Source organism: Propionispora hippei DSM 15287 (assembly GCF_900141835.1).
Lineage (GTDB): Bacteria > Bacillota > Negativicutes > Propionisporales > Propionisporaceae > Propionispora > Propionispora hippei.
The window spans coordinates 1-55,358 of sequence record NZ_FQZD01000027.1; the positions used below are offsets into that span (position 1 = coordinate 1).

Annotated in this window: 49 protein-coding genes; 43 read left to right on the top strand and 6 right to left on the bottom strand. The window is 48.1% G+C overall.

Going from position 1 to position 55,358, the window contains the following annotated elements; genetic code table 11:
• The first annotated feature begins 260 nt into the window (after nt 1-260).
• From F3H20_RS13855 to F3H20_RS13970, 24 genes are all read left to right on the top strand, one after another.
• Complete coding sequence (locus F3H20_RS13855; protein ID WP_149735506.1) at nt 261-509, top strand: AbrB/MazE/SpoVT family DNA-binding domain-containing protein; 249 nt, start codon at nt 261-263, stop codon at nt 507-509.
• Between the two features lie 3 nt (nt 510-512).
• Entirely contained in the window at nt 513-833 is a 321-nt protein-coding gene (locus F3H20_RS13860; protein ID WP_149735507.1) for a type II toxin-antitoxin system PemK/MazF family toxin, read from the top strand.
• A gap of 560 nt (nt 834-1,393) precedes the next feature.
• Nucleotides 1,394-2,656: a tyrosine-type recombinase/integrase gene (locus tag F3H20_RS13865; RefSeq protein ID WP_149735508.1), complete on the top strand. Its 1,263-nt coding sequence runs from the start codon at nt 1,394-1,396 to the stop codon at nt 2,654-2,656.
• Nucleotides 2,637-2,933 carry a hypothetical protein gene (locus F3H20_RS13870; protein WP_149735509.1) on the top strand — a complete coding sequence of 99 codons (297 nt, stop codon included), beginning with the start codon at nt 2,637-2,639 and terminating at the stop codon, nt 2,931-2,933. The genes F3H20_RS13865 and F3H20_RS13870 overlap by 20 nt, the downstream gene beginning before the upstream one ends.
• Before the next feature lie 67 nt (nt 2,934-3,000).
• Nucleotides 3,001-4,431 (top strand): WG repeat-containing protein, encoded by a 1,431-nt coding sequence (locus F3H20_RS13875; RefSeq protein ID WP_149735510.1) that lies wholly within the window; start codon nt 3,001-3,003, stop codon nt 4,429-4,431.
• Nucleotides 4,432-4,749: 318 nt separating this feature from the next.
• Nucleotides 4,750-5,526, top strand: a complete 777-nt coding sequence (locus tag F3H20_RS13880; RefSeq protein WP_149735511.1) for a polysaccharide deacetylase family protein — start codon at nt 4,750-4,752, stop codon at nt 5,524-5,526.
• 49 nt (nt 5,527-5,575) lie between these two features.
• Nucleotides 5,576-6,118, top strand: coding sequence for a DUF1007 family protein (locus tag F3H20_RS13885; RefSeq protein ID WP_149735512.1), 543 nt, complete (start codon nt 5,576-5,578; stop codon nt 6,116-6,118).
• A 10-nt stretch (nt 6,119-6,128) separates the two neighbouring features.
• Nucleotides 6,129-6,989, top strand: coding sequence for a HoxN/HupN/NixA family nickel/cobalt transporter (locus F3H20_RS13890; protein WP_149735513.1), 861 nt, complete (start codon nt 6,129-6,131; stop codon nt 6,987-6,989).
• Nucleotides 6,990-7,204: 215 nt separating this feature from the next.
• On the top strand, nt 7,205-7,801 hold the full coding sequence (locus F3H20_RS13895; protein WP_149735514.1) for a LysE family translocator: 597 nt from the start codon (nt 7,205-7,207) through the stop codon (nt 7,799-7,801).
• Nucleotides 7,802-7,806: 5 nt separating this feature from the next.
• The gene (locus F3H20_RS13900; RefSeq protein WP_149735515.1) at nt 7,807-8,583 is read left to right on the top strand and encodes a helix-turn-helix domain-containing protein; all 777 of its coding nucleotides are present in this window, start codon (nt 7,807-7,809) and stop codon (nt 8,581-8,583) included.
• A 257-nt stretch (nt 8,584-8,840) separates the two neighbouring features.
• Nucleotides 8,841-11,468, top strand: a complete 2,628-nt coding sequence (locus F3H20_RS13905) for a phosphoenolpyruvate synthase (protein WP_149735516.1) — start codon at nt 8,841-8,843, stop codon at nt 11,466-11,468.
• 159 nt (nt 11,469-11,627) lie between these two features.
• Nucleotides 11,628-12,188 carry an SGNH/GDSL hydrolase family protein gene (locus tag F3H20_RS13910; protein ID WP_223191774.1) on the top strand — a complete coding sequence of 187 codons (561 nt, stop codon included), beginning with the start codon at nt 11,628-11,630 and terminating at the stop codon, nt 12,186-12,188.
• 221 nt (nt 12,189-12,409) lie between these two features.
• The gene (locus tag F3H20_RS13915) at nt 12,410-13,324 is read left to right on the top strand and encodes a permease (RefSeq protein WP_149735517.1); all 915 of its coding nucleotides are present in this window, start codon (nt 12,410-12,412) and stop codon (nt 13,322-13,324) included.
• A 40-nt stretch (nt 13,325-13,364) separates the two neighbouring features.
• Nucleotides 13,365-14,087 carry a TIGR03943 family putative permease subunit gene (locus F3H20_RS13920; RefSeq protein ID WP_223191775.1) on the top strand — a complete coding sequence of 241 codons (723 nt, stop codon included), beginning with the start codon at nt 13,365-13,367 and terminating at the stop codon, nt 14,085-14,087.
• Between the two features lie 116 nt (nt 14,088-14,203).
• Nucleotides 14,204-14,758, top strand: coding sequence for a DUF1648 domain-containing protein (locus F3H20_RS13925; protein ID WP_149735519.1), 555 nt, complete (start codon nt 14,204-14,206; stop codon nt 14,756-14,758).
• Nucleotides 14,759-14,978: 220 nt separating this feature from the next.
• Nucleotides 14,979-16,142, top strand: coding sequence for a GGDEF domain-containing protein (locus F3H20_RS13930; RefSeq protein ID WP_149735520.1), 1,164 nt, complete (start codon nt 14,979-14,981; stop codon nt 16,140-16,142).
• Nucleotides 16,143-16,376: 234 nt separating this feature from the next.
• Nucleotides 16,377-17,297 (top strand): alpha/beta hydrolase, encoded by a 921-nt coding sequence (locus F3H20_RS13935; RefSeq protein WP_149735521.1) that lies wholly within the window; start codon nt 16,377-16,379, stop codon nt 17,295-17,297.
• A gap of 45 nt (nt 17,298-17,342) precedes the next feature.
• A complete protein-coding gene (locus F3H20_RS13940; protein WP_149735522.1) occupies nt 17,343-18,257 on the top strand; it encodes an alpha/beta hydrolase in 915 nt (304 codons plus the stop codon).
• Between the two features lie 114 nt (nt 18,258-18,371).
• Nucleotides 18,372-19,274 (top strand): helix-turn-helix domain-containing protein, encoded by a 903-nt coding sequence (locus F3H20_RS13945; protein WP_149735523.1) that lies wholly within the window; start codon nt 18,372-18,374, stop codon nt 19,272-19,274.
• Between the two features lie 138 nt (nt 19,275-19,412).
• The gene (locus tag F3H20_RS13950) at nt 19,413-19,973 is read left to right on the top strand and encodes a DUF1697 domain-containing protein (RefSeq protein ID WP_223191776.1); all 561 of its coding nucleotides are present in this window, start codon (nt 19,413-19,415) and stop codon (nt 19,971-19,973) included.
• 109 nt (nt 19,974-20,082) lie between these two features.
• A complete protein-coding gene (locus F3H20_RS13955; protein ID WP_149735524.1) occupies nt 20,083-20,436 on the top strand; it encodes a nucleoside triphosphate pyrophosphohydrolase family protein in 354 nt (117 codons plus the stop codon).
• 278 nt (nt 20,437-20,714) lie between these two features.
• Nucleotides 20,715-21,545 (top strand): helix-turn-helix domain-containing protein, encoded by an 831-nt coding sequence (locus tag F3H20_RS13960; RefSeq protein ID WP_149735525.1) that lies wholly within the window; start codon nt 20,715-20,717, stop codon nt 21,543-21,545.
• A gap of 161 nt (nt 21,546-21,706) precedes the next feature.
• Nucleotides 21,707-22,891 carry a multidrug efflux MFS transporter gene (locus F3H20_RS13965; protein ID WP_149735526.1) on the top strand — a complete coding sequence of 395 codons (1,185 nt, stop codon included), beginning with the start codon at nt 21,707-21,709 and terminating at the stop codon, nt 22,889-22,891.
• A 35-nt stretch (nt 22,892-22,926) separates the two neighbouring features.
• Entirely contained in the window at nt 22,927-23,517 is a 591-nt protein-coding gene (locus F3H20_RS13970; protein ID WP_149735527.1) for a hydrolase, read from the top strand.
• Nucleotides 23,518-23,754: 237 nt separating this feature from the next.
• On the opposite strand, the gene F3H20_RS13975 is transcribed toward F3H20_RS13970, so the two are convergent.
• Nucleotides 23,755-24,618: a MurR/RpiR family transcriptional regulator gene (locus tag F3H20_RS13975; protein ID WP_149735528.1), complete on the bottom strand. Its 864-nt coding sequence runs from the start codon at nt 24,616-24,618 to the stop codon at nt 23,755-23,757.
• Between the two features lie 356 nt (nt 24,619-24,974).
• Here F3H20_RS13975 and F3H20_RS13980 point away from each other — a divergent pair, with 356 nt between their 5' ends.
• The 7 genes from F3H20_RS13980 (at nt 24,975) to gndA (ending at nt 33,830) form a co-directional block, all read left to right on the top strand.
• The gene (locus tag F3H20_RS13980) at nt 24,975-26,294 is read left to right on the top strand and encodes a gluconate:H+ symporter (protein ID WP_149735529.1); all 1,320 of its coding nucleotides are present in this window, start codon (nt 24,975-24,977) and stop codon (nt 26,292-26,294) included.
• 18 nt (nt 26,295-26,312) lie between these two features.
• Complete coding sequence (locus F3H20_RS13985; protein ID WP_149735530.1) at nt 26,313-27,407, top strand: zinc-dependent dehydrogenase; 1,095 nt, start codon at nt 26,313-26,315, stop codon at nt 27,405-27,407.
• A gap of 26 nt (nt 27,408-27,433) precedes the next feature.
• A complete protein-coding gene (locus F3H20_RS13990) occupies nt 27,434-28,951 on the top strand; it encodes an FGGY-family carbohydrate kinase (protein ID WP_149735531.1) in 1,518 nt (505 codons plus the stop codon).
• Nucleotides 28,951-29,982 (top strand): 2-hydroxyacid dehydrogenase, encoded by a 1,032-nt coding sequence (locus F3H20_RS13995; RefSeq protein ID WP_149735532.1) that lies wholly within the window; start codon nt 28,951-28,953, stop codon nt 29,980-29,982. Before F3H20_RS13990 ends, F3H20_RS13995 begins: the two co-directional genes overlap by 1 nt.
• A 67-nt stretch (nt 29,983-30,049) precedes the next feature.
• The gene (locus F3H20_RS14000) at nt 30,050-30,859 is read left to right on the top strand and encodes a Cof-type HAD-IIB family hydrolase (protein WP_149735533.1); all 810 of its coding nucleotides are present in this window, start codon (nt 30,050-30,052) and stop codon (nt 30,857-30,859) included.
• Nucleotides 30,860-30,874: 15 nt separating this feature from the next.
• The gene (locus tag F3H20_RS14005) at nt 30,875-32,410 is read left to right on the top strand and encodes a gluconokinase (RefSeq protein WP_149735534.1); all 1,536 of its coding nucleotides are present in this window, start codon (nt 30,875-30,877) and stop codon (nt 32,408-32,410) included.
• 13 nt (nt 32,411-32,423) lie between these two features.
• A complete protein-coding gene (gene gndA / locus F3H20_RS14010; RefSeq protein ID WP_149735535.1) occupies nt 32,424-33,830 on the top strand; it encodes an NADP-dependent phosphogluconate dehydrogenase in 1,407 nt (468 codons plus the stop codon).
• A 400-nt stretch (nt 33,831-34,230) separates the two neighbouring features.
• On the opposite strand, the gene hcp is transcribed toward gndA, so the two are convergent.
• The 3 genes from hcp to F3H20_RS14025 form a co-directional block, all read right to left on the bottom strand.
• Nucleotides 34,231-35,883 carry a hydroxylamine reductase gene (gene hcp / locus F3H20_RS14015; RefSeq protein WP_149735536.1) on the bottom strand — a complete coding sequence of 551 codons (1,653 nt, stop codon included), beginning with the start codon at nt 35,881-35,883 and terminating at the stop codon, nt 34,231-34,233.
• Between the two features lie 290 nt (nt 35,884-36,173).
• On the bottom strand, nt 36,174-37,595 hold the full coding sequence (locus tag F3H20_RS14020; protein WP_149735537.1) for a DHA2 family efflux MFS transporter permease subunit: 1,422 nt from the start codon (nt 37,593-37,595) through the stop codon (nt 36,174-36,176).
• A 144-nt stretch (nt 37,596-37,739) separates the two neighbouring features.
• Nucleotides 37,740-38,822, bottom strand: a complete 1,083-nt coding sequence (locus F3H20_RS14025; protein WP_149735538.1) for an NAD(P)-binding protein — start codon at nt 38,820-38,822, stop codon at nt 37,740-37,742.
• Between the two features lie 176 nt (nt 38,823-38,998).
• Between F3H20_RS14025 and F3H20_RS14030 the strand changes: the two genes are divergently transcribed.
• Nucleotides 38,999-40,708 carry an MDR family MFS transporter gene (locus F3H20_RS14030; RefSeq protein WP_149735539.1) on the top strand — a complete coding sequence of 570 codons (1,710 nt, stop codon included), beginning with the start codon at nt 38,999-39,001 and terminating at the stop codon, nt 40,706-40,708.
• A 33-nt stretch (nt 40,709-40,741) separates the two neighbouring features.
• On the opposite strand, the gene F3H20_RS14035 is transcribed toward F3H20_RS14030, so the two are convergent.
• Complete coding sequence (locus tag F3H20_RS14035) at nt 40,742-41,563, bottom strand: alpha/beta fold hydrolase (protein ID WP_149735540.1); 822 nt, start codon at nt 41,561-41,563, stop codon at nt 40,742-40,744.
• A gap of 285 nt (nt 41,564-41,848) precedes the next feature.
• Here F3H20_RS14035 and F3H20_RS14040 point away from each other — a divergent pair, with 285 nt between their 5' ends.
• The 7 genes from F3H20_RS14040 (at nt 41,849) to F3H20_RS14070 (ending at nt 49,154) form a co-directional block, all read left to right on the top strand.
• Nucleotides 41,849-43,021, top strand: a complete 1,173-nt coding sequence (locus tag F3H20_RS14040) for an ABC transporter substrate-binding protein (protein WP_149735541.1) — start codon at nt 41,849-41,851, stop codon at nt 43,019-43,021.
• Nucleotides 43,022-43,368: 347 nt separating this feature from the next.
• Complete coding sequence (locus F3H20_RS14045; RefSeq protein WP_149735542.1) at nt 43,369-44,391, top strand: HlyD family secretion protein; 1,023 nt, start codon at nt 43,369-43,371, stop codon at nt 44,389-44,391.
• Between the two features lie 14 nt (nt 44,392-44,405).
• On the top strand, nt 44,406-45,989 hold the full coding sequence (locus tag F3H20_RS14050; RefSeq protein WP_188128344.1) for a DHA2 family efflux MFS transporter permease subunit: 1,584 nt from the start codon (nt 44,406-44,408) through the stop codon (nt 45,987-45,989).
• Nucleotides 45,990-46,179: 190 nt separating this feature from the next.
• Entirely contained in the window at nt 46,180-46,818 is a 639-nt protein-coding gene (locus F3H20_RS14055; RefSeq protein WP_149735544.1) for a carbohydrate kinase family protein, read from the top strand.
• Nucleotides 46,803-47,264 carry a carbohydrate kinase family protein gene (locus F3H20_RS14060; RefSeq protein ID WP_188128345.1) on the top strand — a complete coding sequence of 154 codons (462 nt, stop codon included), beginning with the start codon at nt 46,803-46,805 and terminating at the stop codon, nt 47,262-47,264. The genes F3H20_RS14055 and F3H20_RS14060 overlap by 16 nt, the downstream gene beginning before the upstream one ends.
• A complete protein-coding gene (locus F3H20_RS14065) occupies nt 47,188-48,393 on the top strand; it encodes a glycosyltransferase (protein ID WP_149735546.1) in 1,206 nt (401 codons plus the stop codon). Before F3H20_RS14060 ends, F3H20_RS14065 begins: the two co-directional genes overlap by 77 nt.
• Nucleotides 48,390-49,154: a nucleotidyltransferase family protein gene (locus F3H20_RS14070; protein ID WP_149735547.1), complete on the top strand. Its 765-nt coding sequence runs from the start codon at nt 48,390-48,392 to the stop codon at nt 49,152-49,154. Before F3H20_RS14065 ends, F3H20_RS14070 begins: the two co-directional genes overlap by 4 nt.
• Here F3H20_RS14070 and F3H20_RS14075 read toward each other — a convergent pair.
• Nucleotides 49,151-49,978 carry a polysaccharide deacetylase family protein gene (locus F3H20_RS14075; protein WP_149735548.1) on the bottom strand — a complete coding sequence of 276 codons (828 nt, stop codon included), beginning with the start codon at nt 49,976-49,978 and terminating at the stop codon, nt 49,151-49,153. The genes F3H20_RS14070 and F3H20_RS14075 overlap by 4 nt on opposite strands.
• Before the next feature lie 245 nt (nt 49,979-50,223).
• On the opposite strand from F3H20_RS14075, the gene F3H20_RS14080 reads away from it, so the two are divergent.
• The 4 genes from F3H20_RS14080 to F3H20_RS14095 form a co-directional block, all read left to right on the top strand.
• Nucleotides 50,224-51,348 (top strand): DUF362 domain-containing protein, encoded by a 1,125-nt coding sequence (locus tag F3H20_RS14080; protein ID WP_149735549.1) that lies wholly within the window; start codon nt 50,224-50,226, stop codon nt 51,346-51,348.
• Nucleotides 51,349-51,692: 344 nt separating this feature from the next.
• Entirely contained in the window at nt 51,693-53,795 is a 2,103-nt protein-coding gene (locus F3H20_RS14085; protein ID WP_149735550.1) for an ATP-binding protein, read from the top strand.
• A 2-nt stretch (nt 53,796-53,797) separates the two neighbouring features.
• Nucleotides 53,798-54,973, top strand: coding sequence for a response regulator (locus F3H20_RS14090; protein WP_188128346.1), 1,176 nt, complete (start codon nt 53,798-53,800; stop codon nt 54,971-54,973).
• Between the two features lie 164 nt (nt 54,974-55,137).
• On the top strand, nt 55,138-55,358 hold a 221-nt coding region (locus tag F3H20_RS14095), incomplete at its 3' end, for a transposase (protein ID WP_149735552.1).

The window sequence follows — 55,358 nt, forward strand, 5'->3', positions numbered from 1 at the left end:
TTTTATTTTCTTGTGCATAAACTATACAACTAAAAAATGTAAAAGATAGTAACATGATAGACATGAATATTAGTATTTTTTTTTAAGGCTAACAGTATTAGGCATCTTATCACCTCTTAGTATTATAATTACAACATAAATTTTACCATAAGAACCCTAACTATTTCCATATGTTTCTCTTGCAAAACCCTAAAATATCTGCTACGATGTGACTACAAAGTAATTACTAAAAGTAAAAAAAAAAAAAGGAGGAATTTCTAATGGAAGTTGATGTAGTTAGAATAGGGAATTCTAAAGGTATCCGCATCCCTGCCAGTATGCTGAAACAATGCGGTATAGACAAAAAGGTGACAGTATCGGTAGATGGTAACAAAATAACATTGACCCCTTCACGCTTGCCTAGACAGGGTTGGGCAGAGGCTTGTAAAAAAGCGGCATCAAGAATACATGAGGATGACCCTGTTATATATGATGATACGATAGACCTTGATAAGTTGGAGGAGCCTTAAACAATGTATGAACAGTATGGTGTTTATTGGGTAGACCTAAACCCAACTAAAGGCGGTGAAATGAATAAGGTTCGGCCTTGTGTTATACTCTCGCCAACTGATGTTAATGACTTTCTATTGACGGTTGTATCAGCACCTATAACAAGCACTGACTTAGGTCTACCTATGCGTTTCAAAGTTAATGTAAAGAATGTAAAAGGATTTGTAGCGTTAGACCAAATGAGAGCCTTAGATAAGTCGCGTTTCTGTGATAAAGTTGGAAGGTTAAATAAGGATGAAATAGAGACTTGCAAGGCTATACTTAAAGAATATTTGATAGACTGACCATATGTCATCCATTAGTATCTATTAGATATGAGGCCCATGTCTGAAAGAGTCTGATGGATGACTTTTGGTTGACTTTGGGTAGTTCTAAGGGTACAGATTCTATAGGACAGCCAAAGACTGTCAAGTGGTTTACCTTTACACTACCCAATGTCCACCCATCGTACACCTCTTGATACTCTCATTCCCTCATAGACAAAACTATTGTCACGATATTGTCACATAGTAACCTATGGACACCGTAAGAACCTAGAGAATACAAGGGATACAAGCCAATAGAGCCACGGTTTACCTAACCTAGAGCGTACGTATAGTATCTGAAGGAATGACCGGGGGAGGCCCAAAGTAATCTCTGTGTATATTGGAAATGGACACCCACCGGGGGAAATTTTGAATCGGTCAAGTCGATTGATACCCTTTCACAATTTTTACTGGAAATTCCCTTAGAATACTTTTAGTCATAAAACACGGAGTTTCTTTGTCAACAGACCTTGAGTTTCAATGTCACTTTTGATATAATATTAGTACAAGCATTGAATATCAAGGAGGATGCTGATAATATGGCAAATGTAGAACCTATGGAACTCCAAGAGGAGAAAACCACAAAGAAAATCAACCGTACTCGTAAGAAGGGAGACGGTGGTGTCCAAGAGATTGCTCCGGGTAAATTCAGAGCCTTCTTAGACATCGGGACAGAGACAGTAGTAATTGATGGTAAGGTGAAGACCAAAAGGAAACGTAAGACCTTCACCGGGAAGTCTCAGACAGAAGTCATTAAGATGCTCAATAAGTACAAGGCAGAGCAACTCAAGGGTAATCTAGTAGCCGACTCTAAGACCACCTTTGCGGAGTACATTCAGCGGTGGATGGATATGCGAGAGGACAACATCAAAGCCACTACCAAAAGAGGCTATAAGTACATGACCGAATATCACATCATACCGTCTTTAGGTTCCATGAGAATCCAAAAGATAACCGTAGCGAACCTGAATGACTACTTCAAGAAGAAACTAAAAGAAGGACTGTCTGCTTGTTCAGTGGTCAAGCATAGAGCCTTGATACATAGTGTCTTTGAATTAGCGGTCACAGAGAACGCAGTTCAGAGTAATCCTGTACCGAGATGTATGGAGATTCTAGTAAGACACCCAGAGGCCCAAGCGTTGACCGAGGAGCAAATAAAGGCTCTCATGTCTACCGCAAGGGAAGTCTACGAGAAACACAAGGGCCACGGCAATAAGATGTACCAGATATTCCATTTGGTACTCACAGCGTTAGCCACAGGATTCCGTAGAGGAGAAATAGCGGGTCTCACATGGGATTGTCTCAATGAAACTGAGAATACTATTACTGTCAAGCAGAATCTTATAGAGGTCAAGGGAGGAGCCAGATTAGACACTCCTAAGACAGTGAAGTCACAAAGGACTATTGCAGTAGACCCAAGTGTGATACAATATCTAAAGGAACTCGATGATGGTAAGTCGGATTTCATCTTTCATACGAAGACCGGGAACCACTTGACCTTATCGAATGTTCATAGAGCCTTTAAGTTGTTAGTGAAACAGGCTGGACTTCCAAAGGAGACCAGATTCCACGATTTAAGACATACTCATGCGACCTTATTGATAAACAAGGGTATAGACTATAAAGCCGTATCAGAACGCCTTGGTCACAGTAATGTATCAGTGACATTGAACCGCTATACACACGCTGTAAGTGGAACAGACAGAAAGGCCGCAAACCTAATGTCTTCGGTCATTTTCGAGTCTGAAAATACGAGCGAGCAGCGGTCTGAAGAGGCCCGAAATGAAGGCGAAAACGTGTGACATTTTTGTGACAATGAATTGGCAAGAACGTACAAAAACGAAAATTAACGGAGAACACGATGACCACGAACCCAGTAAAATCAACGATTGCGGCATATATAAACATGCCAAAAGTGGTCGCAAGCGTTTTCCTAAACCGTTGGTCGGTGGTTCGAGTCCTCCCAGGCGCACCAATTATGGATATACTTACGGCAAGGCATCAGATTTTCTGAGCCTTGCCGTTTGTGTTCTCGGTAGCTTACTACTTTATATATTTAATTTGGCAGGTTTTTTGTAATTCTGGATGAAATAAAATCAGGGGAGTCCTTATTTGACAAATAAATATAGGAAAGAAGTGGTTGATTTTGCAATTTAATAAAAAGGTAGTATGTTTTAGTTTTATCTTGATTCTATTTATTTCAAGTGTCGGAATAAATGTTTATGCCGATGAAAAACAAAATCTTAAATTTGATGAGGCTCGTTCTTTCTCCGAGAACTTAGCAGCAGTTAAAATAAATGGGAAATGGGGGCTTATCGATTTAAAGGGTAATTTTGTTGTACCTGCCGAATATGAAAATATAAGTTTTTATAAAGGAACTGCAATCATTAAAATTGCTGGCCAGTATGGAGTAATCAGTACGTCGGGAAAGGAAATTATTCCTGCTCAATATGAGGAAATAACTTATTGCAAAGATTGGCGGAATACACCTCAGAATGAGCTTCTTGCTGTGAAGCAGGGAGGGAAATGGGGTGTTTATAGTACAACTGGCAGGCAAATTGTTCCGGTATTTTATGATAAAATCGAAATTAATTTTAACAGAACAATTAATGTGGTTCTAAATAGCAAGGTGGGCCTGTTGGATGAGTCGGGTCATACGATAATTCCTGTTGGGTATAATTTTATTTCAAGTTCTTTACAGTGGGATGAAAAAGATCCAGTAAAAAACCTTTCCGTAGTACGGCAGGGCGATAAATGGGGTATTGCTGATCGAAGCGGGAAGGAACTTATTCCGGTAGTATATGACCGAGTAAGCATGGGAACTAACTTAATTAGGGTTCAGAAAGATAAGAAATTTGGATTTATCAATTATCGGGGACAAGAAGTAATTCCTCTAAAATATGATGAGGACTGGAGATATGCGGGGTATTATTATTTCAGTGAAGGACTGGCCGCGGTATCTGTTGCTGGGAAATGGGGCTATATTGACGAAAGGGATAGAACGGTCATTCCTTTTGAGTATGATAGTGGACATCCTTTTAAGGACGGTCTAGCAGTAGTTGCACTTAATAAAAAAGAAGGGTTGATTAATAAAGAAAATAAAGTCATTATTCCACTACAATATGATAATCTTTATTATTTAGCACAGCTTTATAATGGTTCGACAATGTATGCTGGAGACAATTTGATTATTGTAAAATTGAATAGTAAGGAAGGTGTTTTTGATACTGACGGTCAAGAAATTATTCCTTTAAAGTATGATTACATAAGTTCAATTGGTGATGGATTATTTAAAGTGCAATTAGACAACAAGTATGGAGTTATTGATAAAACAGATAAAGTTGTGATACCGATACAAAGCAAAGTATATGAGTATATTATTTATGATGATAGTAAAAACTTTAGAGTTTTTGGTGAGGGGAAATGGAAGTTTTATAAACAAAATGGGGATCAATTAATTTCAAACGAGTATGACTACGCATTACCATTTGCCCATGGATTAGCACCAATAAAAGTAAATGACAAATGGGGATATGTAGATATGAAAGGAAAATTAACTTCTTGGAGCTATCAATGAGTAAAGTGACTTTGTGCTAGTAGATAGAACAAGGTATTTTATATCATTGCGTAGTTCTCCCGGCGCATCAACTATGAATAATATTTACGGCAAGGCATCAGATTCTCTGAGCCTTGCCGTTTTTATCTCTGAAACTTAACGAACTCTAATTTAAACCTCAAAAAGGGGACGGCTTCATTGACGCCCTGCATTAAGCTGTGCCAATATATAAAAACATTTTATGCTTAATAGGAATATTCCTATTTTCAAGAAATACATGCAGTTGTATAATAAACAAGGACACATTAGCTAAAGCCACTATTTAGGAGAAAATATTTTATGTTTTCACGTCGGCAGTTTCTGAAACTTGGTTTCGGTGCGATGGGCACTGCAGCCGGATTGTCATTTCTTTGGGAATATGAAGGTCTGAATCAGAGTATTCCGGTATTACTGTACCATCGAATTGGCCAGGAAGATAATCCGTATACAATTACGGCTGAACATTTTGAGTCAAACGTTAAGGCCTTGTCTCAGGAAGGCTATGCGACCTTATCGCTTAATCAGGTTCAGCAAATCATCCAGCATAAAGCGGTTGTACTACCGGAGAAACCTTTGATCATTACTTTTGATGACGGCTATCTGGACAATTATCTCTATGCGTTTCCCATATTGCAAAAATATTCTATGGTTGCAAGCTTTTACATTATTACCGGTATTATTGGACAAGCTGATCGCTTAACTATACCGCAAATGCGGGAAATGCAAGCTGCCGGTATGGACTTTGGGTCGCATACGGTGACGCATCGCTTACTGGGTACGCTTTCCGTCGAGGAGGTTAAAACTGAATTAGCGCAATCAAAGGTTACGCTTGAACAAATAGTAGGCGGCAAAGTAAACTTTATTGCCTATCCCGGCGGAAGTTATTCCGGCGATACTTTGCAGATAGCGCAAGAAGCCGGCTATTTGGCCGGATGGTCTACCCGCTTGGGCGTGGAAACCTTTAAGCATCCCTTTACGTTAAAGAGAATTCCGATCTTTCATCATGACCAAACCCGTTCGATTTCTTATATTCTCTTAAAAAAGGGATTCATACCGGGGCTGCTATTCAATCTATAGTTGGCTAGTAAAGGCTAATGACATTTTATCCATCGGGAGAGAACAACTCATGAAAATTTGGCTTATGGCACTACTCTGTAGCTTCATAGTTACTTTGCCGGTCAGCGCACATCCCCATGTGTTTATTACGCCGAAAGCGACGATTGTCATCAGTAATCACGCTGTTTCTCAGATCAATGTGGAATGGGATTTTGATGATATGTCATCCGCTTTATTTAAAGAAAGCAGCGGCTCCGACAGCGCGGCCATCTGGAATTTAGTGTTTCCGCAAATGCAGCTATTGGTGAATGGCAGCCAGGCGCCTCGTTCCGGCTATTATACATATCTTGAAATAGACGGCAAGCCTTATCCTAATCTTATGCCGGCATATTTTCAAACAACCTTTGTAGATGGCATTTTACAATGCCGTTTTACCTTATTTATCAATCAGAGTATCAATCACAGCTTAACCTTACGTTTTGATGATCCTACTATTTATAATCAATTCGATATGTATCCCGGTAACTTCCAAATAGATAATCAAAGTGCTCAACCGGTTAGCTTAGAACAACGCAGCGAATATGGTATCGACAAAATTTATGTTTCATTTTAGGTGAAAAGTTATGAAAACTAAGCATTTTATTGTATGTATCGTTTGCGGCTTATTTCTATATGGTATAATTTATTTCTTGGGTAATACGCTGCATTCTCTTTTAATGCCAGTCAATCTGTTTATCGAGCATAATCCGTATTTACGGTTTCTTAGCAAACTGCAGCAGGAAATGAACCATCAGATAGCCTTGACCGTAAAAGAATTACAGGCGCAAACGAATCTTCGCTTACTTGCCTCCCTGCTGGGGTTATCATTTGTTTATGGAGCCTTACATGCCTTGGGGCCTGGGCACGGGAAAACATTGCTTTCTACCTGGATTCTTGCCAAGCAGCGCAGCGTAAAGGAAGTATGCTTTGTTTCCCTTGCTGCCGCTTTGTTGCATGCCTTGTCAGCAACTTCTATTATAGCAGTCACGTATCTCATATTAGGGAAATATGCTTCACTGAGCACACAGCAGTTGAATGTCGATCTGCAACTGGTTGCTGCTATCTTGATTATTGGAATCAGCCTTAACACGTTATATACGGTTATGCAAACAAAGCAAACCAGTAACTTGGCAACCAAACGTCCTGGCCATCCGGCCTGGATTGCCTGTTCGGTTGGTTTGGTTCCCTGTCCGGTAACCAGTGTAATTTTCATCTTCTGCCTGACCTTACACCTTGCATGGCTGGGACTTCTACTCGTTAGTGCCTTTGCCGGTGGAATGGGCATCGCCCTGCTGGCTATTTCTTATACGGTATGGAAAATAAAAAAGGAAGCGGTCATGGCTCCCTATCCTAACTTACAATATTTTGTTGAAAAGCCGTTGCCTATTTTAGGTTCACTGACTCTTCTTGGTGTGGGCGTAATTTACTTATGCGCTTTGCTATAAAAGTAGCTTAAATTGAAAAAGCCTTCTCGCAAGCAGACCGTAAGGGGATAATCCCGTCTCAAAAACACGGAAACAGGCTCTTGTTTCACTTTGCAAGAGCTGTTCTGGCTTTCTTAGAAGGGATAAATGGGCAAGCAAATGCTGCAATAATATACTATACCGATTCATTTTCCTGATGTAATATTCATGATAACAACCTGTAAGGAGCTTGTGTCATGAATATTACATCCTTTTTAATATATTGCGTTATCGTAACGTTTACACCGGGGCCGACCAATATTGTTATATTGTCTACGGTGCATGGTTGCGGAGTAAAAAAGGCGATGGAATATACCTATGGAGCAACGCTTGCCTTTGGCGCCTTACTGGCCGGTTCTGCTATATTAAATACCATGCTCGCGGCGGTAATACCTAAGGTTTTACTGATCATGCAGAGCATGGGGACTTTTTATATTTTGTATTTGGCTTATCAGATATACAAAATGGATACAGCAGGATCAACGGCAAGGCAAGCTGCCACCTTCCGGTCAGGATTTATTATGCAGTTTGTAAATCCCAAGGTGGTGTTGTTTACCATGACGGTCATCCCGGGTTTTGTTATGCCATATTACACAGAACCGCAGCTACTATCAATATTTGTTGCAGTAATTACCGTTATTGGTTTTTTAGCCTTTGTCACCTGGGTGCTTTTTGGGGCGATTTTTAAAGAGTTTTTGATAAGGCATCAGAAGCCGGTTAATATCAGTATGGCCCTGTTTTTAATCTATTCTGCTATAATGGGGTCAGGACTAGTTGAGCTTGTTGGGAGATGACCGATATGGAAAAGTTCATATATAAAAAATCATCCGAGGTTACGGCGCTATCAGCGAGCTTTACCGATTTCACCTATAAAAAGCATTGCCATGAAGAATATGCCTTGGGTGTAACCTTGCGCGGCATTCAACAATATAATTTAGACGGTAGTTTTCAGTCGTCCTATGAGAGTGGGGTTATGCTGTTTAATCCTGAACAGATTCATGACGGGAGAGCCCATGACCGTACGGGAATTGATTATGTTATGCTGTATATTGAACCGAGACTGTTTTTAGATATCCTGGGGAAAAAGGAGCTAGTCCGGTTTGCCTCTCCCATTGTCTATCATCAAGCTCTGCGGAATAGTATTTTAAAGCTTTCCCGCGCCATTCTAAGTGAGGGCGAGGAAGCTTTGTGCAGTGAATTGCTCCTGTCTCTGGTAGATAACTTTAATCGGATTAAGCTTTATACTGACTGCCGAAAAGATAGTAAGCTAATTAAAAAAGCAAAGGAAATGATTTATTCTAAATTAGCAGATGTATTGAGCCTTGATGAAATTTCCCAAGAGCTTGCTATGTCAAAGTTTCAGTTTATCCGGTTATTTAAAGCGAATACGGGAATCTCACCCTATCAATTTTTTATATTTAGCAAGGTCAATCGTGCCAAGCAATTACTGGAGAAAAACAAAGATATTTATTCAGCCATCGCAGAATGTGGCTTTGTCGATTTATCTCATTTAAATAAGCATTTCAAAAAGATTTATGGCATAACGGCATTTGAGTATAAAGCCCATTTAAATTAGTGTAAATTATTGATTTCCCGGCTATCACTTTACTGATGATTAGAAAAACATAAATAATAGTATATTTAATCCTCTTTGTAGAGTTTGGCAAAGGGGATTATTTTATTTCAGGCATATTTGATGGAAGGGTTTCATGCCGGAAAGAACTTAATTTATATAGCCGATACTTTTGCTCTGACTAGAAGCTAAAATATGTAATATACTAAGGATAGATCAATCAGCATAGCCGGTTAAAAATCGCGTAAAGGTGGTTGGGTATGAAGCCATATGTACTTTTTTTTCATCAAATAGATGCCTCAAGTCTTAGCTATGTTGGCGGAAAGGGGGCTAACCTGGGTGAGATGACGCAGGCCGGCTTTCCTGTACCCGGCGGATTCTGTATAACGACCTTTGCCTATAAAGACTTTATAGAAACCAGTATGGAAATGGCAGCTTTTTTTACTGTGCTAGACCAAATTGAACTGGCCGACTTAGAGCAAGTGAGAGTAATCGCTCAGCAGATAAGGACCCATATAGAGCAAATACCTATCCCGCTTTCGATTAAGACTGCTATTATTCAGGCCTGGACAAAACAGGGAGCGGAAAATTTTTACGCCGTCAGGTCCAGCGCAACGGCAGAAGACTTACCTGGCGCATCCTTTGCCGGTCAGCAGGATACTTATCTAAACGTGAAAGGTCAGGAAGAACTGCTGCGGCACGTCAGAAAATGCTGGGCCTCGCTGTTTACGGACCGCGCCATCGTGTATCGAGCCAAGAATGGTTTTGACCACCGGAACATCTATCTGTCTGTAGTCGTTCAGCAACTGATACGCCCCGATACGGCTGGCATCATGTTCACCGCCGACCCGGTAAATGGTAATCGCACGGTTGTTTCCATTGATGCCAGTTTTGGTTTAGGTGAAGCACTTGTCTCGGGGCAGGTGTCTGCTGATTTATATAAAGTAAAAAACAGTCATATTGTCAGTAAGAAGCTAGCGAAAAAGAAATTAGCCATTTATGCATTACCGGAAGGCGGTACGGTCACCAAGGAGATTCCGCCGGAACAACAGGAACGGCAAGCTCTCAGTGACAGGCAAATCAGTGAGCTGGCGGTGCTCGGCAAAAAGATTGAGCAACACTATGGCGTACCTCAGGATATTGAATTTTGTGTGGCAGAGGATGAAATATATATTGTCCAGAGCCGGCCGATTACCACCCTTTATCCCCGGCCGGATATGCCGCAGCGGCCTTTGCGGGTGTTGCTGTCTTTTGGCCATATTCAAATGGCAACGAATGCAATGAAGCCATTGGGCTTATCGGTATTACAGCATATATTTCCGGCAAGTGTCTTTACCCTTGCCGGGGGAAGGGTGTTTATTGATCTTACGGATATTTTGCATAATCCGATAGCCCGTAAGATTGTTCCGTCAGTGCTTAAAAATGTAGACGAAAGCATGAGCCGGGCTGTGGCAGCGGTCACTTCGCGTCCGGACTTTCTTGAGGAAAGCCACTCTTCTCATAATACAGCATTCTCGTCCGTTAGAAAAATTGCAGTTCCTATCTTAAGGAAGGGATGGAAAGTTCTTCGTTCCGGTAACCTGGAACATGTTCTGGACGAGGTAGCAATATATACCCGGGAACACCAAAAGGGGATACAACAAGCACTTAATGGAAAACAGGGGGCCGAACGGATCATCATTGTTCAAAAGCAATTGAAAACTCTTTTACTCGATATTCTACATAACCTGATTCCTTATGTCTTTCCCGGCATCATATCCGTTTTTATGCTGAAAAAGGCAATTACTCATCGTTTGGGCCATGATGATGAGATTAGTAAATTGAATAAGTCACTTCCCCACAATGTGACAAGTGAGATGGGGCTGGAGCTGGGCGATCTTGCCGATCTGCTGAGGGAACTGCCGGCGGTCCGGGAATATCTCAAAAAAGCTAATGATCAAACCTTTTATTCCGGACTTGACGGTATAGAGGGTGGCGAAACCTTTAGACGTGCTTTTGCCGAGTTCATGGACAAGTACGGGATGAGGTGTCCCGGTGAGATTGATATGACCGTCACACGCTGGTATGAAGCGCCTACAAGGTTAATCTCCGCATTGTTCAGTCATCTGCAAAGTCTGCGGGCCGGCGAACATCGGCTGCGATTTGCCGAAGGACAAAAGGAAGCCGAGGCAGCGATGCATACTGTGTTAGACTCGGTAAAGGGGAAATATTTTAGAAGTAAAATCATTAAACGGCTGATTGCTGTTTACCGTCAGTTAGGCGGACTGCGTGAGCAACATAAGTATATCCTCATTGCCGTGATGGGTGAATGCAAAAAAGCCATTATGGAGGAAGCTGATCTCCTTGTGCAGCGAGGCATACTGCGGGAAAGCCAGGACGTATGCTTCCTGACACTGGATGAACTGGTTAATCTTTTGCAGCACAATTATGCGGGAAATGTTGATGACCTGATTGCTAAGCGCAAGGAAGAACACGAGCGGTATCAAAAATTGAAGCCGCCGCGAGTCATGACAAGCGAGGGCGAAATTGTTATTGTTCCTCTTAACAAAAAAAATGTCGCAGCCGGAATGATCGTCGGCAGTCCTGTTTCCGCAGGAGTGGTGGAAGGGATTGCCCGCGTTATCCTTAGGCCGGAGAGTGCTATTTTGAGGGAAGGGGAAATTCTGGTGGCACCCCATACTGACCCAGGCTGGACCCCGCTCTTTCAATCTGCCGTTGCGGTTATAACCGAAGTCGGCGGCTTAATGACCCATGGGGCGGTGGTTGCCCGCGAATATGGCATTCCCGCGGTAGTAGGTGTTGATGATGCCACAACCTTAATTAAAGATGGAGAAAAAATAAGGGTTAACGGAGATTTGGGTTACATTGAAATTCTAGGGAACCGCTGATTTAATGAGCCCGCAGGTCTGACAAGGGACTTTGGCTGGCAAGGAAGTAAAACCGCAGGAATAGTAGCCCTATTCAAAAAATGACCCTCCCTGGTTCCCCCGGTTAGAGGAAATCAAATAACCGGCGTATAAATCTATTGGATAGATTTTAAAAGGAGGGTGATTGCTATTCACACAGTGAAAATAGTTGCCATGGGTGATTCAGTAACCTATGGTTTTCCCTATATGCCGGAGCAATCGTGGCTTTACTTTGCGGCTAAGGAACTGGCAATAGAACAGGTCAACAGCGGAAGTAACGGCGATACCACCAGCGGTATGCTCAGTCGCTTTACCCGCGATGTATGCAGACACAAGCCATCTCATGTCATCATCATGGGCGGAACGAATGACGCTTATGAAGGCCTGGAGGTCAGCCAGGTTGTTGGCAATATCAACAAGATGGTACAACTGGCTAGAGACAATCAGATTACTCCGATAATTGGTCTCCCGATACCGTGCAATGACTGGTCGGCTGAAATCTTGTTAGGGGAATACAGAGAAGCTATGCAGGAGTATGCTGTTAACAATGGCCTGATATATATTGACTTCTATGCAGCCCTGGTTGATGAAGAGACTGCCGAAATAAAGTCCGGACTGCATTGTGACGGTGTGCATCCCAATGAGGCCGGTTACGGGGTTATGGCTGACATCGCTTTTAGGGCACTTCAGAAATTGTTATAACAGCTATGGTGCATGGTACTGTGAAAAACGGTGTGGGCAATAGATACATACATCCGGCAAGGCTTCAGAATTCCTGAACCTTGCCATTTTGCGGTTTAAATAGGGTATATAGTTAGAGGAGATTTTTTTTATTGTAGAAAGCAGGAAATTCTTGACACATTTAAAAAGGACGATAATAATTAGTTGTGTTACTTGCTTACCATCTAAGGAGCTAAACTAATATGTGGCAAAATCTTTCCAATTTCAAAGTCATCTTTTTAGGTATTCTCCTCGACGCATTACCTTTTATCTTAGTTAGCGTACTTGTTTCTTCTATTCTGCACAATTTTATTTCGGAAAAAATAATTCAAGAGTCATTGCCTAAAAAGAAGAGCTACAATATTTTGCTGGCCTGCTGTTTGGGCCTCATCTTTCCGGCCTGTGACTGCGGCATGGTGCCGATTGTCCGGCGGTTAGTGCAGAAAGGAGTACCGCTTTACTCGGCCATCGCCTTTTTATTATCCGCCCCGATTATCAATCCGGTTGTGGCATTTTCTACATTTTACGCGTTTAACAGTTTGGAAATAGCCTTTTTTCGATTATTCATCGCCTTTTTGGTAGCTTCCGGGACAAGCTTGCTCATTGACCGATTGTTTAAACAAGTCCCGTTAAACAGTGAAAACCCGGCGATTAGTCACGGTTGTGAATGCCATTCCCATGATCATAATCATCAAAAAGCTTGGAAAGAAAAGTTACTCAGTGTGGTAGATGACGCTTGCAGTGAATTTTTTGAAATGGGTAAATTCTTGATTTTTGGGTCGGCCATTGGCGCGGCGGTACAAACCTTTCTGCCGCGGGAATTTTTGCTGGCCATTGGCCACTCACCGTTATTATCCGTTGTGGTGATGGTCCTGTTTGCCTTTACCATTTCCGTTTGTTCATCAGCCGATGCTTTTATTGCCTCTTCCTTTATCAGCAGTTTTTCCACCCAGTCTTTACTTGCCTTCATGGTCTTTGGTCCGATGATTGATATAAAAAACTTGTTTATGCTGCTTCATACGTTTCCCTTACGGTTTGTCATCACCTTAATTACCATTGTTGTATTTCTTTGTTTATTAGGCAGTTATATCTATCCGATAGCAACTTTTGAGTTTTGAAACGGGGTTATACGATATGTCATCTGCGGTCAGGGATCTAATGATCAGAGTCGCTATATTACTGGGGTTTTTTGTTTTCTTATATAAGCTTGTCTACACAAATGAAATCATACTATATATTCATCCCCGCTTTACCGGCTTTATCGAGAGTGCCTGTGCTTTATTTTTCCTCATGCTGTTGAGGCAGTGCTGGAAATTCAAAAAAACAAAAGAGCTTCGCGAAAGCCACTCTTGTTTTCATGACAAGATTCTGAACTATTTGCCCTTCATCCTTACGCTGTTGGTTGCTTTCCTGCTGCCTAACGCTGATCTTAATGCCAATATGGTCAATAACCGGGGTCTGAACAGTAACCTTACCAATAAATCTTCCAGCGAGGAGTATCGCAATGAGCTGCAGCAGGCAACCTTTGTTAAAATAACCGATAGTAATTTCCTTGGCGTTCTTAGAGAACTTACCTATCATCCGGAGGAAAACACCGGAAAAAGTATAGAACTAAAGGGCTTTGCCTATAAAAGCAATGACGAATTGCCTGGCAGTACATCCTTAGTTAGATATGTGGTCGGCTGCTGCGCGGCTGATGCCTATCCTTACGGTATTATCTGTGAAACAGAGGAGCCCGATAGCCTTACGGAAGGTGCCTGGTATGAAGTGCAAGGCACTCTGCAAACCAGGCAGGTAAACGGCAGGAATATTCCCGTTATCCATGTCACCTGGGTTGCGGCGATTGACCGGCCAGCCTGTCCGTACATTTTCCCCAATTAAAGAAAAAGCGGCCTCTCGGGGCTATCGAATTGTCTATATTGGCAGCTTTTTTACGCTCTCAAGCAAGAGGCTTGTCTTGGGCCGATATAAGTAAATTAGTAAAGAGGAGGACGGCCATGGCAATGCAAGAGGTCAAAGAAATGCTCCGTAAAATCTTAACTTTAGAACTGGCAGCTTTGGTTTTGGTGATCATTAGTTTTGATTTAGCTATGTTTGCTTATCCGTCGCTTCCCAATGTTTTCCCGATTCACTTTGACTTTTCCGGTACTCCGAATGGCTGGAGTAGAAAATCGTGGTTTGCTGTGCTCGCCTTGCCTTTAACCCAGTTAGGATTATTTATTTTTGTGACTATTTTGACCTGGTGGTGTGTCAATTCAAAACGGGCACTGGCATATCTTAATTTGCCGAAAGTCGATAGGAACAGAGTATTGCAACTGCCGGATGAAAAACAAGAAAAAATTAGACTGCTTAGTACTATTTCTATTAACGTGATCAATTTTTTTACCTTGCTCTTTTCTACTATTATCAACTATCAAATACTTCAGGCTGGAATAGCGGGAAGAAGTCCCTCCATGTTCTGGACCTTTATGGCTGTGATATTTTGTTTTGTAGGCGGTTTTATTTTCGTGAGAAAAATCGTTTCGGCAGTAGAAGATATAGTAAATTTGTGAGCGTGTTCTCATTGTGTTTAGTGAATAAGTAGTGGTGCCAATATGAATTCTGAGGCCAGCAGCCTTACCCGGTCTTAAGATAAAAGCTATGAACGAATTTTATCAAGGCAAGCAGAGTATACGAACTTTTCCAGTGGTAATATCCATCAGCTTATGGTATTATTCGGAAAAGAAGCAGGTTACGAGGCACAGGTGCAAGTAGATGACTGAGGTGAGCTAGTTGTTTTCGTTGGACATATATACCATTTATTTTCTTACTTTTCTAGGCAATTTCTTTATGTTTTTGATGCTGGTCATTTTTGCTCAAACGACCGGTTTTGACGGTTTAATGCGGCATTACATCTATGGAAAGCTGCTGCAAACCTTAGGCGGAGCCCTGGGGCTTTTCCGGGGATTGGTGCCGGTTGATTTTTCGATTATTATGGGCAATAGTCTTATTTTTCTCGGTGTTGCTGTCGAGGTCTATTGTATTGTTCATGTCGGCAGGATACCGCTTAACAAGTCGATCAAGCGGTGGCGCTACGTGGTGGCCGGAATTATTGCAGGCTTCACTTTGCTTTATTTGGCAGGGGCTACCATGGGTGTCAGGGTTTTTGTCAGTGCCATGATTTTAGCGATATATTCACTTGTGGCAGCGGCCGGCCTTTTCTTTCGTAGTGATGCTACTAAATTGCGCAAGATACTGGCGTTGTTTTTTGTAGCCCTGGCCGCTTACCAGGTTCTAAGAGCCCTGGACGCATGGCCGCGGGGTGAGCATTATGTATTATTTGCCACGTCGTCGTCTCAGGCCATTTCTTTTGTAAGCTTGTATATACATATGCTGATCAGCACTATGGCCTATTTGCTGGTTAGCCGTGAGGTTATAGATATCAAGCTGAAGGAAGCGGCTACCAAAGACTATCTGACCGGGATTTATAACCGGCGGCAATTTATCCAACTGGCGGAAAAGCTTGTTTCGTTAATGATCCGGCAGCAAAAGCCGGTTACTGTATTTATGATTGATTTCGACTATTTTAAGACGATTAATGACACCTATGGACATGCCGTGGGTGATAATGTGTTGGTGCAGTTTAGCCGGGGAACGGAGGCGATAATTCGCCAGGAGGACTTGTTTGGCCGGTACGGCGGGGAAGAGTTTATTGTTTTTTCCCCCAATACCTCTACGGCAGAGACCTTAATGATCGGACAAAGGATCAGGGAGGTTTGCGCGATAAGCTCCAATAACAATCCGGACATTCCAAAGCATACGGTAAGTATCGGCACAGCTACGATGATTCCTGAGACTTATGCCGATCTTGAGTATTTAATCAGACAGGCCGACCAGGCTTTGTTCCAGGCAAAAAGAAACGGGCGGGATCAAATCGTTCAAGCAGATATTGAATAGGTGAATAAACAAGGGGGTTGCAAAGGTCTTTGGGAAAGGGCCATGCGGCCCCCTTGCTTATTTGCTGTAACGTTCATTAGTAAGGCCAAGAAGCGCTACAGTAAGTTCTGGACAACTTGCAGAAATGTATTCACATATGGCAGTTTCGTTTATTTCTATGTTGCTTCCCGTTTGCTATGATAAATCTATCAGCAGGTGGTAGAAAACAGTCCAAACCTGAAAGGAGCTTATGAAATGAAATCTGTTAAAATCAAGAACATGTATTGGGATATTGCGGCCCATGTTTATGTACCCGATAACTTTAGCGAGCAAGGTAAATATCCGGCGATTATCAGTGCCCATCCTATCGGTAGCTGCAAGGAACAGACCGCAGGCAGTGTGTACGGTGCTGCGCTGGCCAAAGAAGGGTTTGTCGTCGTTGCGTTTGATGCCAGCTTTCAGGGAGAGAGCGGTGGAGAACCGCGCTATCTGGAAGATCCGGTGCTGCGGGTCGAAGATTTTCGGGTGGTTGTCGACTATTTGGTGACCCTTCCCTATGTAGACGAGGAACGAATTGGTGTGCTTGGCATATGCGGCGGTGGCGGCTACTCCATCAACGCAGCGATGACCGAACGCCGCATTAAGGCGGTGGGTACCGTTACCGGCGTAAACTATGGCCGTCTGATGCGTGAGGGCTTTAGTGGTTTCAATCCCATTGGGTTCATGGAAACCGTTGCCAAGCAACGTACGGCTGAGGTCCGTGGCGCGCAGCGGCGTGTGGATGATTTGCTGCCTGCTTCACCGGAAGCGGCGCGGCAAAACGGTCTGCTCGAAATAGACGTGTATGAGGCAACCGAATATTACCGCACTTCGCGGGGAGAAAAGCCAAACGGGGCAAACCGCACGCTGTTTTCCCATCAAGCTGCCGCGATAAGCTGGGATGCCTTTCATCTGGCAGAGGTATTGCTTACGCAACCGCTCTTAGTGGTGGTGGGCGACAAAGTCGGAGCCTTCGGCGCTTACCGGGATGGCTGTGAAATCATTGGCCGGGCCCGGTCTGCTAAGAAGGAATTGGTCGTAGTCGAAGGATTTTCGCACTATGATCTGTACGATAAGCCGGAACCGGTGAACAAGGCCTTGGCGAAGCTGATTCCTTTTTATAAAGAAAATCTGTAAGGATAATGATTGATATTAGTTTATTAAAAAGGAGTTTCGAAAAAAATGGAAAAGATTAGTTTTAAGAATAAAAATGGTGCTAATATTATAATGTCGGCAATTGTCAATTTTCCGCCGGAGTTTGCCGGAAATAAGCAGTATCCCGCCATTGTTGTGACGCATCCTGGCGGCGGTGTCAAGGAGCAGACTGCCGGGTTGTATGCTGAGAAACTAGCTGAGCAAGGGTTCATTACTATTGCCGCCGATGCCTCCTACCAGGGAGAAAGCACCGGCAAGCCGCGCCAGTTGGAGAATCCTTATATTCGGGTAGAAGACATTAGCGCAGTAATCGACTATCTGACTACTCTTTCCTATGTGGACAGGGAACGGATCGGCGCTCTGGGCGTCTGTGCCGGCGGAGGCTACACGGCAAGCGCAGCCGTCGGTGATCGTCGCATCAAAGCGTTAGCAACGGTTAGTATGGCTAATTTTGGCGCGATGCTGCGCCACGGCTGGGAAGGCACGGAAAGTCCGGAACAGGTGCTGGCCATGCTGGAGTTCGGTTCGCAAGCCCGCACCGATGACGCCAATAGTGGAGAGACGGTCATTTTTCCGATTGTTCCTGTTAGGAAGGAAGATGCTTCCCATGAAGATTTGGCCCAGGCCTGGGAATACTATCGTACGCCGCGTTGCCAAAAGGATACTGCCCCGGGACATGGTGCAGCCCGGAGTCTTACTCAACTGGCAGTTTGGGATGCGCTCAACATGGTAGACCTCTTTTTGACCCAGCCGTTGCTAATTATTGCAGGGCGAAATGCCGGCAGCAAGTGGATGAGCGATCAGTTGTATGAGCGGGCGGCGAGCAAAAACAAGACTTATTACGTTGTCGAGGGGGCAAGTCATATGTCGCTGTACGATATCCCGCAATACGTGGGGGAAGCTCTTTCGAAGCTGTCACCGTTTTTTAAAACTAATCTTTAGGGAGCCATTATCACAAAGCCTGCATTGTTAGGCGGCGTTCCCCGATCTTACAATCGATTACCCGGCCTGCTTTATTGGCGGCAGGTCGGATAATTACCAAAAAGAGGTGTGATGATGGAACATTTCAACTCGATACAAGAGTTTCATAAATATATGAGCTGGCCGCCGCCGGAGCACCCCATGTTCGGACTGGTATCCCTGGCCTCGGCGGATATCCCGCACCGGGGAAGCTCACAGCCGATTACGACCGATTTTTATATCATTTCATTAAAGTATGTTATTTCCGGCAAAATGGCTTATGGCAGGACTAGTATTGACTTTACGCGGGGTTCCTTACTGTTTTATGCGCCGCGGCAAACCATTCAGTGGGAGGACGTGGCCTTAGAAAAAATAGGGTTTGTGATTAATATTCATGAAGACTATCTGAGAGGCCATGCCTTGGCGGAGAAAATCAAAAGCTATGGTTTTTTCTCCTATACCGTGAATGAAGCGCTTCATTTATCGCCGAAAGAAGAAACGATTGTTACAGCGCTTTATAACAATCTTGCGGCGGAATACAATAGTCATCAGGATGAGCATAGTAAGGAGATTGTGCTTGCCTTACTGGAGACATTGCTCAAATATGCCGAGCGTTTTTACAAACGGCAGTTTATCGGCCGCCAGGAGCTGCAGCGTGGCCTCGGTCAGCGGTTTAAAGAAACCCTTGCCCAGTACTTCGCCACAGGGAAATTCAATGACCTCGGAACGCCGAGCATAGACTGGATTGCCAAAGAGCTGGCTGTTTCCCCGCGCTATTTGAGTGATTCCTTAAAGGCCGAATCGGGCAAAACAGCCATCGAGCATATTCATCTGTATTTGATCGATGAGGCTAAAAATCTCCTGTTGGAGCCGGGAACGACTGTTGCTTCGGTGGCCTATCAACTGGGCTTTGAATATCCGCAGTACTTTTCGCGGCTGTTTAAGAAAAAAGTGGGTGTCAGTCCGGCCGAATTCCGGAATCATCACATGCTGCAATAAAGGGAATAAAAGACCTCCGGTTTGGTTATACCAGATCGGAGGTTTATGCAGCTTGTGGATAGTTCCCATATTTTCGCCGGTTGGACATAGTGAAGGACAGCTTGCTGGAAAACACCGATTTTGTTATCAGGAGGTATAATGGCATTGAGTACTTATATAGCGATGCTGCGGGGCATTAATGTGGGAGGGAAGAATACGGTCAGGATGGAAGCTTTGCGGCAAATGTTTGAGCAATTGGATTTCGCTTGCGTTCAAACCTATATCCAAAGCGGCAATGTTGTATTCAAATCAGCCGAGGGCCCAGAAACAGTTCAACAGAGCATTGAGCAGAAGTTTGAACAGGCTTTTGGCTTTACGGTCCCTGTCCTGGTAAGATCGCTTGAAGAATTAGAAAAGCTTATTGAGCATTGTCCGTTTTCCGAGGAAGAATTAGAAGAAGCGGCAGCGGCATCAACGGCAGAAAGCTTATATGTGGCCTTCCTGAAGCAAGCGCCTTGCCCTGATGACATAGAAAGGCTGAGTGCCTATCGAAATGAAAATGAAAAATTCCAGATTCATGGGCGGGAGGTATTCCTGCTATTTTATCAGGGCATTCGAAATTCAAAACTCGCCAATCATCTGGATAAGTTAGGGATACCTATAACTGTGCGTAATTGGAACACAGTGAATAAACTGGCTGCCTTGGCGCGGCGCAAGTGACAATATACAGCCAACCCGGACAAAATCAGATCAATAAAGCTGTTAAAAGAAAAAGCATTTTTGGCAATGATATGGAAATAATATATGAAATGAAAAGGAAGGATGAAACATGAATTCAAAGCTTCCCCAGGATAACCATATTGATTTTTCCGCTGCTGCTGAGCGGGCTATGCGCGTGCGTAGATTTTACCGGCAATTGGAGAAACAAAATCATAAAACTGTTTGGACTACCGAGGAAGATATGCTTGCTTTTGTTTCCGATGTTGGTCTTCTCGCCCGCCTGGTGATGGCGGCTGAAGGTCGCTGGGTGCAGGGAGAAAACCTGCAGGCTGAACTTGGGAGCAAAATGGCGGAATGCCTATGGTGGCTGTTGGTATTATCGGAACGCCTCAATATGGATATTACCAAAGAATTTACTTCATTTATGGATAAATTAGACACAGATCTTGGCGCGAAGCCCTGAGTGAATGAATAGCAAAAAATCGTCTGCATCGTAGGCGGTTTTTTATTTTATAGAGGGAGCGAGTAAGCTCTGGTCAGTGGTTTGCCTCCCCGCTTTAAAGAACAGGGCAGTTGTCCCGCAGGCGCGGGGAGATAAGGGCCTTTCATAGAACTGACCGGCATAGAGCCGGCGCCGCCTGTCACATTAGGGATATAAAGTTTGGCAGGAGCTATTATGGGCAACCCGGAGGATATTTTAGTAAAGTAGGCAATTATAAACATAAGAAGGGGGCGGAATGCATGCATATAAAAAATCTTTTTTTCCATATCCATTACTGCAATGGCCGGCAACTCCATGAAACCAGGCCGTTCCGGCGTAAAATAGTTAGAACGCTGCCGCATCATGAACTGATTTTTATTACCGGTGGCAGTGGCGACATCATTGTGGATCAAAAAAAATATCCCGTTAAAAGAGGCATGCTGTTCTATATTTGTCCGGATGTGCTGCATTCGATAGAAACAGGCAAAGACGAGCCTATCTATTTTTTCTCCGTACATTTTAGCTATGGTGAAGTGAGCTTTGAGGACGGTCAATGGGCCGTCAGAGACGCAAAGAACATGCTGCCGATCCAGCCGGCGCAAGAATTAAGGGATTATTACCCCGTGGAGGATATATTTAAGAAATTAGTTGATACCTGGAATGCGAAGCTGCCCGGGTATGAGTTCATTACTAAAACTTTTTTCCAGCAGTTACTCGTTACCCTATATCAAAACAAGCGGAGGCAAAACCCGAATTACGCAAATTCCCTAAAGGTAGAAAAGGTCATCGTATACATGCATCAGCATATCCAGCAGCGGGTGACACTGCCAGAACTGTCGGCGGTAATGCATATGTCCCCTTTTTATTTGTCCAGGACGTTTAAAATGATAACGGGATATTCTATTATCGAATATTTTAACCGGATTAAAATTGATAAAGCGAAGGAGCTTATCGTTGAAGGCGATAAAAAGGTAAAGGAAGTAGCACAGGCACTAGGCTTTACTGACGAATTCTATTTTAGCCGGATATTCAAGAAGGTGGAAGGGGTAAGTCCTTCGGAATTTTATCGCAAAAATATCCATGAAGTTTAAGATAATGCATGGAATAACAGTAGCTTAACCGGTTAGTATAGTATTGCTAATGATTCATGCACGAGATGTACAGAGTGGAATGCTCCACCAGCCTTTGCTGACGAAATTTACCTGTCTTCCTATTTCAAAGCTGGCGGAGTACTAGAAGGAAGGTTCATAGCATGCTGGTCTGGAAAAGAAATTTGCTGGTTTGCTGGTTCGGAATGTTTGTGACTGGCGTGGGAATGAGTCAGATCGCGCCGGTGCTGCCACTGTATATTGACCATTTGGGCATCCATGATGCAGGTCTTATTTCGCAGTTCTCGGGAATTGCTTTTGGTATTACCTTTATCATTTCCGCGGTTTTTTCGCCCATTTGGGGCCGGGCAGCCGATAAGTTCGGCCGAAAACCAATGCTTTTGCGCGCGAGCCTAGGTATGGCGATTGTTATATTTTGTATGGGCTTTGTTCAGAATGTATATCAACTGATCGGGCTGCGATTGCTGCAGGGCGTGATAACCGGATATAGTACGGCCTGCACTACCCTGATTGCGACGCAGACCGATAGAGCGCACGCCGGCTGGGCCTTGGGTACCCTTTCCACGGCAAGTGTTGCGGGCTCTTTACTGGGGCCGGTCATTGGCGGTTATATAAGCGAAAACTTCGGTATGCAAAATGTATTCTTTATTACCGGAGCGTTGATGCTGGTTGCCTTTATAATTACCGTTTTCTTTGTGAAGGAATCGTTTCGCCGTCAGGATGCGAAAACGCTGACTGTCGGTGAAGTATGGAACACGATCCCCAATAAAAATATCATTGCGGTCATGTTTGTCACTTCCTTTGTCATTACGCTGGCATTGTATTCTATAGAGCCGATCATCACCATATATGTGACTCAGTTATCCGGTAATACCAGCCATGTTGCGCTGACGGCCGGAGTTGTCTTTTCCGTTTCAGGGCTGGCTAATATCATGGCCGCTCCGGGACTTGGCAAACTTTCGGACAGGATTGGCGCTCAGAAGGTTATGCTGCTTGCCCTGGGCGTGGCCGGTCTGGTATTTATACCCCAGGGGTTTGTCAAGAATCCCTGGCAGTTGATGGGCTTGCGGTTTTTGCTGGGTTTAGCCTTAGCCGGGTTGAATCCTTCCGTGAATGCGCTGATTAAAAGAATCACTCCCCAGTTTCTTACCGGGAGGGTGTTTGGACTTAATATATCGGCCCAATATTTAGGCGTATTTGGCGGTTCGATTTTGGGCGGACAGATCGCCGCTTACTGGGGTATCCGCTATGTGTTTTTTGTTACCAGTACCTTGCTGTTGGCCAACGCACTGTGGGCTTACTTGGCGGTGTATAAAAAACTAACATAGAAGCTCTAAACACAAAGAGAAGGGAAGCGAAAAAAATGGGTGATATAAAACCGGCAGCCACTGAACTTTTAAAAGCTAACAAAACAGCCCTTGTGGTAGTAGATCTGCAAGAGGGAATTGTAAACAGACAGCTTGCGCCTTATTCCGGTGAACAGGTTGTCCGGCAGGCAGGCAAACTGGCCAGGTCATTTGCGGAAAAGGGGGCGTTTGTCGTTCTTGTCAGGGTTTCCTCGCTTGACGGCAAAGACATGTTTCAGCCTAAGCTGGACATGGCAGCAAATCCGGTCCAGTTTCCGGAGGGTTGGGACAGGGTTGTGCCCGAACTGGCGGCGGTTAACCCTTCCTACGTAGTTACTAAACGGCAATGGGGCGCATTCTACGGTACCGACCTCGATCTGCAACTTCGCCGCCGCGGTATTGATACGATTGTCCTGTGTGGCATATCCAGCGGGATTGGTGTGGATACCACGGCAAGAGAAGCTTATCAGCATGCCTACCAGCAGATTTTTGTGGAGGATGCGATGACGGCGGTGACGAAAGAAGAACACGACTATGTTTGTAAGTATATCTTTCCAAGAATAGGACGCCTTCGGACCACGGAAGAAGTGGCTTCAGCATTAAGCTGAAATAAAATTCCCGGGTGTTACGTGTACCCAGTGGAGGCTCCCAACCGTAGAGGCAGACTGACTTTAAACAAATGCACAAACAGTAAATAACACTCCGGAGCGAACAGACTGCGGAGTGTTTGCTTTTTCGGGGAGAAAAATGATGGCATCGAAAAAAACTGGAGCAACGTCCTTTGGCGAGGGCGTTGCTCCAGCCTTTTGTACCGGAAAACCGGATGTTGGGTGCCAGTGGTAATGTTACAAGCGGCGGCTGGATATGGCCAGACGCACTTTGTTCATGTTCTCAATGAATTGGTTGGGATTTTTCAACATAATTCCTGTATACAATAAGTCAACGATGGCTAAATGGATAAGGCGGGACGCCATGGCTTCGGAACGGTAGCGAATTTCGCGGGCCATACCGTGCAGCGAAATATCGGCGGCCAGACTTAGCGGCGATTTCATGTAGCTGGTGATTGCGATAATCGTAGCGGCGGACTTTTTGGCCAGTTCGACTGAGTTGAGCACATCAATATTGGCGCCTGAATGGGATACGGCAATGACAACATCGCCCGGTTTTAACAGGATTGCCGAGGTAAGCTGCATATGAGGATCGGAGTAAGCCCGCACCGGAATGCCAAAGCGCATAAAGCGGTGTTCGATGTCGGCGGCAATGATGGCCGAGCCGCCGGACCCGTAGATAGACAAGTGCTTGGTTGCGCTGAGCGCATCGATGGCTTTTTGCAGCTCCTGATAATCCAGGATTTTTAAAGTATCCTGCAGGCCTTCGGTAATATTGTGAAAGATTTTTTGCGGGAAGCTTTCCACCGAGTCGTGGGGGTCGACTTCGCGATCCACCGATTCTAAGGGAGAGAAGAGATCGCCGGCTAAAGCGATTTTTAGTCCCTGAAAACCTGTAAAACCAAGTTTTTTGGATAGGCGGAAAATGGTGGCATCAGCACTGGCGGCGGCTTCGGCTAATTCGGAAATAGTCATGTGGATTACATCGGCTGAATGTTCCAGGATAAAGTCGGCTATTTTTTGTTCCGCTTTGGTTAGCTCGGCGTACATGCTGCGCAGAACAGGCAGGCAGGATGCCGGTGTTGAAGTGTTTTCTGGCATAATAGTCCTCCTAACTATCTGTATTATACCAAATTTATGTAATGAAAAAAGCTATTTTGTCTAAAAATGAAAATTTATTTCAATAATGAATAAAATAATGAAAATAATATTGCAAAACCGGAAGGAGATAGGTATAATGACATTGTGAAAATAATTTTAAATATTCATAAAAATTCTGATAGAATTCACTCATCTGCCAAAACCTTTGGCTTTGATCAACTAAAAAGTTGGTTATATATAGTTTGGGCTTAACCAAACATAAATCGAATCAGGGAGCAGAAACGGCGGTGATGGAAAAAGACAAGGGCTGGAGAGAAACAAGACAGAAAAAATATAACATGCGGGAGGATTGAGCCATGCCATTAATTATTTTAGCATTGGGTATTATTGCGTTATTTATCCTGATTGTCGGTGTCAGACTCAATAGTTTTTTATCCTTGATTCTGGTTTGTTTAGGGGTCGGTATTGCGGAAGGATTGCCGATCATGAAGGTGGTCGGTTCGATTGAGAATGGTGTTGGCGGGACGTTGGGCCATTTGGCCTTGGTTATCAGCTTTGGCGCCATGCTGGGAAAACTGATGGCCGACAGCGGCGGCGCTCAACGCATTGCGATGACCCTGATTGATAAGTTTGGCCGCAAAAATATTAAATGGGCTCTCTGCTTGACCGGATTTATTGTAGGCATTGTTTTATTCTATGAAGTCGGTTTTGTCTTGTTGATTCCCTTGGTATTTACGGTAGCGGCAGCCGCCCAGGTTTCTTTGCTGGAAGTGGGATTGCCGATGGTTGCGGCGCTGTCAGTAACCCATGGCTTCTTGCCACCCCATCCAGGCCCGACGGCTCTGAGCGTATTGCTGCATGCCGATATCGGCCTGACCCTGATTTATGGCATTATTATTGCGATACCCACCGTATTGGTAGCCGGACCTTGGTTTTATAATACGATTAAGGATTTAAAGCCTAAGATGCCGGAAGGTTTGTACAACTCCAAGCAGTTTTCCGAAGAAGAAATGCCCGGCTTTGCGATCAGCATATTTACTGCTCTGGTGCCGGTATTTTTAATGGCGGCAGCTTCCATTACCAAACTGACGATGCCGAAAGATGCTTCCCTCGCCGTTTTCTTCGATTTTGTGGGTAATGCGGATATGGCTTTGCTGATTGCCGTGTTTATTGGAATCTTCACGTTTGGTCTGAATCGTGGCAAAACCATGAAAGAAGTTATGAACATCATCCAGGAATCAGTGCTGGCGGTAGCCATGATCTTACTGGTTGTCGGCGGCGGCGGTGCCTTTAAGCAGATTTTGATTGACAGCGGAGTCAGCCAGTATATTGTGAAGTTGATGGCCGGTGTCAATATCTCACCGCTGCTGTTAGGCTGGCTGATTGCTTCGGTTTTGCGGATTGCCGTTGGTTCGGCTACCGTAGCCGGCCTCACGGCAGGCGGCATCATGGCTCCGATTGTTGCGGCTACCGGCAGCAGCCCGGAACTGATGGTACTGGCCTGCGGTGCCGGCAGCCTGAATGCCGGTCCGCCGAACGATCCCGGGTTCTGGATGTTTAAGGAGTTTTTCAATCTGTCTGTAAAGGAAACCTTGCGGAGCTGGAGCATAATGGAAACGATTATTGCTTTCATGGGCTTGGCCGGGGTTTTAATTCTTGATATGTTTATTCACTGACAAACTAGGAGGACACATATGAAAGCAGCAGTATACAGGGGAACAGAACAGATGGAAGTCGAGGAAATGGAAAAACCGGTAATCCAGCCGGGAACCATCCTGCTAAAGGTAAAGGCTTGTGCGATTTGCGGCGGTGATTTGCGAACTTTTCGTCACGGCCATGCCGCCATTAAGCCGCCGATTGTGCTGGGCCATGAAACGGCTGGTGAAATTGTTGAGGTAGCCGACGATGTAACCGGCTTTCAGATAGGAGAACGGGTTATTGTGGCGCCGGGAATTGGCTGCACTATTTGCAGCTATTGTTCGTCCGGGTGGCAGAATATGTGTTATTCCCGTAAGACCATCGCCCACCATTACAATGGCGGTTTTGCCGAGTATATGCTCATTCCGGCCGGTGCCGTGCGGGCGAATAACATCAACCGGATTCCGGCGGAAGTGACGTATCTGGAGGCATCTTTGGCCGAGCCGTTGGCCTGCGTGTTAAATGGTCAGGAAAATATGAATATCAGCTTAGGCGATACGGTTGCCGTCATCGGCGCCGGTCCCATTGGCTGCATGCATGCCGAGGTGGCCCGGGCACGGGGCGCCGGCAAGGTATTCTTAATCAACCGCAGTGCCACACGGCTGGAAGCAGCCAAAGCCTTTGGGTTTGACGCCTATATTGATTTGAGTAAGACCGACGGTCTGCAGGCAGTCCTGGATTTGACCGGCGGGATTGGCGCCAATGTGGTTATTGTTACGGCCGGCACGGCAGAAGCGCAGCAGCTTGGTATTTCCATGGCCAGCAAGATGGGTAAGGTTTGTCTGTTTGCCGGGTTGCCAAAAAACACGCCGACTATTGAATTGGATGCCAATTTTATTCATTACCGTCAAATCACCATTTACGGTACTTTTTCCTCGGCGCCGCGGCATAATGCGCTGGCGTTGGAAATGATCCGCAGCGGCAAGGTGTCCGCCAAGAAGCTATTGACCCATGTAGTACCGTTGGGAAAAATCCGTACAGGCATGGATTGCATTGACGACCGCAGCGCCATGCGGGTGGCGGTCAGCCCCTGCCTGGATGAACTGGAAGCGGAAATCGCCCGGATTCCGGGGCTTACAGTATATCGTTAGTCAAGGTTTTGCTAGGAGGGAAGTCAGTGGCATATTTAATCGGTATTGATGTAGGAACGACAAATTGTAAAGCAGCAGCCTACCGGGCTGATGGAAGTCTGCAAATGATTGCTTCCCGTCCCACGGTAACTCATTATGTAGATGCTGATAAGGCGGAATTTGATCCCGACCAAATCTGGCAGGCGGTGCAGGAAGCGCTGCGCGAGGTGGTGGTCGAGCTGGGCGGGGAGCCAATTGCCGGCATTGCCGTGGCCAGCATGGGCGCCGCCGGAGTTTTGCTGGATAAAAACGGCCGGTGGATACACCGTTCCATCGCCTGGTTTGATACCAGAACCCAGAAAAAGGCCCAGTGGTGGAAGGATACCTTCGGCAGTGAAAAGATCTACGCCATCAGCGGTTTCGTGCCCAATCCGATGGCCGGCATCACCAAGGTGCAATGGATCAAGGAAAAAATGCCTGATAACTTTAAAAGAGTCAAGCATTGGGTGTCGATGCAGGATTATATCGGGTTTTGCCTAACCGGTAATGCCGTTGTCGATTATTCGGTGGCCTGCAGGACGATGGCGGTTGATTTGCGCAACCGCTGCTGGAATCAGGATATTTTGTTCCACGCGGGCATTTCTCCCGATATTTGCTCAGAGCTAAAGGCGGCCGGCAGTCTGGTCGGCACTGTGCATGAAGCGGCGGCAAGACGTACGGATATTTCCGTGGGAACTCCGGTATTTACCGGCGGTTTGGACTATGTGTGCGGTGCCTTGGCCAGCGGAACGATCAAGTCGGGACATGTGCTTTGCGCCATTGGCACCAGTGAGCAGATTTTGATGGTTGTTGACGAGCCGATTACCGATCCGCAGCATATTGACAGCAACCTCACCTGTGTTAATTATGTCGTGGACGATAAATATTATGTGGCCGGCCAGGTGATTTCCTCCGGCTGCGTGCTGGAATGGTTTAGTAAGCAAATCGCCCAGGTCGGTTACAGCGTGATTACCGAGGAAGCACAAACGGCGCCGCTTGGCTCAGAAGGAGTTTTTCTGTTGCCCCACTTCCGGGGGAAATATGCGCCGGGAGCGGACCCGCAGGCCAAGGGGGCATTCTTCGGCCTGACGACGGCTCATTCCCGGGCTTGTCTGAGCCGGGCTGTTCTGGAAGGACTGTGTTTTGAATCGGTCGGGATTATTGAGGAAATGGAACGGATTACCGGGCAGACGGTGAAATCCATCCATGTAGTGGGCGGAGCGACAAAGTCGCCATTCTGGATGCAAATGAAGGCCGATATATTGGGCAAAACCGTTGTTTGCCAGGATATTCCTGAGGTGGTGACCTTGGGAGCGGCTATGCTGGCCGGCCTGGGAGCGGGCGTATACAAAGATTCGGCGGATATGGTGCGGCAGATTGACCGCAAGGAAGTCGTGTACGAACCGAATATGGCAAACCACCGGCAATACCGGCGGCTATATGAAGGAATTTATAAGCAGTTGTATGGTTGTGTAAAAGAATTGAACCATACTATAGAGCGGTATAAACGGCAGGAGGCAGAATAATGAAATTTTTGGTAGTGGGCGATCCCATGCTTTCATCGGAAACATTAGGGCAGGCAGTACGGGATATTTTTGGTCAGGAGGTTGCGGTTTCCGGTGTGGACTGGAAGCCGGCCAGTGATGAGGAATTTTGGCACTTGCGGAGTCAGGTGGAAAAGCTTGGACCTGATGCCGGCCAACCACCGGCGGAACTGACACAGGCTATTTTGGATGCGGATATTGTGATTACTCATCACACTCCTTTGAACGGCGCACTTATTCGCAGCAGTAAGGCCCGCTATATTGGCGTATGCCGGGCCGGTGTGGAAAACATTGATGTAGCCGCGGCTAAGGAAAAGGGTATTCAGGTGATGCGGACGATGGGGAGAAACGCCGAGGCCGTTTCCGATTTTACCATTGCCCTGATGCTGGCGGAATTAAGAAATCTGGCCCGGGGCCATGCGGCACTGCGCCGGGGTGAATGGAAGAAAAAGTATCCCAACTCCGCTTTTATGGGGGATATGAAAGGAAAAACCGTGGGTCTGGTGGGCTTTGGCTATATCGGTAAACTGGTAGCCAGAAAACTGTCGTCCTTTAATATGCGGCTGATTGCCTATGATCCGTTTGTGAAGGAAGAAGTCCTGCAGGAAAGCCAGGTCGAAAAGGTTTCGCTTGAGGAGTTGTGCCACCAGGCCGACTTTATCAGCCTTCATGCCCGTTTGAGCAAGGAAACGGCCGGCCTTATCGGAAAGCGGGAATTTGCGCTTATGAAGCCCACGGCCTATGTGATTAATACGGCCAGAGCCGGACTGATAGATGAACAGGCGTTGGTGGAAGCATTACAGAACGGACAAATTGGCGGTGCCGGTCTGGATGTGTTCTGGACAGAACCGATAGCCGACAAACATCCGCTGCTAAGTATGGAAAATGTAACAATTACGCCCCATTTGGCCGGAGCTACCAACGATACATTCCGCATGACCCCCTATCTGCTGCTGGAGGAACTGAAAAAAGTGGTGGTTCAGTCGGCAGCTTCAGCCTGGTTTGTAAAATAGGCCTGTAAAAATGAGCGTTGCAGCTAGACTGGAACGCTCATTTTTGCATAGCGGCAAGGGGGAATGAATGATGAAAGTGCCTTCCATACAGTTGGTGGCCATTGACCTGGACGGAACCTTGCTGGATGATGACAAGCGGATTACGGCAGAAACGCTGCAGACCATCCAAGCGGTCATGGCGCGAGGCGTTTCGGTTGTCCTGGCCTCCGGCCGGCCATGGTGCTCGGTTTTGCCTTACGCCCGGCAGTTGGAGCTTAGTACGCCGATTATTGCTCATAGCGGTGCCTATATGGCCGATGAAACAGGTCGGGTGTACGCCGATCAAACCTTGGAGGCGGCTGCCGGGCAGGCCGTAATCCGTATGCTGGAAGAAGCGGGGTACTATTTCAAGGTTTATTGCCGGGATGTATTTTATGTACAGGCTCCGATCCAGGAAACTCTGGATTTTTCGAGGATTTATCAAGTGCCTTATCAAGCGGTGGGGAAAGGCCGCCTGGCTTGGCTGGACAAACCGGTCAACCGGATTATGATCTATGACCGGCCGGAACGGATTGAGGCTGTCCAGAAGCTGCTGCTGCCCTGGGCGGACGTATTTTCCTATGCCAGGGACAGTGCCCGGGGGCTGGATATTTTACCCCGCGGTGTAAATAAGGGCAGTGCGCTGCGGCTTTTATGCAGCCGGCTCCAATTGGATCTAGAAAAAGTTATGGCCATAGGAAATGAAGGAAATGATATAGAAATGATCTGTGAGGCAGGTTTGGGTGTTGCTATGGGGAATTCCTGTTCTGAACTGAAAACCTGTGCAGCCGCCGTGACGGCGGGAAATCAGGCGGAAGGAGTGGCGCAGGCCCTCAAAATCTATGTCTTACAAGAATAAACGGAGGCTGATGGTATGCGACAGGCGATGATGGGAGTCGATATTGGCACGACAGGGTGCCGGGCCGTCATTTTTCAACAGGATGGGAAGTGCTTAGCCAATCAATCGCTGGAATATTCCCTGTATACGCCACAGGCGGCTTGGGCGGAGCAGGACCCGGAAGAAATTTTTCAGGCCTTTGTGCAGGTGGTACGTGGCAGCATGGCGGCAAGCGGACTGCGGCCAGATGAACTGGCCGGGATTTGTTTCAGCTCGGTGATGCATAGCATTTTTCCGGTGGATCATACCGGTAAGCCGCTGCATAATATGCTGATCTGGGCTGACTCGCGCAGCCAGGCTTATACTGAAAAGCTGGCTCAAGAATATGATGCGAAAAAGTTGTATGTCAAAACAGGCTGTCCGCTTCATCCCATGTATCTCTTATCCAAGCTGCTCTGGTTTAGAGAGGAGCGGCGGCCGGTTTTTGCGGCAAGTTATAAATTTATCGGTATCAAAGAGTTTATTTGTTACCGGCTGTTTGGCAAGTTCCTGGTGGATAAATCCATTGCAACCACTACGGCCATCTACAACTTAGAAACCCAGGCATGGGATGATGAAATTCTCGATATTCTGGGCATTGACGCTTCGCTGCTGTCGGAAGTGAAGCCAACAACTCATGTGGAGCCCGGCCTGAGCGCCGAAATGGCGGAGCTTTTGGGAGTAGCGGCCGCTACGCCGGTTATTTTAGGCGCTGCCGACGGAATTTTATCCAATCTGGGGGCCGGCGCCGTAAATCCGGGGCAAATTACCGCGATGATCGGCACCAGCGGCGCCATTCGCATTGTAACCGACCGACCGCAGATTGACGAGCGGATGCGTACCTGGTGCTACAACATGACCGACAGCCATTGGGTGGTCGGCGGGGCGATCAATAACGGGGGTATTGCCTTACGATGGGTTAGGGACAAATTTGCCTGTATGGAACAGTATGTGGCGGAACGGTCGGGGTATGATCCCTACGATATCCTCAGCCGGTATGCCGCCGAGGAGCCGGTCGGTTCGGACGGCTTGATTATGCTGCCCTTCTTCTCCGGGGAACGGGCGCCCTACTATAATGCCAATGCCCGTGGCGTGCTGTTTGGGCTGAATCTGACCCATGGTAAGCGTCATTTGGTGAGAGCGACCATGGAAGGTGTTCTGTACAGCCTGTTCAGTGTGTTCCGCGCCTTGGAAGAGGTAACCGGCAAATCCAATGAAATCCGGGTAAGCGGCAGTTTTACCCGGTCGCCGTTCTGGGTACAGTTGATGGCGGATATTTTCGGAAGAGTGATTACCGTACTGGACGATCCGGAAGGCGCCGCCTTCGGTGCCGCCGTACTGGGCTACTTCGCTATGGGGCAAATGACCGACATCAAAGAGGTAAATAACCTGATTAATATAAAAAAGCGGTATCAGCCCGATTTGGCAAATCACGAGCGGTATCAGCGACTGGTTGCCGTCTATGAACGGCTATACCATAAGCTTGAGGCTGAATTCGAGGAAATTGCCAGCATTCAGCGGGAATGGAAATAAAGGAGGAAGCAATATGAACAAGAGTCAGATTGGTGTAATCGGCCTTGCGGTCATGGGAAAAAATCTGGCACTCAATATGGCCAACCACGGCTATTCCGTGACGGTTTACAACCGCTCGGAGGATAAAACGAAGCAATTGCTGGCTGAGGCAGCCGGACGGCAACTGACGGGGGCCTATTCGCTGCAGGAATTGGTCGCGTCACTGGAACGGCCGCGCAAAATACTGATTATGGTCAAAGCCGGCAGTCCCGTGGATACCACCATTGAGCAGCTTTTGCCTTATCTGGAGCAAGGGGATATTTTGATTGACGGCGGCAATTCCTTTTATCAGGACACCATTCGCCGCCATCAGCAGCTTGCCGCCCGGGGCATTCACTTTATCGGCACCGGTGTATCCGGTGGGGAAGAAGGGGCGTTAAAAGGACCGGCGATTATGCCTGGCGGCGACAGAAAAGCCTTTGCCTTGGTGCAGCCTATCTTTGAGGCTATTGCGGCCAAGGTAGGGGAGGATGCCTGCTGCACCTATATTGGCAGCGACGGGGCGGGGCATTTTGTCAAAATGGTGCATAACGGCATTGAATATGCCGACATGCAGCTTATATGCGAGGCCTATGTTTTATTGAGAGAGCTGTTGGGTCTCAAGCCTGAGGAAATTAAAGAGATTTTTGCCGGCTGGAATCAGGGCGAACTTAACAGTTATCTGATTGAAATTACGGCCGACATTCTAGGTAAAACCGATCCGGCCACAGGGAAGCCTATGGTGGAGGTCATCTTGGATAAGGCTGGACAGAAGGGTACCGGCAAGTGGACCAGCCAGGTGGCGCTGGACCTGGGCGTGCCCATCCCGTCGATTACCACTGCTGTCTTTGAACGCTATCTGTCGGCCATGAAGGACGAACGGGTGGCAGCCGCCAAGCGCCTGGCCGGACCGGAGATACAGGCTGTTCGTAAGCCGGCGGCTTTCGCCGAAGCCATCCGCCGGGCGCTGTATGTCAGCAAAATCGGCGCTTATGCCCAAGGCTTCAGCCTGATGGCCGGCGCCTCCCGGCAGTACGGCTGGGACTTGGATCTGGGCAGCATCGCGATGATTTTCCGCGGCGGCTGCATTATCCGGGCCCAGTTTTTAAATAAAATCAAGGAAGCCTACGATAAGAATCAGGACTTGCCCAGTTTGTTTTTGGACGAGTATTTCCGCACCAGCATAGAGAATTACCAGCAGGACTGGCGGGACGTAGTGGTTGCCGCTATCCAGGCGGGCATCCCGGTACCGGCCTTTACCAGCTCCCTGTCCTATTTCGACAGCTACCGGGCGGCCGAGCTGCCGGCCAATCTGCTGCAGGCCCAGCGGGACTATTTTGGCGCCCATACCTTTGAACGGAATGACAAGGAAGGCACTTTCCATCATAACTGGGAAGCATAAAGCGGCCCCCAATAACCCTGGTCGCTGCCTAAACAAAAAAACAAGGCTATTGCGCTAAAAAAGCGTAACAGCTTTGTTTTGGCTCCCAGTTCGGCCTTTCCCGGAAAAATACGTTCCGCAGGATGAAAAATTGCCGGCTTACGTTAAGAAATCCACCTGTGCCCTTTGGGTATTTGTTTGAGCGAAGCGAGTTTACGGATTTTTAGTAAGCCGGCAATTTTTCAAGTATTTTGGAGGACAGGCCTAGCCTTTTGGGTCCCTTTGTGGCAATGACAAAGGGACGACAAGCTTTTCTTTACACATACAGGCTGTTGTAAATGAATAAAATCATTTGCGACGGTCTTGTTTTACATTAAGCAGGTGCTTGCAATGTCCGATATGCGCTCACAAAAGCAGGAAATTAGTTTGCCTGCTTGAGCAGGCTCTTCAAGTCGTCCTCCGGCGTGCTGATCGGTTTGATACTGAAGGTTTCCACCAGATACTGCAGCACATTAGGCGACAGGAAGGCCGGCAGGCTGGGGCCGAGCCGCATATTTTGGATGCCCAGCGATAAGAGCGCCAACAGGTCGGCAACAGCTTTTTGCTCGTACCAAGACAGCACGATGGAAAGCGGCAGGGAATTGACATCGGTATCGAAGGCATCGGCCAGCGCTGTGGCAATCCGGACGGCCGAATAAGCATCGTTGCACTGCCCGATGTCTAAAAGCCGCGGCAGACCAGCTACAGTACCGAAATCCAGCTTATTGAAACGGTATTTGCCGCAGGCCAGGGTCAGGATGACGCAATCCTCCGGAACGAGCTTGGCAAACTCGGTGTAGTAATTGCGTCCCGGACGGGCACCGTCGCAGCCGCCGATGAGGAAGAAGTGACGCACCTTGCCGTCCTTTACCGCATTGACAATGGCTTCGGCATGGGATAGTGTGGCATGATGCCCGAAGCCGACCAGGATTTTGTGCGCTTCTTCATCCTCGGTAAAGCCACCTAACTCTAAAGCCTTATCGATGATTTCACTGAAATCTTTGGTGCCATCAGGCTTGGTTTTAATGTTTTTCACGCCTTCCCAGCCGACAACGTTGGTCGTGAAAATCCGGTCCTTATAAGTTTCCCGGGGCCGCATCAGACAGTTGGTGGTCATCAGGATACAGCCCGGCAAGCTGTCAAATTCCTTCTGTTGATTTTGCCAGGCCGAACCGTAGTTGCCAGCCAGATGCTTATATTTTTTCAGGCCCGGATAGCCGTGGGCCGGCAGCATTTCGCCGTGGGTGTAGATGTTGATACCCTTTCCTTCGGTTTGTTCCAGCAGCATTTCCAGGTCACGCAGGTCATGGCCGGAGATAATGATAAAGGGCCCTTTCTTGGGATTGACATCAACCTGGTGCGGCGATGGGTTTTGATAGGTTGTCGTATTGGCCTCGTCCAGCACCTTCATGACTTCGACGCTCATATTGCCTGTCCGCATAACCACGCGGATCATGTCGTCCAGGGTGAGATTATCGTTGGTTGTGGCTTCTAACCCCTGGAAGTAGAAGTTGTCCACCTGGTCGCTGTAAAAGTTGATAAACCTGGCCTGATGGCCGTAGGCACTGATGCCCTTTAAGCCGTACAGGACGGTGGAGCGCAGGGAGCGGATGTCGGGGTCCAGGGTTTGATCGTACATAATGCCCGCCTTGACCGCATCCTTGAGCATGGCTTCCTTGCTATCGCTCAGATTGTAGGTGGCTGCGTCGGGATAGTTTTTTTGCGGGGCCTGGCTGCGCAACTGTTCTTTTATTTTTTGCGATTCCTGCAGCAGTTTTACATGAACACCGACGTCAAAATTAACGTTGGTCAGGGTGGTGAACAGGGAATTCTCGACAAACTTAACCACCTCTTTGTCAATCGGTTTACCCTGGTCGATCAGTTCCTTGGCATAGCAGGAGATGCCTTTTAGCTGGTAAATCAGTAAATCCTGCAAATTGGCAATTTCCGGGGTTTTACCGCAGACACCGCTCTTGGTACAGCCTTTGCCGCCAAAAGTTTGTTCACACTGGTAACAAAACATCGCATTGTCCAAACCGAATCGCTCCTTTTTAATATAGTTAGACCTTACTTTAACAGTAAGAAATCCTGGAAAATAATTTAGAATTTTTAGTCGGAAAATCCTGCCTGTTCCAGAATAAAAACCGATCACTTTTTTGTCTTTGACAATAAAAGCAGTTATAGCAAGATTACTATTCCCTGTTTTTTTATATTATAACCGTTAGCAAAGCATTGAATTTCAGCAGCTAGCGACCGTGTTTGCCATCAGGCACTATAAAAAAAACAGGCTCTCCGCCAGGGGAGCCTGCTGTTAGAGCGGTCAGTTCAGTTTTTAGCGATCAGTTCAGTCCGTCTTACGAAGGATAAGGCGGCACCAATGGCGGCAAATAAGGCCCCCGCAAACAGAGCGGTATGGTAGCCGGACAGAAAGGCGGCAATCTGCTGAGCCGCATCAGGCTGGGTAAAACCGGCCAGAGCGGCGGCTTGGCGGTTCTCGAAAATCGACACGGAGATGGCGATGCCCGAAACCTGGCCAATATTTCTTACCAGTGAATTGAAGCCGCTGGCAATGCCCAGCTTTTCCGGCGGGACCGAACTCATGACACTGTTGTTATTGGGTGATTGAAAGAGCGCGTTGCCTAAGCCCAGCGTAGCCTGGGACAAGGCAATTTCCCAAAGTGAGGTGTGTTCGCCCAACAGGGTTAGCGAAAGCAGGCCCAGGGTAGTTACGCTCAGTCCAGCGGTACTGAGAAAAGCCGGGTTGATCCGGTCGGACAGATAGCCGCTAATCGGAGCCAGCAGGGCCATTAAGAACGGGAAGGGCGTCATCAGCAGGCCGACCTGTGAAGGGCTTAGGTGCAGGATGGTGGTTAGGTAGAAGGGCAGCAGCATGGTATTGGAAAAAAGGGCCATAAAGGAAATCAGACCGGCGGCATTGCCGGACCAGAAGGCCCAGATTTTAAACAGGCTTAGGTCAATCATTGGAAAGGGAGCGCGTTTTTCGTGAAGGACAAAGAGCGTTAAGAGAGCTACAGCTGCGATAAACAAAGTAATGACTGTTTTAGACAGCCAGCCTAAATCCTCGCCATGAATGATAGCTAGCAGAAAGCAGATCATGCCGGTGGCGAACAATACGGCACCCGGGTAATCGAAGGCTTCGCCGTTCTGGCGGGCTTCCCGGGGGAGAATTATCTGACCGGCGGCAAAACCGAGCAACCCAATCGGCAAATTGACATAGAAAATCGACTCCCAGCCGAACAGATCGACCAATACACCGCCCACACTGGGGCCTGTCAGGGAGCCCAGCGCCACAATGGTTCCCACCATGCCGAGGGCTTGTCCGCGGCTGGAACTGGGAAAGGTGGCAGCCACAATGGCCGAGGCATTGGCCATGAGCATGGCGGCTCCGATGGCTTGGATCACTCTGGCGGTGATCAACAAGGCAATGTGGCCGGCCAGGCCGCAGAGCAGCGAGCCTAAAGTAAAAACGAGAAACCCGGCGGTATAGACCGAGCGGCGGCCGAGCATGTCTCCCAGACGGCCAAAGAGCGGCAGCAGGCAGGAAATGGTCAGCAGATAAGCCGATACGACCCACTGAACCAGTGGCAGGCTGGAATCAAGCATAGCCGAGATACGGGGCAACGCGACATTGACAATGCTGGAATCAAGGGTTGCCATGAAAGTTCCTGTAGCAGTTACGCTAAATACCAGCCAGCGATAGTATGGTAAGGCTTGTAAATTGAGCATGGTAATTTCCTCAAATTAGGTATTTTTTATCAGTAATTTAATCATAAGCCAGCTAGGTAGGATTAGCAAGCGGATTATCCGGCAGGGTATGGTCATTGCCTGTAATATTTTAACAGATCTTTCGTTTGGTAATGGGACGTTTGTTTATCCAAAAAGCGGTGTTAACAGGCGACTGATTATCTTTAGGAGGCTAATGCGACGGTTATTCAGCAAACGGTTAGCTAAGGGAGTGCCTGCCAGGCTAACAAGGGTGTCCAGGTTAGCATTGTTTAAGGACTCCAAAAATTTCCGGAGTGTCATGGAGTGGTGATAGCTTTGGTAAAGGGATTTGGCGGTTTGCTGGTAATTTAACTGTCCAAGCAAATCCTGAGCAGCATAAATACCGGATAACATGGACGGCAGTTGGCCAAAGCCCAGCGCCGGCATCATAGTTCCCAGGCAATTGCCGACAAAGAAAGTATTGCCGATGCGGGGCATATCGGAAATTCCCATCCGGTAATGGTGAATTTCAAATTGGTCGGTTATCCTTAGATTCTGCCGAGTGTCTTTACAGACCCGTTCAAAATATCTGTCCCACAATTTGTTTTGATTTAGCTCCTTCGCTTCAGGATATTCGGGATAGGCTAAGGTAATGTTGGCTTCTTTGCCGGAGAAGGGAATTAAGTAGCAATATCCTTTGGGAGCAATAGTGTTATCAAGCCAGGCGGCCACTTCTCGCTGATTGAAGTTTCCGGCGACAGTTGCTCCCTTTAAAGTAACGGTAAGACTGCTTTTTACTCGCTGTATTTCCTCGGTATACCTGAAATCGCCGACAGCCAATATAATATGGGTAAATTCTTTTAATAAAGCAGTATAGTCGTATGTTGAGTTGAATAAAATTTTGGTCTTTAATTGCCGGGCCAATTGGGACTCAAACGAGGTTTCCACCCTGCCCCGCAGATTAATAAAGCCTAGTTGGCCGGTTAATTGGGCTGTCTTATTCTCGGAATGCAACGTGAGTGCCGTAATATTATTGGTAGGCTGCAGGTATATACCGTAAACTTCTGACAACCGGACCAGCGGATCGCTGAAGGATTGCTCCAGCATAGGCAGTAAAATTTCTCCATTAACAAACCGGTCGCCGACGCAACGGCGATTATCAAAAACGGTGGGAGTGAGACCGTTTTTCTCTAAGGTTAAGGCACAGGCTAACCCAGACAGGCCGGCTCCCATAATTGCTATTTTCATAAAAAGCCTCCCAGCTATTTATCCTTAGCATAGCCAACTATATGCAGAATATGTTCGGCGGCTCAGGCGGCAGGGTGATTTAGCCGGAGATTTTTTTAAGTTACAGGAGTCTTGTTGATATTATTTTCTTAGCAGGGGAAGGCTAAACCAAGTCATTCCATTAGCGGGAGGAAGCTATGAACAGTAACAGGCAGCGAAGAATATTACTGACAGGTTTGTTTTTAGCTCTGTTTTTTTCTTCTTTGGACCAGACGGTGGTGGGGACAGCAATGCCCCGCATTATTGGCGAGCTTGGCGGGCTGAGCATTATGACCTGGGTGACCACGACCTATATGCTTACTTCGACGACGGTGGTGCCGATTGCCGGCAAGCTGGCCGATGTATACGGACGCCGGTTGATTTATATAGCCGGATTGTTGATTTTTATCGGCGGCTCGGCGCTTTGCGGGACAAGCCAGACCATGCTGCAACTCATTCTGTACCGGGCCTTGCAGGGGATTGGCGGTGGCATTATGATGCCTTTGGCCATGACGATCGTCGGTGACATCTTTCCGCCGGGTGAACGGGGCCGGTGGCAGGGCATTATGGGGGCGCTGTTTGGGCTGTCGTCGGTGGTTGGCCCGGCTATTGGCGGCTGGATTGTCGATTCTGCCTCCTGGCAGTGGGTTTTTTACATCAATCTGCCAATTGGTTTTTTGGCGACGGCTACTATCTATATGGGTTTGCGCGATGAAAAACCGGCCGTCGGGCAGGTTCATATTGATTATGCCGGTATTTTGCTGCTCATTACCGGAACTGTCTCTTTGCTGCTGGGATTAAATATGGGCGGAGCCGGTTATTCCTGGCTGTCCTGGCAGATAGTTGGCTTACTGGGCCTTTCGTTTGTTGCCTGGGCGCTCTTTCTTTATGTTGAGCAAAGAGCCCTGGACCCGGTGCTGAGTCTGGATTTATTTCAAAACAAAGTGTTTGCCGTTAGCAATATGGTCGGCTTCCTCATGGGCCTGGGCATGTTTGGGGCGTTGGCGTTTTTACCCCTGTTCTTTCAGGGTGTGCTGGGCATCAGCGCGACCGGTTCCGGTAACACGATGCTGCCGATGATGCTGGGCATGATGGGGACCAGTATTTTAGCCGGACGCTATGCCACCAGGCTGCCGTTCCGGACGATTTATCTGGCCGGTATGAGCATTATGACAGTGGCCTTTTACCTGTTAAGCACCATGACGATAGAAACGCGGCAATTGGCTGCCGCAGCGTATATCGCGCTGCTGGGCATTGGCATGGGCCTGATTATGCCGGTGATTACCATTGCCGTGCAAAGCACGGTGGGTCCAAAACGGCGCGGGGTCGCCACTTCGGCGACGCAATTTTTTCGCAGCATTGGCGGCACACTGGGAATGACGGTGCTCGGGGTGGTGTTTAACAGCTATTCCAATGCCATCATGGCGCAGGAGTTTTTCCCGGCTATCAAAAATATGCCTATTGCCGCTAACAGTGTGCTGGCCGACTGGCTGGCGAAAGCCCGGACCGATCCTCACAGCATGTTTAATATCTTGTTAAGTCCCGAGACCTTGCAGCTCATTCCGGCAGAACTGCGTGACAGCCTGCTGCCACCGCTCAAGGGTGCGCTGGCCGAATCGCTGCAGGTGGTGTTCTGGGTGGCGGCACTCATTGGCGTTGCCGGGGTACTGGTAAGCCTGTTGCTTGGCAATGTCCGGCTGGAGCAGCGGGATAAACAGAATGCCGCTCCCGATGCCGGGGCAGTGCTGCTGGCGGAAGGCATTGCGCCGGAAGTGGAGCTGGCCGCCGAGCTGGTGCCTGACTTGATTGACGGGGAACGGAAAAAAGGTTCCGAGGTATGTTCCAAGGAGCGGCGGCCGGACGAATAGCGCCTGGCCGCCGCCCTTTTGATAAAAAGGAAGTTAACGGTATTTAGCCGCGAAATCCGCCAGTTCTTTATTGAATTTGTCCCGCTCGTCCCGGAACAAGGCATGACCGCTATAGCAGAAGGGGATGAGCCGGGAATGCCTGATACCCTGCTCCTGGGCTTCGCCCAAGGAGAAGTGGCAGACGCGGTCGTGAATGCCGTGCAGGATCAAGGTGGGAACTTCGATGCTTTCCAGGTCGGAAAAAAGTTTTTCCTCGCCCAGCCAGGTGGTGGCCACGGCTGCCGTAGACCATAGGGCGGCCTTTAGCCCGAGCTGGAAAAACCAATCGGCGAAAGGCTGGGTGACATATTGAAAAAAGAACATGTCGCCAAAATCCCGCAGCATCGCCGGCCGGTCGGTGTAGGTGTCCCGGATGATTTTTTCAACGGCTTCCCGCGGCAGACCATAAGGAAAGTATGGCCGTTGAATGAGACTGGGGGCCGCTGCCGCGCAAAGAGCCAGCTTTGCCACGCCGTATCCCCTGTGACGGGCCATGTAGCGGACGGCGATGGCACCGCCGGTGGAGTGGGCGGCCAGGGTAACCCCTTGTAACCCCAGTTGGCTGATTACGCCGTAGACGTCATCAGCCAGCCGGTTATAATCGTAGCCGTCAGCCGGCTTATCGGAGCGTCCGAAGCCCCGCTGATCGATGCCTATGCAGCGAAAGCCTTTCTGGATCAAATAGGCAAACTGATATTCAAACATGGTATAATCGGCAGGCCAACCATGCAAAAAGACAATGGTTTCACAGCCTGCCGGGTTTACATCCTCTACATAGAGTTTGACGTGTTCATCGACTTTTATATAGTATCCCATCGCCTGGTTCCTCCTGGCAGGTAAATGCCTTTTTATGAGTAGCCTATTCCTTTATGGCCCAAAAGGTGACATAATAAAGGGAAGGTCTGGCATAGCGCGGTTGGCTGACGGTAAAAAAAATAAAATATTTTGCCATTATTTATTTTCTACGGCCTAGGTACTTGCGGAGCCGGGCGTTTTACAATACAATATTTTGCTATAAGAGGTATGTACGTCTGCCGGTCACGGTTAGTACGGCATTCCTGTCGCTCTTATTGTAGAATATGTTTATTAGGAGGTTGATCAATGTTAAAACGGTTATTAACAGGTAAGACTTTGCTGTTCTTGCTGTTGCTGGCTGCTATGGGCATGACGGCCGGGTGCGGCGATACGGCCGGCGATTCCATCAAAATCGGTATGGTCTACGAACTGACCGGCAATACGGCATCTTACGGCACTTCGGCGGCCAACGGCGCTAATCTGGCCTTTAAGGAAATCAATGCCAACGGCGGAGTATTGGGCAAAAAGCTGGAAATCATTACGGCGGACAATAAAGGAGAACCCTCCGAGTCGGCTAACGCCATGACCAAAGTAATCACCCAGGACCGGGTAGTGGCGGTAACCGGTTTCACTGTTAGCTCCTGCGGCATTGCCGGATCGGTGGTTGCCGAGGACAATAAGATTCCCTTTGTGGCAGCGGCTACGGTAAATCCCAAGGTAACGGTGGATGAAGCAACAGGCAAGGTGAAGGACTATACGTTCCGGGCGTGCTTTATTGATTCCTTCCAGGGAACGGTAGGCGCTAATTTCGCCTGGAATAGTCTGAAGGCTAAGAAAGCCGCGATCATGGTGGATAATTCCAGCGATTATAGCAAAGGGTTAGCCAAGGTATTTAAGAGCGTATATACCGAACGCGGCGGCCAAATCGTTTCCGAAGAGGCTTACCTGCAAAAAGATCAGGATTTTAAAGCTACTCTGACTACCATAAAAGCACAAAATCCGGAAATTATCTACATACCAGGCTACTACGAAGATGTGGGCAAGATTGTTAAACAGGCGCGCGAATTGGGCATCACCATACCTATTCTGGGCGGCGATGCATGGGATTCACCCCGGTTGGCTGAACTTGGCGGGGCGCAAGCATTAAATAACACGTATTTTACCAATTTCTATTCCGTGGAAGACAAAAACCCGGTTTCCAATTCCTTTGTGGAAGCTTACCAGAAGGAATACGGGCAAGTACCTGACTCCATGGCCGCTATGGGCTATGACGCCGCTCGCTTGTTAGTGGATGCCATCAAACGGGCCAATAGCACAGATGCCAATAAAATCCGCGAGGCCCTGGCAGCTACGAAGAACTTCCCCAGTGTAAGCGGCGAGATGAACCTGAACGAAAGCCATGATGCTGTCAGAGGCGTGGTCATCATTGAGATGAAAGACGGCAAGCAGGTCTACAAGGAAACCATCAAGCAATCCTGAACTGCCGTAACTAAGTAAATCCAAAATTTTTTTTACTGACTTAGATGAAAAAGAATCATGTGACAAATAATTTTTATTCATGATGACCCTAAGAACATGAGAGAAATGAAAGAGAATACGTATAAGACGATTGAAAACTACCTGTTTGGGCCTGTTGCCTAAACAGGTAGTTTTTTGTGACTTGGCTGGCAAAAAGTACAATTGTCTTTTTTAATCAATGTTATTATAATTAATAATATTAAGATTAATAATAAATAGCGCAGGAAGAAATCTCCCTGCCTATACGCTGGTCCGGGCGGCTATATGGATGCGCCGGGCTGTTGCGTTAACTAAAAGGGAGGATATATATGAGTAATAGATTCTTTCAATCCAAAAAGAAACTGGCAGCTTTCGTCGGTGTTATCGGCGTGGCCCTGCTGGGAGGGGGAAGCTGGTGGTGGTATAACTATGCAGGTACGGTATCTACCGATGATGCCCGGGTTAAAGGTACCATTGTGACCGTAGGTGCCCGGGTTTCGGCGCGGACAACCGAGCTGCTGGTCAATGAGGGCGACCGGGTGGAGGCCGGACAGGTTGTCGCCAGACTGGATACCAAGGAATTAGCGGCGCAGGTTGACCAGGCTAAAGCCAATTTGGCCGCTGCCCAGGCTAAGCTGGCAGGCCTGCAGGCCGGAAGCCGTCCGCAGCAGGTAGCCCAGGCGGGTGCGGCCGTTGATTCGGCCGAGGCGAATGTAACCAATGCGGAAAAAGCCTATGATCGGACCAAAGCTCTGTATGACCAAGGTGCCGTAGCGGCTCAGCAACTGGATGCCGCCTGGACCGCCCTGACGGTGGCCAAGGCGCAGTTGGCGTCCTCCAGCCAGTCGGCCAGTCTGGTGGCCGAAGGCTCACGGCAGGAAGACATCCAGGCGGCACAGGCCCAGGTGGACCAGGCGGCGGCCATGCTGCAGAATGCTCAGCTCCAATTGGAAAATGCCACGATCATAGCCCCTATTTCCGGTGTGATTGCTCAGCGGGCGGTTAATCTAGGGGAAAGTGTGGCAATAGGCCAACCCTTATTCAATATTGTCGATTCCGACGACATTTGGGTCGCGGCCAATATTGACGAAACGTATATCGGCAAGGTCCATGACGGACAGGCCGTGCATTTTACGGTAGACGCCTTTCCCGGCGTGAAGTTTACCGGCCTCGTGCAGGAAGTGGGGGCGGCAACCGGTTCTCAGTTTTCCCTGCTGCCCAATGAAAATACTTCCGGCAATTATACTAAGCTTACGCAGAAACTGCCTGTGAAGATAAGTATTGCTAAAACCGGCAATACCCAGTTAAAACCGGGCATGTCGGCCGTAATTAATGTGAACGTCCGGTCTTAACAGAGGTGATGATGATGGAACAAGCAATAACACAACCCAATAAATACATGGTGCTTTTGACCGTTACGCTGGGCACCATGCTGAGTTCCTATGTCAGCAGTTCGGTCAACATTGCTCTGCCGAATATGATGCAGGTGTTTGGTTTTACGATGGATTCGGTAGTCTGGGTTTCTCTTTCCTATATGCTGCCTTACGGTTCAATTTTACCGATTACCGGTAAACTGGGCGATCAATTTGGCCGGAAACGCATGTATTTGACCGGGCTGGCCATTTTTACCGCGGCTACCTTGCTGGTCGGTATGGCCTGGAGCAGCACGGCGCTTATCGTGTTCCGGGTCCTTCAGGGTATCGGGGCGGGGCTGCTATTCCCCAACTCTATGGCTTTGGTGTCTGATGCTTTTTCTCCGACCGAACGGGGGCAGGCATTAGGCCTGTGGGGCGCTCTGGCAGCCGGAGGCAGTGCCCTTGGTCCGACCCTGGGCGGGCTTATTGTGGAATATCTTGATTGGCGCCTGATCTTTTATTCCATCCTACCGATATCGGCCATGGGCTTGCTATTAGGGACCAAGGTGTTGCAGGAATCCAAGACCGGGCAGAGTAAAGCCAAAATTGACTATGCCGGTGGCGCTTTGCTGGTAATCAGCTTGATTTGCCTGATGCTGGTGCTTAATCAGGGCTCGGATGAAGGCTGGACATCCTTCTATATTCTGGGCCTGGCGGCCGTAGCGGTACTGTCTATGGCGGCATTTTTCGTGGTAGAACAACGAACGGCGGCACCGATGGTGGATTTGGCCCTGTTTAAAAATGTTACGTTTACCGTGTCCAATATCGTTGGCTTTCTGTCTTTTATGGCCATGTATGGCGGATTGTTTCTTCTGCCGTTTTATCTACGCAATGTTCAGGGCTTTATCGCGATTAAGGCGGGAATATCCATGCTGCCTCTGACACTTTCCATGATTTTGCTGGCGCCCCTGGGCGGCCGGCTGGCCGGGCAATACGGCTCAAGAATTCCGGCCTCTTTGGGAATGTCCATTATGGCGTTGGCCCTGTTTTCTTTCCGCCTGCTCGATGCCCGGACGCCGTACTCGCATATTGCGGTGACGCTTGTTTTCATGGGGGTCGGACTGGCCTTGACCATGTCGCCTTTATCGAACGGGGTTATGGGAACATTAAGCAAAGACAAACTGGGAGTCGGGTCAGGTGTGTTTAACCTGTTTAAAAATGTTGGCGGCAGCGTAGGCGTTGCAATTATGGGGACTTTGCTGGACACCAGGCAACTGGTGCACAGCGCAACCTATCGGAATTACCTGGACAGCGGGTCCCATCTGGTAACTTCCGCGCTGGCGGCACTGCAGAACAACTTTATTCTGGACGGCATGTCACCGGCGGCAGCCAAGCTGCTGGCTTTGAGCAGCTTGCAGGGGATGGTCTCCCAGCAGGCGGCAGTTGCCGCCTTTGACGATGTGTTTCTGATTACCGCCGTATTGTGTGCGGCAGGCATTCTGCCGGCACTGTTCATTCGTGATACCAAAAGTCAACCGGCTGAGGAGAAATCCGGTAAGCTGCCGGAGCAACTGCCTTTGCCGGATAGTGTATAAAACCAATTTGGTTCATAGCCAAAGAGCCAGGACGGGAATTTTCGGCTTATGCCGGAACTCACGTTTTGGCTCTTTTTGATTTATATTTTGCAATCATCAGGGAATAGTAAGCAAGTATAGTCTTTTTCCGGATATTTGTTGCGGACGATGAAAATCGGATGAAAAGGGTGTAAAAGCGGAGGTGCAAACCATGAGGTTTGGCATTGTAGGGCCTATATCAAAAGATACGATTAACCGCGCGCCGGGAGAAACGACAAGCAAGTTCGGTGCCGTTGCCTATAGTGCAACCGTGCTGGCCAAGCTGCTGGAAAGTGCGGAAGATGATATCCTTTGTCTGTCCCACGTGGCGGCAGCCGACAGGGAAGCGGTGTTAGCGCTGCTTGATTTCCCCAATATCCGGCTTTGTGGTTTGGACGGACCGGCGAATAGAGGAACGGAAATTGAGCTGCAGTACCTAAACCGGCATGAGCGGATCAGTAAGCAGACACAGGTTATGACGCCGGTTTCCTTCGCAGAAATGGAACAATTGACTAACCGGGATTATGTTATATTGATGCCGTTAAACGATACGGATATTCCCCTGGCAACGGTCAGGCGGTTTCGGCAAAGCTCGGAGGCGACTATATTCCTGGATATTCATGGCCTGCTTACCGGAGTTGACCATTCCGGCAAACGGTATAGAAAACAGTGGGCTAAGGAGGCGGAATGGCTGCAGGCGATTGATATTTTAAAAATGAACGAGCACGAAGCATCCTGGGCTGCGGGATGCAGTCTCAGCACGTTTCCGGAGCATTTGGATTATGCCGTCAGGATGTGCAAAGCGGGCTGACGGCTTGCTGGATTACCTTTGGCAGCCAAGCCTCTTTGGTTGTCTGGAAACGGCAGCAGCGATTGTTCTGGGCCAAAGTACCGGTCAGTGATACGGGACAAGTGGTGGATACTATTGGCTGCGGCGACGCCGCGTCAGCCGGCTTCATTTATGCCTATTCCAGACTGCAGAGTCCGATTATGGCGGTAGTAATGGGTAATTTGCTTGGCTCGGTCAAGGCCTCCCTGTATGATGCCAAAGGCTTTCCCACCAGGCTGGAAGCGCAGGACATGCTGTACCGGCATTACCGCAGTTATTTTCACAACTTGCTTGATGAGTTTTTGTCACAGCAGCATGTCATTGTACACGAAATAAAAGAGGGGGATCGGGATGAAAATTTTATGTACAGCCCAAATGGGAGCAGCTACGATCATGGGTCAGGCCATGAGAGTCATAGCCATCGCTAAGACTTTGCAGCGGCGGGGGCATGACGTCAAGTTTATTGCCGCGGGAAAAATGATTCCGGTAATACGGAATTTTGGCCTTGACGTGCTGGAAGCTGACAATATGCCGGATATACATCATGCAGGTACGTTACAGGATTTGAAGGCAGAACCGTCTGAAGCGACGCTGACCCAGATGAAGGAACTGCTGGAAAAGATGGTGGAACTGGAACGCACTATGGCAAAAAAGGTCTGCCCTGATCTTATTGTAAGCGGCACGGTTAGCGGTGCCACCGTGGCCCGTTCGCTGGGAATCCCCTCAGCCCTGGTCTTTTTGCAGCCCCATGGACAAAAGACTGTCCAGATGGTCAGTAAATTTATAAACCGTCAGGGAGCAGCGGAGAAACAAACCGGAACTTCCCTGCAAAGCATGTTGAGGGCAGCCGACCTGATTATCCTGGAGGGAATGCCGGAGCTTGGCGGAGATCTGGCAATGGATTTTTTCGGTGCCGGGCTGGGAGGGATAAAGGAAAAGATCCGCTTTTGCGGACCGCTGCTGGTGGAGTCGCCGGACCAATTGCCGGACCGGTTTTTGCTCAAGCAAAAGCATCTTGGCAACGGGGAACGAAACCTGGCCTATATAACCATAGGCGGCGGGTCGCCCTTGATTGGCGAGCAGTTTTTGGCGACCGTATTAAAAGCACTGCAATTAACACCCGATATTACCGGCGTTGTAGCCACCGGTCTTGCCATATCGCCGAATACCATTAAGGCATACCGGCCGCCGGTCAATGCGATGGTTAAAGGCTTTGTACCGGGGACAGAGCTGATCAAAGCCAGTGATGTAACGGTTTTTCATGGCGGCTCTTCCACGCTGATGAGCTGTATTGCCTGTGGCAGTCCGGCCGTAGTGATACCTTCCATGGGTGAGCAGGAGGATAACGCTGCCGTCATGGCCCGGTTCCAGGCCGGCATCGTGCTGGAGAAAGCTTCATTAACGCCGGACAAACTGGCAGAGGCCATGCAGACCGTCATCCGGTCGGAGTCATACCGGACAGGGGCTCAGGCTCTCAAACGGCTGGGGGACGCATACGGCGGCGCAGAGGAAGCCGCCAATTGGGTCGAACAGCTTGCGGGAGGGGGACAGCGATGAAAGCCTTAATTTTAGCTGCCGGCCGCGGTTCCCGGCTGAGGCCGATTACCGACTATATACCCAAGCCCTTGGTACCGCTGCAGGGGAAACCGCTTCTGGAGTGGATTCTTCTTGGGTTGGCAGCCTACGGTATCCGGGAGTACGTGATAGCAACCAGTTATTTGGCAGAACAGATAGAAAACTATTTTGGTGATGGAAAGCGGTGGGGAGTTGAGATTGCCTACAGCCGCGGCAACGCGCCGGCCGGAAAGGCCGGCGAAGTATGGCGGTGCCGTGAGCTGTTGGCTAAGGAGCCCCGGTTTCTGGTTGTGCCCGGCGATACGCTGTGTCAGCTTAATTACTGTGAATTTATGGACTTTCATACCCGGACGCAAGGGGTGGTTTCGGTGGCCTTATCCAGCCGCTACCGGCTGGAGGTGGGCGTGGCCGAGGTGGATCAGGCGAACCGGATTACCGGATTTTTGGAGAAAGCAAACCTGGATCGTCCGGTAAGTACGGGAACTTATTTATTGGAGCAAAGCATTTTTCCTTATATCGAAAGATTTGCGCCGGAGAAGCATGAGGTGGATTTACCGGCCCAGGTCTTTCCTGTTTTGCTGCAGGAGGGAAAGGGCGTGTACGGTTTTGTACGGGACTATGCCTGGTGGGATATTGGCAGGGTCAATGATTATGAGGCGATTGCCCACTTGCCTCCTCATGAGGCCCCGGCCGTACTGGCTCCCGGCAGGCCGATAAACCCAAAAGAAGGCCGGCAGACTTAAGGAATATAAATTAAGTCTGCCAGCCGGGAAGCGCCACAGTTGGTTAATAGTATTTTTAAGGTTTGCAGGCTGTTCCAAAGGCGGGTTAGCTTAAGACGCAGCCAAAAGTGGAAAAAGGTATGAGGCAGTTCAAAAACGGGAATCCGGTTTAAGGTATAAAAATTGGAATTTGTTCTGTCACGCCCCAGGTTAATCGTGAAAGCGGCCCGATAGCCAGCCTGTTTGGCTAGCTCAATCACCTGGTTGTTGTAAAAGCCTCCCGGATAGGCCAGATACTCCACTTTTTTTGACAAATGCTGTTCAATGGCCTTACGGGACCGGGTGAGCTGCGCGAGCACCTCGCTATCCGAGGCTTTGGTCAGCATGATATGTGTTGCCGTATGCGACTGAAACTGTATGCCGCTGCCGGCCATTTCTTTTATCTGCTGCCAGGTCAGATATTGGCTGTTATGATCGACAAAATCGGTGATGAGAAAAATAGTGGCGGTAAAATTGTATTTTTTTAGAATAGGGTAGGCTTCCTGATAATTGTCTTCATAGCCGTCGTCAAAGGTAATTAAAACGGGATTGGGCGGCAGTGGTTTGCCGTATTGCAGATAGTCCAGCAATTGATCAGGTGTGATGGAGTTGTAGCCGGCTTTGGCCAAATAAGACATTTGGGCGTCAAACTCCTGCGAGCTGATCGCCAATAAGACATGGTTGTGGTTGTTGACCTCATGATAGTTCAGTACGGGAACGCCGGGAACAAAAAAGAACAGATAAGCGATTCCGGCTGTAACGAGAGCAAGGCTGCCGAGAGCAACGTATAAAAACAGGCGTTTCATGTAGCTACGCGATCCTTTCTATAAAGAAATAGAGAATCATTACTTCCGTATCATTTAATTCAACAAGACCAGGAGCATTCCTGTCGGATTTTCCTGGAATTTATCGTGATTGATAGAAAGAAAGCTAAAAGAATGGCTTGATAAATAATATGACAATATTGCCTATTTGATGTAACAAAGGCTACAATAGAAGAGGAACAGTTATATGCGGTTTCGAAACAAACGAAGCCTGGGAGGAGGATAAGATGGAAAGGTCCAAAGTTTATTTTTCCAATTTACGGGCAACCCAGAATATGAACTTGCTGCAGAAGTTGGAAAGACTGATAAAAAAAGCGGGTATTGAGCAGATTGATTTCAAAGAAAAGTATGTAGCCATTAAAGTGCATTTTGGTGAACCGGGGAATTTGGCCTATCTGCGCCCCAATTATGCGAAAGTCGTGGCCGATGTGATTAAAGGCCTGGGGGGTAAGCCCTTTCTTACCGACTGTAACACGTTGTATGTGGGGCGCCGCAAAGATGCGTTGGAGCATCTGGACGCTGCCTACGAAAATGGCTATAATCCTTTTACCACCGGCTGCCAGATTATTATCGGCGATGGTCTGAAGGGCACCGACGAGGCCTATGTTCCGATTCCTGCCGGTGAACATGTGAAGGAGGCCAAAATTGGCCGGGCGGTAATGGATGCCGACGTGGTCATCAGCCTAAACCATTTTAAGGGCCATGAACTTACCGGTTTTGGCGGTGCATTGAAAAATATCGGCATGGGCTGCGGCTCACGGGCCGGGAAAATGGAAATGCATAGTGAAGGTAAACCGCGCGTGATATCGGCCCAGTGTGTGGCCTGCGGTGCCTGCCTTAAAATCTGTGCGCATGGTGCTATTTCCATCCAGGACAAGAAGGCCAAAATTGACCACACGCGCTGCGTTGGCTGCGGACGATGTATTGGGACCTGCCGATTCAATGCGATTGGGGCGGCATGGGATGAATCCACGGATATCCTGAACAAGAAAATTGCCGAATATACCTGGGCGGTATTGCATGACAGGCCGCATTTTCACATTAACATGGTAATTGATTTGTCGCCCTTTTGCGACTGTCATGCCGAGAACGATGCACCGATTCTCCCCGATATCGGCATGTTCGCTTCCTTTGATCCGGTTGCCCTGGATGTCGCCTGTGCCGATATGGCTAACCAAGCTCCGGCCTTGCCTGACAGCTATCTGTCCGAACAGATGAAGAACCGGCAAGAGGACTGCGTAGAAAAGGACCACTTCTGTGTGACTCACCCGGAAACTAACTGGCGGTCCTGTATGGACCATGCCGAAAAAATCGGGATCGGCCAAAAGGCCTATGAACTGATTAAAGTATAAGGCAGGCGTGACTGCCAGCTGTATTACGGACTCCCGGATAGTTATTATCCGGGGTCTTTTCTTTTTGGCAGGACGGGGGGACTGGCTGCTTTGGTGACACTTGGGGGGAGCAGTAGTGCGTAACGTGTAAAAGAGGCAGGCTGCCGCACAAATAAGTCCTGTTTCACAAAAGGGAATGGGCCGGACAGAAAGAATTACTGATGTAGGTGGAACCTGGTGCTGGAAGAAGTATTACCCCATTTGTTAGTAAAGCTGCTGCCGGAAAGCTGTGTTTGGGGCAGGAGGAATAAGCGGTGTCCACAGTTCGTTAGCCGGGACGGATCGGTGGCTGAGAGGAGCAGACGGTGGAGGAGAAACAACTGGCAATCGGTACAGAGGACTCCCAGGACAGCCGCAACGTTCGCATGATTATTATTCTGTTCGGTATCTTTCTGCTTTCTTTGCTTTGGCTGGGGCTTTTTTATAAGATCGAAAATGAACGGCAGATTGCGCTGGCCGATGCCTTCAAGGATACGGCAAACTTTGTCCGGGCCTTTGAGGAGCATACCTTGCGGACTATCAAGAGTGTAGATCAGGCCGCGCTGTTTTTAAAACATGAATATGAAAAAGCAGGGAGCCGTATTGATATTCCTCAGTACATAAGGGAGGGGCGGTTTACCGGCCAGTCGGTGGTACTATTAAGCGTGATCGATGAATACGGCAAGCTGGCCGTCAGCAGCCAGGTGCCTTTTGTGCCGTCCAATCTGGCCGATCGTGAGCATTTCCTGGTGCATAAAGGCCGGGACAGCGGTGACCTGTTTATCAGCAAGCCGGTGCTGGGTCGTTCTTCCGGCAAGTGGTCGATCCAAATGACGCGGCGGGTGAATAAGCCTGACGGTTCCTTTGGCGGAGTGGTGGTGGCTTCGGTCGATCCTTGCTACTTTACCCAGTTTTACAAGCAGGTCAATCTGGGAAAAGATTCGACTATTGTGCTTGTCGGGCGAGATGGGATAGTCCGGGCCCGGGAGTCGGGAATGAAAACAGAGCCCGGCCAGAACCTAAGCGGCGGTGCGCTAATGGCCCATATGGCAGAACGTGACATTGGGCAGTACGTGATTACCAGCGATATTGACGGCATTAAACGGATACATAGCTACCGGGCGCTGAAGGAGTATCCCTTGGTGGTTTCGGTCGGCATCAGTGAACAGGAAGCTTTCCAGGAAGTGAATGAGCGGATTGCCGTTTACTACTGGGTGGCTGCGCTGATCTCGGTGGTAATTGCTGTTTTTATTATGGTGCTGCTCTTTATTACGGTACGGCAAAAGCGAACGCAAACGGCGCTAAAGCAGGCTTATGATACACTGGAAGCCGAAGTGGAGGAGCGGACGCGGGAATTATTTGCCGCCAATCAGGAACTGGAGGCGATGAACGAGGAGTTCCAGCATACCAATGAGGAGCTGAAAAATGAAATTTCCGATCGCCGGCGGATGGAAACCAGCCTGCGCTTGTCGAAGGAAGAATTGGTGCAAAGAAATAACGAGCTTGTTTCGGCGTTACATTTGCTGGAACAGGCCCAGCGGCAGCTTATTCAGCAGGAAAAACTGGCCGGTATCGGACAGTTGGCAGCCGGGGTGGCTCATGAGATTAATAATCCGCTGGGGTTTGTGACCAGCAATGTGGAATCACTGCAGGAGTATTTCGCCGCCTTCGACAGGGTGCTCAGCCGCTACCGGCAGTTGTGTCTGGCCTTAGAGCAGACGGAGACTGCTGCTGCCCAGTTGAATATGGTGGCTGAGCTGGCTGACTACGAAAAAGAACAGGACCTGGATTATATCCGGGAGGACCTTCCCGAATTGTTTCAGGACACGCTGGCCGGGCTGGAGCGGATGAGCAAGATTGTCCGGGGAATGCGCACTTTTTCCCGTGTGGACCAGCAGGCTGTCTTTGAGGACTATGACCTGCTGGAAGGATTGGAAAGCACGCTGCTGGTAGCTCATAATGAGATTAAATATAGTGCCGTGGTTGAAAAGATTTTGACGCCCATCCCGGTCATTAAGGCCGTACGGGGTGAAATCAATCAGGTATTGCTAAATCTGATTGTCAATGCGGTGCATGCGATCAAAGACAAACACCGGACCGAAACGGGTGTCATTAGAGCGTCTACCTGGTTTGATGCTGAATTTGTATATTGTGCGGTCGAAGACAACGGGACAGGCATTACGCCGGAGAATATGAAGAGCATATTTAACCCGTTTTTTACAACCAAGCCCGTGGGACAAGGTACCGGAATGGGACTGAGTATTTCTTATGATATCATTGTCAACCGGCACAAAGGCAATATCTGGGCCGAGAGTTCGACGGGGGAAGGAGCTAAATTTATTTTTAAACTGCCGATACGGCACGACGGCGAAGCGGCGCTTCCTCCTGCTGCTGTCCGTCTGCCAGGGGGCGTAGAGCAGGGAGAATGACGATGGAAAAAAAGATTTTGTTTGTTGATGATGAACAACCTATTCTTAACACCTTTCAGCGATTCTTCCGGGGCAGTGGCTTTACCGTATTTACGGCGGAAAGCGGATACCGGGCGTTGGAGATTCTTGCCCAGGAGAAGATAGATATTATCATTTCCGACATGCGGATGCCGCAGATGAGCGGACATCAACTGCTGCGACGGGTGAAGGATTTGTATCCGGCCACTATTCGCCTGATTCTCAGCGGCCATGCGGACGAGAAAGAGATTATTAAAGCACTGCTCGACGGTTCCTGCAAAATGTATATATTAAAACCCTGGGACGGTAAGTCCTTGCAAAAAACGATTTTGCAGCTATTGGAGATCAAAGAGGTCCTGCAGGCCCGAAAGCTGTTGACCATTATCAATCAAATTGACAGTTTGCACCTGCAGCCACAGATTTTCAGCCGGCTGATGGAGCTGATTGACGCCAATGCCGATATGCAGCAAATTGCGACAGTGGTTGAGGAAGAACCGGCTCTTACCGCCAAAGTATTGCATATGGCTAATTCCGCTTTCTATGGCATACGTACCGGGTCGATCAGTCAGGCTATTGTTTATCTGGGGCTGACCACCGTTAAAAATATTGTTCTCCTGACCTGCCTCTGTGAGTCGGTGTCTGACCGCGGCTCCGGCCTGTTTAGCCGGGAGGCGCTGTGGCAGCACGCGATCAGAATGAACCGTCTGACTAACCGGTTCCACTACCGGCTCACCGGCAAGAACATTCCGCCGGTTGCCGCTTCGGTCGGGTTGGTGCTTAATATCGGACTGACGGTTCTGGTAAGGCAAATGCCGGCGCAATATAAGCAAATTGACGCTATTTTACGTCATCAACCGGGGGCGCAGCTACTGGCCTTGGAGCGGGAAATCCTTGGCGTAACTCACCCGGAGGTAGGCGGCTATCTGCTGGACTGGTGGGGCTTTCCCCAGCCGATTATTGAAAGCACCCTGTTTCATTATGATCCTTTTCATCATAACGTAACCGACCGGACGCTGGTAGGCATTGCCTGTCTGGCTCACTATTGTGCCTTGCAGGGAAAGGATAACTGGGAGCAACTGCCTGTGGATGAGCGGGTACTTGGCTTTTTCAATATTACTAGAGAAGATTGTAAAAGAATGACCCTGGAAGATTGGCAATAAGCAAGGCATAAGCTGTCCGGACAGTAAATTTATGCCCTAATGAAGCAAGAAGCACCCTGTAGGGGTGCTTCAGCTTGTTGAAAAAGTATATAGTATGAAAATGGTTTTTGAGGGTCCATGTAGAATTAATTCTGCATGGACCTAATTTTGTTAGGAGGTAGAGTATGCTTAAAGAACGAGCACCTCAGCAGATGAAATTCGAATTAGTTTGTATTGATCAATTAGTTCCTGAAGATCACCTACTTAGAAAGATAGATAAATACATAGATTTTTCGTTTATATACGAGAAGACCACCCCCTACTATTGTCAAGATAATGGACGACCACCCGTAGATCCGATTGTCCTTTTCAAAATGATCTTTATTGGCTATCTTTATGGCATCCG

Coding starts and splice junctions, on each gene's coding strand:
- F3H20_RS14065 (WP_149735546.1), top strand. CDS start 47,188: ATGAAAATTTTATGTACAGCCCAAATGGGAGCAGCTACGATCATGGGT.
- F3H20_RS13995 (WP_149735532.1), top strand. CDS start 28,951: ATGAAATTTTTGGTAGTGGGCGATCCCATGCTTTCATCGGAAACATTA.
- F3H20_RS14025 (WP_149735538.1), bottom strand. CDS start 38,822: ATGAAAATAGCAATTATGGGAGCCGGCCTGTCTGGGTTAGCCTGTGCC.
- F3H20_RS13935 (WP_149735521.1), top strand. CDS start 16,377: ATGAAATCTGTTAAAATCAAGAACATGTATTGGGATATTGCGGCCCAT.
- F3H20_RS13945 (WP_149735523.1), top strand. CDS start 18,372: ATGGAACATTTCAACTCGATACAAGAGTTTCATAAATATATGAGCTGG.
- F3H20_RS13955 (WP_149735524.1), top strand. CDS start 20,083: ATGAATTCAAAGCTTCCCCAGGATAACCATATTGATTTTTCCGCTGCT.
- F3H20_RS14075 (WP_149735548.1), bottom strand. CDS start 49,978: ATGAAACGCCTGTTTTTATACGTTGCTCTCGGCAGCCTTGCTCTCGTT.
- F3H20_RS13880 (WP_149735511.1), top strand. CDS start 4,750: ATGTTTTCACGTCGGCAGTTTCTGAAACTTGGTTTCGGTGCGATGGGC.
- F3H20_RS14055 (WP_149735544.1), top strand. CDS start 46,180: ATGAGGTTTGGCATTGTAGGGCCTATATCAAAAGATACGATTAACCGC.
- F3H20_RS13970 (WP_149735527.1), top strand. CDS start 22,927: ATGGGTGATATAAAACCGGCAGCCACTGAACTTTTAAAAGCTAACAAA.
- F3H20_RS13940 (WP_149735522.1), top strand. CDS start 17,343: ATGGAAAAGATTAGTTTTAAGAATAAAAATGGTGCTAATATTATAATG.
- F3H20_RS13900 (WP_149735515.1), top strand. CDS start 7,807: ATGGAAAAGTTCATATATAAAAAATCATCCGAGGTTACGGCGCTATCA.
- F3H20_RS13920 (WP_223191775.1), top strand. CDS start 13,365: ATGATCAGAGTCGCTATATTACTGGGGTTTTTTGTTTTCTTATATAAG.
- F3H20_RS14045 (WP_149735542.1), top strand. CDS start 43,369: ATGAGTAATAGATTCTTTCAATCCAAAAAGAAACTGGCAGCTTTCGTC.
- F3H20_RS14080 (WP_149735549.1), top strand. CDS start 50,224: ATGGAAAGGTCCAAAGTTTATTTTTCCAATTTACGGGCAACCCAGAAT.
- F3H20_RS13975 (WP_149735528.1), bottom strand. CDS start 24,618: ATGCCAGAAAACACTTCAACACCGGCATCCTGCCTGCCTGTTCTGCGC.
- F3H20_RS14005 (WP_149735534.1), top strand. CDS start 30,875: ATGCGACAGGCGATGATGGGAGTCGATATTGGCACGACAGGGTGCCGG.
- F3H20_RS13960 (WP_149735525.1), top strand. CDS start 20,715: ATGCATATAAAAAATCTTTTTTTCCATATCCATTACTGCAATGGCCGG.
- F3H20_RS13870 (WP_149735509.1), top strand. CDS start 2,637: ATGAAGGCGAAAACGTGTGACATTTTTGTGACAATGAATTGGCAAGAA.
- F3H20_RS14070 (WP_149735547.1), top strand. CDS start 48,390: ATGAAAGCCTTAATTTTAGCTGCCGGCCGCGGTTCCCGGCTGAGGCCG.
- F3H20_RS13855 (WP_149735506.1), top strand. CDS start 261: ATGGAAGTTGATGTAGTTAGAATAGGGAATTCTAAAGGTATCCGCATC.
- F3H20_RS13890 (WP_149735513.1), top strand. CDS start 6,129: ATGAAAACTAAGCATTTTATTGTATGTATCGTTTGCGGCTTATTTCTA.
- F3H20_RS13985 (WP_149735530.1), top strand. CDS start 26,313: ATGAAAGCAGCAGTATACAGGGGAACAGAACAGATGGAAGTCGAGGAA.
- F3H20_RS13925 (WP_149735519.1), top strand. CDS start 14,204: ATGGCAATGCAAGAGGTCAAAGAAATGCTCCGTAAAATCTTAACTTTA.
- F3H20_RS14000 (WP_149735533.1), top strand. CDS start 30,050: ATGATGAAAGTGCCTTCCATACAGTTGGTGGCCATTGACCTGGACGGA.
- gndA (WP_149735535.1), top strand. CDS start 32,424: ATGAACAAGAGTCAGATTGGTGTAATCGGCCTTGCGGTCATGGGAAAA.
- F3H20_RS14090 (WP_188128346.1), top strand. CDS start 53,798: ATGGAAAAAAAGATTTTGTTTGTTGATGATGAACAACCTATTCTTAAC.
- F3H20_RS14050 (WP_188128344.1), top strand. CDS start 44,406: ATGGAACAAGCAATAACACAACCCAATAAATACATGGTGCTTTTGACC.
- F3H20_RS14030 (WP_149735539.1), top strand. CDS start 38,999: ATGAACAGTAACAGGCAGCGAAGAATATTACTGACAGGTTTGTTTTTA.
- F3H20_RS13950 (WP_223191776.1), top strand. CDS start 19,413: ATGGCATTGAGTACTTATATAGCGATGCTGCGGGGCATTAATGTGGGA.
- F3H20_RS13915 (WP_149735517.1), top strand. CDS start 12,410: ATGTGGCAAAATCTTTCCAATTTCAAAGTCATCTTTTTAGGTATTCTC.
- F3H20_RS14040 (WP_149735541.1), top strand. CDS start 41,849: ATGTTAAAACGGTTATTAACAGGTAAGACTTTGCTGTTCTTGCTGTTG.
- F3H20_RS13895 (WP_149735514.1), top strand. CDS start 7,205: ATGAATATTACATCCTTTTTAATATATTGCGTTATCGTAACGTTTACA.
- F3H20_RS13965 (WP_149735526.1), top strand. CDS start 21,707: ATGCTGGTCTGGAAAAGAAATTTGCTGGTTTGCTGGTTCGGAATGTTT.
- F3H20_RS14035 (WP_149735540.1), bottom strand. CDS start 41,563: ATGGGATACTATATAAAAGTCGATGAACACGTCAAACTCTATGTAGAG.
- F3H20_RS13860 (WP_149735507.1), top strand. CDS start 513: ATGTATGAACAGTATGGTGTTTATTGGGTAGACCTAAACCCAACTAAA.
- F3H20_RS13905 (WP_149735516.1), top strand. CDS start 8,841: ATGAAGCCATATGTACTTTTTTTTCATCAAATAGATGCCTCAAGTCTT.
- F3H20_RS14020 (WP_149735537.1), bottom strand. CDS start 37,595: ATGCTCAATTTACAAGCCTTACCATACTATCGCTGGCTGGTATTTAGC.
- F3H20_RS13885 (WP_149735512.1), top strand. CDS start 5,576: ATGAAAATTTGGCTTATGGCACTACTCTGTAGCTTCATAGTTACTTTG.
- F3H20_RS13980 (WP_149735529.1), top strand. CDS start 24,975: ATGCCATTAATTATTTTAGCATTGGGTATTATTGCGTTATTTATCCTG.
- F3H20_RS13865 (WP_149735508.1), top strand. CDS start 1,394: ATGGCAAATGTAGAACCTATGGAACTCCAAGAGGAGAAAACCACAAAG.